General features: G+C 65.7%; 54 protein-coding genes (1 of these 54 running past the window's edge). 23 read left to right on the forward strand and 31 right to left on the reverse strand.

The window, feature by feature from the left end; genetic code table 11:
* From ACP696_RS13460 to rpsL, 4 genes are all read right to left on the reverse strand, one after another.
* Positions 1-491 (reverse strand): GTP-binding protein (locus ACP696_RS13460; protein WP_426009230.1); only part of this gene is annotated, 491 nt, incomplete at its 3' end.
* Positions 492-568: 77 nt separating this feature from the next.
* On the reverse strand, positions 569-2647 hold the full coding sequence (gene fusA, locus ACP696_RS13465) for an elongation factor G (protein WP_426009233.1): 2079 nt from the start codon (positions 2645-2647) through the stop codon (positions 569-571).
* A gap of 114 nt (positions 2648-2761) precedes the next feature.
* A complete protein-coding gene (gene rpsG / locus ACP696_RS13470; protein WP_426009236.1) occupies positions 2762-3235 on the reverse strand; it encodes a 30S ribosomal protein S7 in 474 nt (157 codons plus the stop codon).
* A gap of 12 nt (positions 3236-3247) precedes the next feature.
* Positions 3248-3619, reverse strand: coding sequence for a 30S ribosomal protein S12 (gene rpsL, locus ACP696_RS13475; RefSeq protein WP_007661566.1), 372 nt, complete (start codon positions 3617-3619; stop codon positions 3248-3250).
* 333 nt (positions 3620-3952) lie between these two features.
* Between rpsL and ACP696_RS13480 the strand changes: the two genes are divergently transcribed.
* The 3 genes from ACP696_RS13480 (at position 3953) to ACP696_RS13490 (ending at position 6457) form a co-directional block, all read left to right on the forward strand.
* A complete protein-coding gene (locus ACP696_RS13480) occupies positions 3953-4654 on the forward strand; it encodes a hypothetical protein (protein ID WP_426043898.1) in 702 nt (233 codons plus the stop codon).
* 128 nt (positions 4655-4782) lie between these two features.
* Positions 4783-5493 (forward strand): hypothetical protein, encoded by a 711-nt coding sequence (locus ACP696_RS13485; RefSeq protein WP_426043899.1) that lies wholly within the window; start codon positions 4783-4785, stop codon positions 5491-5493.
* 202 nt (positions 5494-5695) lie between these two features.
* The gene (locus tag ACP696_RS13490) at positions 5696-6457 is read left to right on the forward strand and encodes a hypothetical protein (protein ID WP_426043900.1); all 762 of its coding nucleotides are present in this window, start codon (positions 5696-5698) and stop codon (positions 6455-6457) included.
* 222 nt (positions 6458-6679) lie between these two features.
* Here the strand turns inward: ACP696_RS13490 and ACP696_RS13495 are convergent, their stop codons facing one another.
* From ACP696_RS13495 to ACP696_RS13515, 5 genes are all read right to left on the reverse strand, one after another.
* Positions 6680-6826 carry a hypothetical protein gene (locus ACP696_RS13495; RefSeq protein WP_426043901.1) on the reverse strand — a complete coding sequence of 49 codons (147 nt, stop codon included), beginning with the start codon at positions 6824-6826 and terminating at the stop codon, positions 6680-6682.
* Positions 6827-7120 carry a hypothetical protein gene (locus tag ACP696_RS13500; RefSeq protein ID WP_426043902.1) on the reverse strand — a complete coding sequence of 98 codons (294 nt, stop codon included), beginning with the start codon at positions 7118-7120 and terminating at the stop codon, positions 6827-6829.
* 208 nt (positions 7121-7328) lie between these two features.
* Positions 7329-11516, reverse strand: a complete 4188-nt coding sequence (gene rpoC, locus ACP696_RS13505) for a DNA-directed RNA polymerase subunit beta' (RefSeq protein ID WP_426009251.1) — start codon at positions 11514-11516, stop codon at positions 7329-7331.
* Positions 11517-11617: 101 nt separating this feature from the next.
* Positions 11618-15700, reverse strand: a complete 4083-nt coding sequence (gene rpoB, locus ACP696_RS13510; RefSeq protein ID WP_426009254.1) for a DNA-directed RNA polymerase subunit beta — start codon at positions 15698-15700, stop codon at positions 11618-11620.
* A gap of 344 nt (positions 15701-16044) precedes the next feature.
* Complete coding sequence (locus ACP696_RS13515) at positions 16045-16203, reverse strand: hypothetical protein (protein WP_426009256.1); 159 nt, start codon at positions 16201-16203, stop codon at positions 16045-16047.
* A 133-nt stretch (positions 16204-16336) separates the two neighbouring features.
* On the opposite strand from ACP696_RS13515, the gene ACP696_RS13520 reads away from it, so the two are divergent.
* Entirely contained in the window at positions 16337-17116 is a 780-nt protein-coding gene (locus ACP696_RS13520) for an EAL domain-containing protein (protein WP_426030134.1), read from the forward strand.
* A 129-nt stretch (positions 17117-17245) separates the two neighbouring features.
* Here ACP696_RS13520 and rplL read toward each other — a convergent pair whose 3' ends face one another.
* The 3 genes from rplL to ACP696_RS13535 all read right to left on the reverse strand — a co-directional run bounded on the left by rplL (position 17246) and on the right by ACP696_RS13535 (position 19632).
* A complete protein-coding gene (rplL, locus tag ACP696_RS13525; protein ID WP_426009262.1) occupies positions 17246-17626 on the reverse strand; it encodes a 50S ribosomal protein L7/L12 in 381 nt (126 codons plus the stop codon).
* A gap of 45 nt (positions 17627-17671) precedes the next feature.
* Positions 17672-18190, reverse strand: coding sequence for a 50S ribosomal protein L10 (gene rplJ, locus ACP696_RS13530; protein ID WP_426009264.1), 519 nt, complete (start codon positions 18188-18190; stop codon positions 17672-17674).
* Positions 18191-18534: 344 nt separating this feature from the next.
* Complete coding sequence (locus ACP696_RS13535) at positions 18535-19632, reverse strand: methyl-accepting chemotaxis protein (protein ID WP_426043903.1); 1098 nt, start codon at positions 19630-19632, stop codon at positions 18535-18537.
* 442 nt (positions 19633-20074) lie between these two features.
* Here ACP696_RS13535 and ACP696_RS13540 point away from each other — a divergent pair, with 442 nt between their 5' ends.
* Complete coding sequence (locus ACP696_RS13540) at positions 20075-21445, forward strand: pectate lyase (RefSeq protein ID WP_426043904.1); 1371 nt, start codon at positions 20075-20077, stop codon at positions 21443-21445.
* A 58-nt stretch (positions 21446-21503) separates the two neighbouring features.
* Here ACP696_RS13540 and ACP696_RS13545 read toward each other — a convergent pair whose 3' ends face one another.
* Entirely contained in the window at positions 21504-21956 is a 453-nt protein-coding gene (locus ACP696_RS13545) for a hypothetical protein (RefSeq protein ID WP_426009272.1), read from the reverse strand.
* Between the two features lie 186 nt (positions 21957-22142).
* On the opposite strand from ACP696_RS13545, the gene aroC reads away from it, so the two are divergent.
* Positions 22143-23264, forward strand: a complete 1122-nt coding sequence (gene aroC / locus ACP696_RS13550; RefSeq protein WP_426043905.1) for a chorismate synthase — start codon at positions 22143-22145, stop codon at positions 23262-23264.
* A gap of 100 nt (positions 23265-23364) precedes the next feature.
* On the opposite strand, the gene ACP696_RS13555 is transcribed toward aroC, so the two are convergent.
* Complete coding sequence (locus ACP696_RS13555) at positions 23365-23583, reverse strand: hypothetical protein (protein WP_426009278.1); 219 nt, start codon at positions 23581-23583, stop codon at positions 23365-23367.
* Between the two features lie 196 nt (positions 23584-23779).
* On the opposite strand from ACP696_RS13555, the gene ACP696_RS13560 reads away from it, so the two are divergent.
* Together ACP696_RS13560 and ACP696_RS13565 are read left to right on the forward strand one after the other, a co-directional pair.
* On the forward strand, positions 23780-24094 hold the full coding sequence (locus ACP696_RS13560; RefSeq protein WP_426043906.1) for a hypothetical protein: 315 nt from the start codon (positions 23780-23782) through the stop codon (positions 24092-24094).
* Positions 24095-24127: 33 nt separating this feature from the next.
* Positions 24128-24355 (forward strand): hypothetical protein, encoded by a 228-nt coding sequence (locus ACP696_RS13565; protein WP_426009284.1) that lies wholly within the window; start codon positions 24128-24130, stop codon positions 24353-24355.
* Between the two features lie 30 nt (positions 24356-24385).
* On the opposite strand, the gene ACP696_RS13570 is transcribed toward ACP696_RS13565, so the two are convergent.
* The 6 genes from ACP696_RS13570 to queC all read right to left on the reverse strand — a co-directional run bounded on the left by ACP696_RS13570 (position 24386) and on the right by queC (position 28092).
* Positions 24386-24922: an RES family NAD+ phosphorylase gene (locus ACP696_RS13570; RefSeq protein WP_426009287.1), complete on the reverse strand. Its 537-nt coding sequence runs from the start codon at positions 24920-24922 to the stop codon at positions 24386-24388.
* Complete coding sequence (locus ACP696_RS13575; RefSeq protein WP_426009289.1) at positions 24919-25371, reverse strand: antitoxin Xre/MbcA/ParS toxin-binding domain-containing protein; 453 nt, start codon at positions 25369-25371, stop codon at positions 24919-24921. Before ACP696_RS13575 ends, ACP696_RS13570 begins: the two co-directional genes overlap by 4 nt.
* A gap of 117 nt (positions 25372-25488) precedes the next feature.
* Complete coding sequence (locus ACP696_RS13580) at positions 25489-25860, reverse strand: YciI family protein (RefSeq protein WP_426009292.1); 372 nt, start codon at positions 25858-25860, stop codon at positions 25489-25491.
* Between the two features lie 96 nt (positions 25861-25956).
* Positions 25957-26322 (reverse strand): 6-pyruvoyl trahydropterin synthase family protein, encoded by a 366-nt coding sequence (locus tag ACP696_RS13585; RefSeq protein ID WP_426009294.1) that lies wholly within the window; start codon positions 26320-26322, stop codon positions 25957-25959.
* A 74-nt stretch (positions 26323-26396) separates the two neighbouring features.
* Positions 26397-27029 (reverse strand): 7-carboxy-7-deazaguanine synthase, encoded by a 633-nt coding sequence (gene queE, locus ACP696_RS13590; RefSeq protein WP_426009297.1) that lies wholly within the window; start codon positions 27027-27029, stop codon positions 26397-26399.
* 268 nt (positions 27030-27297) lie between these two features.
* Positions 27298-28092, reverse strand: a complete 795-nt coding sequence (gene queC / locus ACP696_RS13595; protein ID WP_426009300.1) for a 7-cyano-7-deazaguanine synthase QueC — start codon at positions 28090-28092, stop codon at positions 27298-27300.
* 459 nt (positions 28093-28551) lie between these two features.
* Between queC and ACP696_RS13600 the strand changes: the two genes are divergently transcribed.
* Positions 28552-31380: a TonB-dependent receptor gene (locus tag ACP696_RS13600; protein WP_426009302.1), complete on the forward strand. Its 2829-nt coding sequence runs from the start codon at positions 28552-28554 to the stop codon at positions 31378-31380.
* Between the two features lie 177 nt (positions 31381-31557).
* The gene (locus ACP696_RS13605; protein WP_426009305.1) at positions 31558-33090 is read left to right on the forward strand and encodes a response regulator; all 1533 of its coding nucleotides are present in this window, start codon (positions 31558-31560) and stop codon (positions 33088-33090) included.
* A 54-nt stretch (positions 33091-33144) separates the two neighbouring features.
* Here ACP696_RS13605 and ACP696_RS13610 read toward each other — a convergent pair whose 3' ends face one another.
* The 3 genes from ACP696_RS13610 to ACP696_RS13620 form a co-directional block, all read right to left on the reverse strand.
* A complete protein-coding gene (locus ACP696_RS13610; protein WP_426009308.1) occupies positions 33145-33771 on the reverse strand; it encodes a hypothetical protein in 627 nt (208 codons plus the stop codon).
* Between the two features lie 3 nt (positions 33772-33774).
* The gene (locus tag ACP696_RS13615; RefSeq protein WP_426043907.1) at positions 33775-33951 is read right to left on the reverse strand and encodes a hypothetical protein; all 177 of its coding nucleotides are present in this window, start codon (positions 33949-33951) and stop codon (positions 33775-33777) included.
* Positions 33952-34022: 71 nt separating this feature from the next.
* Positions 34023-34763: an enoyl-CoA hydratase/isomerase family protein gene (locus ACP696_RS13620; protein WP_426009314.1), complete on the reverse strand. Its 741-nt coding sequence runs from the start codon at positions 34761-34763 to the stop codon at positions 34023-34025.
* A gap of 354 nt (positions 34764-35117) precedes the next feature.
* On the opposite strand from ACP696_RS13620, the gene ccrA reads away from it, so the two are divergent.
* The gene (gene ccrA / locus ACP696_RS13625) at positions 35118-36404 is read left to right on the forward strand and encodes a crotonyl-CoA carboxylase/reductase (RefSeq protein WP_426009316.1); all 1287 of its coding nucleotides are present in this window, start codon (positions 35118-35120) and stop codon (positions 36402-36404) included.
* Between the two features lie 97 nt (positions 36405-36501).
* Here the strand turns inward: ccrA and ACP696_RS13630 are convergent, their stop codons facing one another.
* Complete coding sequence (locus tag ACP696_RS13630) at positions 36502-37467, reverse strand: NAD-dependent epimerase/dehydratase family protein (protein WP_426043908.1); 966 nt, start codon at positions 37465-37467, stop codon at positions 36502-36504.
* Positions 37468-37693: 226 nt separating this feature from the next.
* Between ACP696_RS13630 and ACP696_RS13635 the strand changes: the two genes are divergently transcribed.
* The 3 genes from ACP696_RS13635 to ACP696_RS13645 all read left to right on the forward strand — a co-directional run bounded on the left by ACP696_RS13635 (position 37694) and on the right by ACP696_RS13645 (position 44026).
* Positions 37694-39166, forward strand: a complete 1473-nt coding sequence (locus tag ACP696_RS13635; RefSeq protein WP_426043909.1) for a M20 family peptidase — start codon at positions 37694-37696, stop codon at positions 39164-39166.
* A gap of 204 nt (positions 39167-39370) precedes the next feature.
* The gene (locus ACP696_RS13640) at positions 39371-40480 is read left to right on the forward strand and encodes a Rieske 2Fe-2S domain-containing protein (protein WP_426043910.1); all 1110 of its coding nucleotides are present in this window, start codon (positions 39371-39373) and stop codon (positions 40478-40480) included.
* Between the two features lie 93 nt (positions 40481-40573).
* On the forward strand, positions 40574-44026 hold the full coding sequence (locus ACP696_RS13645; RefSeq protein WP_426043911.1) for a class I SAM-dependent DNA methyltransferase: 3453 nt from the start codon (positions 40574-40576) through the stop codon (positions 44024-44026).
* Positions 44027-44131: 105 nt separating this feature from the next.
* Here the strand turns inward: ACP696_RS13645 and ACP696_RS13650 are convergent, their stop codons facing one another.
* The gene (locus ACP696_RS13650; RefSeq protein ID WP_426043912.1) at positions 44132-44722 is read right to left on the reverse strand and encodes an SH3 domain-containing protein; all 591 of its coding nucleotides are present in this window, start codon (positions 44720-44722) and stop codon (positions 44132-44134) included.
* A 215-nt stretch (positions 44723-44937) separates the two neighbouring features.
* Between ACP696_RS13650 and ACP696_RS13655 the strand changes: the two genes are divergently transcribed.
* Positions 44938-45159, forward strand: coding sequence for a hypothetical protein (locus tag ACP696_RS13655; protein ID WP_426009334.1), 222 nt, complete (start codon positions 44938-44940; stop codon positions 45157-45159).
* A gap of 45 nt (positions 45160-45204) precedes the next feature.
* Here ACP696_RS13655 and ACP696_RS13660 read toward each other — a convergent pair whose 3' ends face one another.
* Positions 45205-45831 carry a glutathione S-transferase family protein gene (locus ACP696_RS13660; RefSeq protein WP_426030859.1) on the reverse strand — a complete coding sequence of 209 codons (627 nt, stop codon included), beginning with the start codon at positions 45829-45831 and terminating at the stop codon, positions 45205-45207.
* 118 nt (positions 45832-45949) lie between these two features.
* Between ACP696_RS13660 and ACP696_RS13665 the strand changes: the two genes are divergently transcribed.
* Complete coding sequence (locus tag ACP696_RS13665) at positions 45950-47644, forward strand: acyl-CoA dehydrogenase family protein (RefSeq protein WP_426009340.1); 1695 nt, start codon at positions 45950-45952, stop codon at positions 47642-47644.
* A 482-nt stretch (positions 47645-48126) separates the two neighbouring features.
* Positions 48127-48894, forward strand: coding sequence for an alpha/beta hydrolase family protein (locus ACP696_RS13670; RefSeq protein WP_426043913.1), 768 nt, complete (start codon positions 48127-48129; stop codon positions 48892-48894).
* Between the two features lie 119 nt (positions 48895-49013).
* Here ACP696_RS13670 and ACP696_RS13675 read toward each other — a convergent pair whose 3' ends face one another.
* Complete coding sequence (locus ACP696_RS13675) at positions 49014-49985, reverse strand: sugar phosphate isomerase/epimerase family protein (protein ID WP_426009346.1); 972 nt, start codon at positions 49983-49985, stop codon at positions 49014-49016.
* A gap of 127 nt (positions 49986-50112) precedes the next feature.
* On the opposite strand from ACP696_RS13675, the gene ACP696_RS13680 reads away from it, so the two are divergent.
* The gene (locus tag ACP696_RS13680; protein ID WP_426009349.1) at positions 50113-51717 is read left to right on the forward strand and encodes a serine hydrolase; all 1605 of its coding nucleotides are present in this window, start codon (positions 50113-50115) and stop codon (positions 51715-51717) included.
* 97 nt (positions 51718-51814) lie between these two features.
* Positions 51815-52000 carry a hypothetical protein gene (locus ACP696_RS13685; RefSeq protein ID WP_426009351.1) on the forward strand — a complete coding sequence of 62 codons (186 nt, stop codon included), beginning with the start codon at positions 51815-51817 and terminating at the stop codon, positions 51998-52000.
* Here ACP696_RS13685 and ACP696_RS13690 read toward each other — a convergent pair.
* From ACP696_RS13690 to ACP696_RS13700, 3 genes are all read right to left on the reverse strand, one after another.
* Positions 51997-52599: a TetR/AcrR family transcriptional regulator gene (locus ACP696_RS13690; RefSeq protein WP_426009354.1), complete on the reverse strand. Its 603-nt coding sequence runs from the start codon at positions 52597-52599 to the stop codon at positions 51997-51999. The genes ACP696_RS13685 and ACP696_RS13690 overlap by 4 nt on opposite strands.
* Before the next feature lie 83 nt (positions 52600-52682).
* Positions 52683-53330 carry a TetR/AcrR family transcriptional regulator gene (locus ACP696_RS13695; protein WP_426009356.1) on the reverse strand — a complete coding sequence of 216 codons (648 nt, stop codon included), beginning with the start codon at positions 53328-53330 and terminating at the stop codon, positions 52683-52685.
* On the reverse strand, positions 53327-53560 hold the full coding sequence (locus ACP696_RS13700; protein WP_426009358.1) for a hypothetical protein: 234 nt from the start codon (positions 53558-53560) through the stop codon (positions 53327-53329). Before ACP696_RS13700 ends, ACP696_RS13695 begins: the two co-directional genes overlap by 4 nt.
* A 344-nt stretch (positions 53561-53904) precedes the next feature.
* Here ACP696_RS13700 and ACP696_RS13705 point away from each other — a divergent pair, with 344 nt between their 5' ends.
* Both ACP696_RS13705 and ACP696_RS13710 read left to right on the forward strand, forming a co-directional pair.
* Positions 53905-54102, forward strand: a complete 198-nt coding sequence (locus ACP696_RS13705) for a twin transmembrane helix small protein (RefSeq protein ID WP_426009361.1) — start codon at positions 53905-53907, stop codon at positions 54100-54102.
* A gap of 110 nt (positions 54103-54212) precedes the next feature.
* Complete coding sequence (locus ACP696_RS13710) at positions 54213-54791, forward strand: cob(I)yrinic acid a,c-diamide adenosyltransferase (protein ID WP_426009364.1); 579 nt, start codon at positions 54213-54215, stop codon at positions 54789-54791.
* Between the two features lie 42 nt (positions 54792-54833).
* On the opposite strand, the gene ACP696_RS13715 is transcribed toward ACP696_RS13710, so the two are convergent.
* Positions 54834-55097 carry a hypothetical protein gene (locus ACP696_RS13715; protein WP_426009366.1) on the reverse strand — a complete coding sequence of 88 codons (264 nt, stop codon included), beginning with the start codon at positions 55095-55097 and terminating at the stop codon, positions 54834-54836.
* Between the two features lie 253 nt (positions 55098-55350).
* On the opposite strand from ACP696_RS13715, the gene ACP696_RS13720 reads away from it, so the two are divergent.
* Together ACP696_RS13720 and ACP696_RS13725 are read left to right on the forward strand one after the other, a co-directional pair.
* Entirely contained in the window at positions 55351-56097 is a 747-nt protein-coding gene (locus tag ACP696_RS13720) for an electron transfer flavoprotein subunit beta/FixA family protein (RefSeq protein ID WP_426009369.1), read from the forward strand.
* Positions 56097-56111: the 5' end (the start) of an electron transfer flavoprotein subunit alpha/FixB family protein gene (locus tag ACP696_RS13725; RefSeq protein WP_426009371.1), read on the forward strand. The gene runs 927 nt beyond the window's last position; the window shows 15 of its 942 coding nt (coding positions 1-15); it begins with the start codon at positions 56097-56099; the stop codon falls past the right edge of the window. The genes ACP696_RS13720 and ACP696_RS13725 overlap by 1 nt, the downstream gene beginning before the upstream one ends.

Below are 56111 nucleotides of genomic sequence, written 5' to 3' on the forward strand. Positions count from 1 at the left end.
GGGAAGTCATAGGACGAAAGCAGCTCGCGCACTTCCATCTCGACCAGCTCGAGCAGCTCTTCGTCATCGACCAGGTCGACCTTGTTCATGTAGACGACCAGGGCCGGCACGCCGACCTGCCGGGCCAGCAGGATGTGCTCGCGGGTCTGGGGCATCGGGCCGTCGGCGGCCGAGACCACCAGGATCGCGCCGTCCATCTGGGCGGCGCCGGTGATCATGTTCTTCACATAGTCGGCGTGGCCGGGGCAGTCGACGTGGGCGTAGTGACGGTTCTTCGTCTCATATTCCACGTGCGCGGTGTTGATCGTGATGCCGCGGGCCTTTTCTTCCGGCGCGGCGTCGATGTCGGCGTAGTTCATCGCCTTGGCGCCGCCTTGCTTGGCCAGCGTGATCGTGATCGCGGCCGTCAGCGTCGTCTTGCCATGGTCAACGTGACCGATGGTGCCGATGTTGCAGTGCGGCTTGTTACGTTCGAACTTTTCCTTGGCCATTTTTCTCTACCTTAGGACCCCATTCCCCTCAGAAAAGTGGGGGGGCCTCAAATTGAATGGGAATTGCTGGGGTTCTTTTAGGCGTACTTCTTGATCACTTCGTCGGCGACATGCTGCGGCACCGGCTCGTAGTGATCGTATTGCATGGTGAACTGGGCGCGACCTTGGCTCATGCCGCGCAGGGTGTTCACGTAGCCGAACATGTTGGCCAGCGGCACGAAGGCGTTCACCACCGTGGCGTTGCCGCGCATGTCCTGGCCCTGGATCATCCCGCGACGACCGTTCAGGTCGCCGATGACCGAACCCAGATACTCTTCCGGGGTCACGACCTCGACGGCCATGATCGGCTCGAGCAGCTTGGGAGCGCCCTTCTCGCGCAGTTCCTTAAAGGCGGCGCGCGACGCGATTTCGAACGCCAGCACGCTGGAGTCGACGTCGTGGTACTTGCCGTCCGTCAGGGTCGCCTTGAAGTCGATCAGCGGGAAGCCGGCCAGCAGACCGTTGTCCTTGACCGACAGCAGGCCCTTTTCGACGCCGGGGATATATTCCTTCGGCACCGCGCCGCCGACGATGTCATTCTCGAACACGAAGCCCGAGCCCGGCTCGCCGGGTTCGAACGTGATCATGACGCGGGCGAACTGGCCCGTACCGCCGGTCTGCTTCTTGTGGGTGTAGTCGATGTCGACCTTGCGGCCCAGGCTTTCGCGATAGGCCACCTGCGGCGCGCCGATATTGGCTTCGACCTTGTAGGTCCGCTTCAGGATGTCGATCTTGATGTCCAGGTGCAGTTCGCCCATGCCCTTCAGGATCGTCTGGCCGCTTTCGAAGTCGGTCGAGACGGTGAAGGACGGGTCCTCGGCGGCCAGCTTGGCCAGGGCGACGCCCAGCTTTTCCTGGTCGGCCTTCGACTTGGGCTCGACGGCGATCTCGATGACCGGAGCCGGGAAGATCATGCGCTCGAGGATGACCGGCGACTTCAGAGGATCGCACAGGGTGTCTCCGGTGCGGGTGTCCTTGAGGCCGGCCAGGGCGACGATGTCGCCGGCGAAGGCTTCCTTGATGTCTTCGCGGTTGTTGCTGTGCATCAGCAGCATCCGGCCCACCCGCTCGCGCTTGTCGCGCGTCGAGTTCAGCAGGCCCATGCCGGTTTCCAGCTTGCCCGAATAGATCCGGCAGAAGGTCAGCGAACCGACGAAGGGGTCGTCCATGATCTTGAACGCCAGAACCGACAGCGGCTCTTCGTCCGAGGCCTTGCGAACGATATCTTCTTCGGTCTTGAAGTCGATGCCCTTGGTCGGCGGGATGTCCAGCGGCGACGGCAGGTAATCGACGACGGCGTCCAGCAGCGTCTGCACGCCCTTGTTCTTGAAGGCCGAGCCGCAGAGGATCGGATAGAAGGCGCCCTCCAGCACGGCCTTGCGGATGCACTTCTTCAGCACGGCTTCCGAGGGCTCTTCGCCGCCCAGATAGGCTTCCATCGCCTCGTCGTCCATTTCGACGGCGGCTTCCACCAGATAGGCGTGGGCTTCGATGGCCTTGGCCAGCAGGTCGGCGGGGATTTCCTCGTCGCGGAAATTGGCGCCCAAGGCGTCATTATCCCAGATGACGGCCTTCATGCGGACCAGGTCGACCAGGCCGCTGAGGGTGTTTTCCGCACCGATCGGGAACTGGATCGGCACGGCCTTGGCGCCCAGGCGGTCGCGGATCGACTCGACCGACTTGTCGAAGTCGGCGCCGATCTTGTCCATCTTGTTGACGAACACGATACGCGGCACGTTGTACTTGTCGGCCTGGCGCCAGACGGTTTCGGTCTGCGGCTCGACACCGGCGTTACCGTCCAGCACGGCGACGGCGCCGTCGAGGACGCGCAAGGAACGCTCGACTTCAATCGTGAAGTCGACGTGGCCTGGGGTGTCGATGATGTTGAGGCGCTTTTCTTTCCAGAAAGCGGTCGTCGCGGCCGACGTGATGGTGATGCCGCGCTCTTGTTCCTGGTCCATCCAGTCCATGGTCGCGGCGCCGTCGTGGACTTCGCCAATCTTGTGCGACTTACCTGTGTAATACAGGATCCGCTCCGTCGTCGTCGTCTTCCCGGCGTCGATGTGCGCCATGATGCCGAAGTTACGGTAGTCTTCGATTTTATGCTGGCGGGCCATGGATCTAGCTCTGTGTGACTGCCTCGCGCCAACCTGGAGCGGGGACATTTAAACGTGCGGCGCGGGCGGTTTATCGCAAACCGCCCGCGCCTGAAAGAGTGCTGGTGAGAAAGGTTACCAGCGGTAGTGCGAGAACGCCCGGTTGGCTTCAGCCATCTTGTGGGTGTCTTCACGCTTCTTCACCGCGGTGCCGCGGTTGTTGGAAGCGTCCAGCAGTTCGCCGGCCAGCTTTTCGGTCATGGTGTTTTCGCCACGCTTGCGCGCGGCGGTCACCAGCCAGCGGATGGCCAGGGCGCGACGACGCTCCGGACGGACCTCCACGGGCACCTGATAGGTGGCGCCGCCGACGCGGCGCGACCGGACTTCGATCGCCGGGGCGACGTTGTCCAGAGCGGAGTGGAAGGTTTCCAGGGGGCCCTGGTCCTTGCGCTTGGTCTCGATGATATCGAAGGCGCCATAGATGATGTTTTCAGCGACGGCTTTTTTGCCCTCGTACATCACATAGTTCATGAATTTCGTGACGATCAGGTCTCCGAACTTCGGGTCCGGCAGAACTTGACGTTTCTCGGCGCGACGGCGGCGTGACATGCTTCTTTTTCCTTACTTCGGACGCTTGGCGCCGTAGAGCGAACGACGCTGCTTACGATCCTTGACACCTTGGGTGTCGAGGACGCCGCGCAGGATGTGGTAGCGGACGCCGGGCAAATCCTTGACGCGGCCGCCGCGGATGAGCACCACAGAGTGCTCCTGCAGGTTGTGGCCTTCGCCCGGGATGTAGCACACGGCTTCGATGCCGGTGGTCAAACGGACCTTGGCGACCTTACGAAGCGCCGAGTTCGGCTTCTTCGGGGTGGTCGTGTAGACGCGGGTGCAAACACCGCGACGTTGGGGGCAGCCCTTCAGGGCGGGCACCTTGTTCCGGACCGGCTTGGGCTGGCGCGGCTTGCGGATGAGCTGGTTGACGGTAGGCATTCAGTCTCTGCTCTGATGGAAGCGTGTGCCTGTCGGCCGAAGCGCTTCGGGTCCTTGTTGTTTTTCGTCCGGCTTTCTCGGCCCCCAAGGGGGACCTGATAAACACGAAACTCGCCGGGACGCGGGTGGCGTTCCGGCGGGCTATCCGTCGGGGTAAGGGACGGGCGCTCATCAGGACGGACAGGGTCCGCCTCGAAAAGAGCGCGGAAACTACTCGCGAACGCCTCGTACGTCAATCGGCCCGTTTGCGTTGGTTAAAGACCCCCTAACAGTCACGCTTGCGTCACGTCTTGCGGCAATTGTCGGCCCGTTCGTTCTGCCACGAGGCCTCTCTTGAGCTCACCGGAATCCCAACGCGATTGGCCGCGACTCGGCATGGTCCTGGCCGGCCTGCTCGGGCTGAGCGGGCTGGTCCTGCTGATCCTGGCGCGGCCCACCGTGACGCGCTTTAGCGAGCGTTCAAGCGATCGGAGCGCCGTCGAGATCAGGCGGGTGGCGCGCGATGCGCCATGGCTTGAGCCCGAAGACGGCAGCGCTCCCGTCCCTAGGCCTGTTGTAAGACCAAGGCCCGCGCCGACCGAACCGCCGGCCCCGCCGGCCGCCACGATCGCCGAAACCGCCCCGCCCCGCTCAATTGGCGACCTTGGCGCGGTTCTGCGCGCCAGCAACCCGGCCTGCCTGGACACGCGCGAGGCCCTACTGTCGGCGGCCGAGCGCGACCTCTGCCGGGAGCGGCTGGGCGCCCTCGCCCGCAAGACCCCGTTGCGCCTCACGTCGATCACGCCGGAAAAGCGCGCCGACTACGACGCCGTCGCCCGCGCCCAGGCGCCACGGCGCGCCATCGTCCCCCTCGCGGCTCGCGGCGCCAGCGGCCTGTTTGGCGCCGACGATCGGCTTCGCGCTGGCCGCGGCCCGCGCGTGGGTTGTTCCATGAAGTTTGGGCCCAACGCCGAGCCGCCGTCCTCGGGACCCTGCTTTGTCCGGCCGGCGACAGGCCCGCCAACGCCTGAGACCACGTTGCGCAAATCTTACTAGTCACCCGTTCGGCCTTTGGCCGCCACGGTTTCGCCATGCGCGGTCGCAAGGCTTGGCCGTTCGTCACAGTCGAGTTGCTCTTGTCCCAATCCCGGTCCCTGGCCACGGCCGCGGCGCGCGCAAAGCCCATGCGTCGCGGCGCCGTCCTGGCTGTGTCGCTATTGGCGCACGCCGCGGTTTTGACAGCCCTGGCCTGGCCGGTGATCGAGAGCTTTCCGGACCGCTCCAACGACGAGGACGCCATCGACCTGGTGCTGCGACGGCCCCGGCGCTTGGGAGTCGCGACCACCGGAGCCGGTCAGCCCGCCCCTCGACCACGTCCCGCACTTGTCGCGCCTGTCGAGGCCGATCCGTTGGGCCTGGCCCCCGTCGCTACCGCGCCGCCGGGGCCCGTGGCCAGCCCCGGCAAGGGCGGGACCGACCTGCGGGCGTTGTTGCGGGGCAGCGGCCTCGGCTGTTCCAACAGCCATGGCCTGGACCTCAATCGCGAGGAACGCGAGCGTTGCGCCGAGCGACTGGGCGCGCAGGCGCGAAACGCCCAGCCCCTGCCCGCGCCGATCGATCCGGTCAAGCGGGCCTATTACGACGCCGTCGCCGAGGCCTACCGCGACCCGGGCCAGATGGTCCCGCTGACCGCGCGCGGGTCGGGCGGAATGTTCGGCGAGGAACGCAGCGTGCACGCCGGACATGGCCCCCGTGTCGGGTGCTCGGTGAAATTCGGTCCGAACGCCGACAAGGCGCCAAAGGGGCCGCCCAACGCTCTGCGGGCCGGGCCTTGCTACATCCAGGCGCCCACCGGATCGCTGACCCCGGAGGGCGACATCCGCAAGCCATACTAGAGCATTTCCCGACCTGACTGCGTCAGGCCGTGAGCTCTGATCTTCTGTTTTGACGCATTTTTCTTCACGCGAACCGGAACCACTTCACTCGAAAAATGCTCTAGCGCGCACCCACAGGCCTCCCATCTCGCGTTCAGCGGCCACGGTTTCGCCACGCCCAGTGGAAAGTCTGGCCGCCGGTTCTTCCTTGTCGAGTTTGCTCTTGGTCTCGCTGGCTGCACGTCGAAAACGGTTGAAGAACGGCGCGATCCTCGGCGGCTCGCTCCTGTTGCACGGGGCCATGCTGGCGGCCCTGGCCTGGCCTGTGGAGATACCCTTTGCCGACCGCTCGAACGACGACGACGCGCTGTCGATCACGCTGGAGCGGACGCTCTGGCCACCCCATCCGTCGCCCGACCAGATCGCGCCGCGCGCCTCGCCGCTCCAACCTCGGCCCGCTCGACGGACCACGCCCACGGCCATGTCGCCGCTGGTTGCGCCGATCCGCGCCGGGCCGGCCAAGCCGACGATGCAGAATCTCCACCCCGCCCCCTTGCCCGAAGGTCCGCGCGGCGATCTGCGCACGGCCTTGCGTGGCGGCAGCGTCGGTTGCGCCAATGAGCGGGCCGTCGGTCTCAACCGGCGTGAACTCGAGCACTGCGACGAGCGCCTGGGTGCGGCGGCCCGCAACGCCCCCGTCTATGAAGCGCCGATGGACGCCGGAAAGCGGCGCGGCTTCGAAGCCCAGGCCTTGCGTCAGAAGGCCGAGAAAGTGGCGCGCGACGCGCCGATGGGGGTGGGGGTCGATCACCGTAGCCGCGAGGGTCCCGGCACGATGAAGGACATCCCCTGGGTCGGCGGGGCCGAGCAGGACGGCCTGGGCCGCCCGATGTCGGCCACCCAGCAGCGGCTTAAGCATCTGCAGGACGCCGACAAGGCCGAGGCGCTGCGGAAGAAGGCCGCGCGGGACGCCGAGCAGCGCTAAAGCGCCTTTGGTTCAGATTGAATCGGCATCCAAATATTCAGTCTCCCCGACGAAGGCCGGGGCCCCGGTGAAACCCACGAGACGCTCTGGATGAATCTGGGTCACGGCCTTCGTTGGCTGGCGAGAGCATTTTTTGAGCGAAGTGGTCCTGGTTCGCGTGAAGAAAAATGCGTCAAAACAGAAGATTAGAGCTCTCGGCCTGACGCAGTCAGGCCGAGAGCTCTACAGCGCGTTTGGTTTACACAGATGCATCGCTCCAATTCCCCGTCTTGCCGGCGCCAACAGGCCGATCAGCAGGAATGGCCGGGTCTTGCGACTGGAGCGCTCGAGTTGGGCCAGGGCTTCCAGATCGTCGTGATCGAGCCGCACCTAACGCTCCTCCAGCCCGGAAAGCTTGCGCACGATGGCTTCGATCAGATTGAGGGACTTGTTGAGAAAGTAGGTGATCCGCCCGGCGGGCACCGTGGTCAGCCCGGTGGCCCCGAAGATCAGGCCCAACTCGGCGACCGAGACGCCCTTGGTCTCGAACATGATGTAGGCGGCGTAGATCAACAGCAGGAACGAGACGATCGCGCAGATCATGTAGACGAAGCGCTCGACCTGGAACATCCGCATCAGGCGATCCAGCGCGTCCAGGGCGCGATCGACGATTTCCTTGTCCATGGGCGCCCCCGCCCCGCCCCGCCCCGCCCCGCCCCGCGCCTGCCATCAACGGCGGGCCGCGACACAACCTTTCGTAACGCTACGACACAAACTCCGCCTAGAGCTTTAGTCGCGGTATTTCAAGATCGTGGCGTACCGATGGGTGACTCAATAAAAAAACGGCCCGGGATTGCTCCCGGGCCGTTCCGCTTCAGTCCGTGGTCGATGCTTAGGCGTCGGCGTTGGCGATGACCGCAGGCAGCGGCTCCATCGCGTCTTCGCGCTGCTGGGCCAGTTGCTCGTCGCGCCTGGCGGCGACGCGCTGCAGGCTGCGCAGGTAGGAACCCGTACCGGCGGGGATCAGGCGACCCACGATGACGTTTTCCTTCAGGCCTTCCAGGGTGTCGGTCTTGCCGTGCACCGAGGCTTCGGTCAGGACGCGGGTCGTTTCCTGGAACGACGCGGCCGAGATGAAGCTCTTGGTTTGCAAGCTCGCCTTGGTGATGCCCAGCAGAACCGGCTGAGTGGTCGCCCCACGGCCGCCACGGGCGGTCGCACGGTCCTGCTCGACATAGAACTCGGGCTTGTCGAGGTGGTCGCCCTTGATCAGGCCGGTGTCGCCGGGATCGAGGATCTCGACCTTTTGCAGCATCTGACGAACGATCGTCTCGATGTGCTTGTCGTTGATCGGCACGCCCTGCAGTCGGTAGACCTCCTGGATTTCGTCCACGAGGAAGTTGGCCAGGGCCTCGACGCCCAGGATGCGCAGGATGTCGTGCGGATCCGGGTTGCCGTCGATGATGTACTCGCCGCGCGCGATGAAGTCGCCATCGTGCACCGCGATATGCTTGCCCTTGGGGATCAGGAACTCGACCGCTTCGCCCTGGTTGCCGTCTGCGTCGACTTCCGGGGTGATCTTGATACGGCGCTTGTTCTTGTAATCCTTGCCGAATTCGACACGACCATCCATTTCCGCGATGACCGCGCAGTCCTTGGGACGGCGGGCTTCGAAGAGTTCGGCGACACGCGGCAGACCGCCGGTGATGTCGCGGGTCTTGGCGCCTTCGGTGGGGATCCGCGCGATGACCTCGCCCGGCTTGACCATGTCGCCGTCACCGACGGAGAGAATGGCGCCGACCGACATCAGGTAGCGAGCCTCGCCGCCATTGGCCAGGCGAACATAGGAGCCGTCCTCGGCCAGCACGCCCATGGCCGGACGCAGGTCCGAGGCGCGGGCCGAGGTCCGCCAGTCGGCGATCACGCGTTGCGCGATGCCGGTGGCTTCGTCGGTTTCCTCGCGGACGGAGAAGCCGTCCACCAGGTCTTCCGCACGGATCTTGCCGGCCACTTCGGTGATGATCGGGGTGGTGTAGGGGTCCCAATCGGCCAGACGCTGGCCACGCTTCACCTTGTCGCCGTTCTTGATCTTCAGGCGCGCGCCGTACGGCGGCTTGTAGTTCTCGCGTTCCTTGCCGTCGACCAGGACGCTCACGGCCGTATTGCGGCTCATGACCACCAGGAAGCCTTCGGTGCCGACAACGGTGGCGCCGGTCACGCGGACCGTACCGTCGTTGCTGCTTTCGAAGAACGACTGCTCGGCCACCTGGGCGGTGCCGCCGATGTGGAAGGTCCGCATCGTCAGCTGGGTGCCGGGCTCGCCGATGGATTGGGCGGCGATGACGCCAACCGCTTCACCGATGTTCACCGGGGTCCCGCGGGCCAGGTCGCGGCCGTAACAGGCGCCGCAGACGCCGACCTTGGCTTCGCAGGTCAGGACCGAACGCACCTTCACCGACTGAACCGCGGCCGTCTCGATGGCGTCGGCCATGTTCTCGGTCAGGTAGGTGTCGGCCGGGATGACGATCTCGCCGGTCGCCGGGTCCTTGATGTCCTCGGCCGAGAAGCGGCCCAGGACGCGCATGCCCAGCGAGACGAGGACGTCGCCGCCCTCGACCACGGCGCGCAGGGTGATGCCCCGAGTGGTGCCGCAGTCTTCCTCGACGATGATGCAGTCCTGCGCCACGTCGACCAGACGACGGGTCAGATAGCCGGAGTTGGCGGTCTTCAGCGCGGTGTCCGCCAGGCCCTTGCGGGCGCCGTGGGTCGAGTTGAAGTATTCCTGAACGGTCAGGCCTTCCTTGAAGTTCGAGACGATCGGGGTCTCGATGATCTCGCCGGATGGCTTGGCCATCAGGCCGCGCATGCCGCCGAGTTGCTTCATCTGGGCTTGCGAGCCCCGGGCGCCGGAGTGGGCCATCATGTAGATGGCGTTGATCTCCTTCTCGCGGCCGTTCTCGTCCTTATGCTTCATCTGAAGCTCGGCCATCATCTCGTCGGCGACGCGATCGGTGGCCTTGGCCCAGGCGTCGACGACCTTGTTGTACTTCTCGCCCTTGGTGATCAGGCCGTCGGCGTACTGTTGCTCGTACTCCTCGGCCAGGGTGCGGGTTTCGGCGACGATCGCCTCTTTCCGCTTCGGGATGATGATGTCGTCCTTGCCGAAGGAGATGCCGGCCTTGGCCGCTTCCTTGAAGCCCAGACCCATGATCTGGTCGGCGAAGATCACCGTCGCCTTCTGACCGCAGTGGCGGTAGACGATGTCGATCAGATTGCCGATTTCCTTCTTGGTCAGCGCCTTCTCGATCAGTCGGTGACCGATCGCAGTGTGCTGCGGCAGAAGGGCGGCGATCTTCATCCGGCCCGGCGTAGTGTCGATCACCCGGCGACGCACGACGCCGTCGGCGTCCATTTCGGTAAAGCGCGACTTGATCTTGGCGTGCAGGCTGACGACGCCGGCGTCCATGGCGGCTTCGATCTCGCCCAGGTCGGCGAAGATCTTGCCTTCACCCGGTTCACCCTCGCGAGCGACCGACAGATAGTACAGGCCCAGGACGATGTCCTGCGACGGCACGATGATCGGTCGGCCGTTGGCGGGCGACAGGATGTTGTTGGTCGACATCATCAGGACGCGCGCTTCCAGCTGAGCCTCGAGGCTCAGCGGGACGTGGACAGCCATCTGGTCGCCGTCGAAGTCGGCGTTAAACGCGGCGCAGACCAGCGGGTGCAGCTGGATGGCCTTGCCCTCGATCAGCTTGGGCTCGAACGCCTGGATGCCCAGACGGTGAAGCGTCGGCGCGCGGTTCAGCATCACCGGGTGCTCGCGGATCACCTCTTCGAGGATGTCCCACACCTGGGGCTGTTCGCGCTCGACCATGCGCTTGGACTGCTTGACGGTGCCCGAAAGGCCCTTGGCGTCCAGGCGCGCATAGATGAACGGCTTGAACAGCTCGAGCGCCATCTTCTTGGGCAGGCCGCACTCGTGCAGCTTCAGGTCGGGACCGACCACGATGACCGAACGGCCCGAATAGTCGACGCGCTTGCCCAGCAGGTTCTGGCGGAAGCGGCCTTGCTTGCCCTTCAGCATGTCGGCCAGCGACTTCAGGGGACGCTTGTTGGCGCCCGTGATGACGCGACCACGACGGCCGTTGTCGAACAACGCATCCACCGATTCCTGCAGCATCCGCTTTTCGTTGCGGATGATGATGTCGGGGGCGCGCAGCTCGATCAGGCGCTTGAGCCGGTTGTTGCGGTTGATGACCCGGCGATACAGGTCGTTCAGGTCGGAGGTGGCGAAGCGGCCGCCGTCCAGCGGCACCAGCGGGCGCAGTTCCGGCGGAATGACCGGCACGACCGTCAGAACCATCCATTCGGGGCGGTTGCCCGACTCGGAGAAGGCTTCGAGAATCTTCAGGCGCTTGCTGAACTTCTTTTGCTTCATGTCCGACACGGTGCCGGCCAGCTCTTCGCGCAGGCGTTCGGCTTCCTTGTCGAGGTCGATCGCCTTCAGCAGGTTCTGGATGGCTTCGGCGCCGATCTCGGCGGTGAAGCTGTCATCGCCATACTCGTCCTGGGCGCGCATGAAGTCGTCCTCGCTGAGCAGCTGGTGCTGCTTCAGCGGGGTCAGGCCCGGCTCGGTGATGATGTAATATTCGAAGTACAGGACGCGTTCGATGTCCTTCAGAGGCATGTCCAGCATCATGGCGATGCGCGAGGGCAAGCTCTTCAGGAACCAGATGTGGGCGACCGGCGAGGCCAGCTCGATGTGACCCATGCGCTCGCGACGGACGCGGGCCAGGGTGACTTCAACGCCGCACTTTTCGCAGATGATGCCCTTGTACTTCATGCGCTTGTACTTGCCGCACAGGCATTCGTAGTCCTTGGTCGGGCCAAAGATACGGGCGCAGAACAGGCCGTCACGCTCGGGCTTGAACGTGCGATAGTTGATGGTTTCGGGCTTCTTGATCTCGCCGAACGACCACGAGCGGATCTTTTCCGGCGAGGCCAGCGAAATGCGGATCTGGTCGAAGGTCGGAGCGGCCTGGACCGGATTGAAGATGTTCAGGATTTCCTGGTTCATCTTGGTTCCTTCTGCGGGATTACCCGCGAAAATTCAAAGTCGGAGAGCGGCGATCGAAGACCCCTCCCCGCCCTTTCGGGCGAAGAGGGAAGTTCTTCGGATCAGCTGTTCTCCAGCTCGACGTTCAGGCCGAGCGAGCGCATTTCCTTGACCAGCACGTTGAAGCTTTCCGGGATACCGGCTTCGAACGTGTCGTCGCCGCGGACGATCGACTCGTAGACCTTGGTCCGGCCGGCCACGTCGTCAGACTTCACCGTCAGCATTTCCTGCAGGGTGTAGGCCGCGCCGTAGGCTTCCAGAGCCCACACTTCCATTTCCCCGAAGCGCTGACCGCCGAACTGGGCCTTACCCCCCAGCGGCTGTTGCGTGACGAGCGAGTACGGACCGATCGAACGGGCGTGGATCTTGTCGTCGACCAAGTGGTGCAGCTTCAGCATGTAGATGTAGCCGACCGTGACCGGACGTTTGAACTGGTCGCCCGTCTGGCCGTCGAACAGGATCGACTGGCCCGAGGGGTCGAGACCCGCCATGCGCAGGTGGTCCTCGATATCGCCGATCCGCGCGCCGTCAAAGACGGGCGTGGCGATCGGAACGCCCTTTCCGAGGTTGCGGGCCAGTTCGACCAGCTCTTCCTCGGTTTCCGGCAGTTCCTCGTCAGGACCATAGATCTCGGTCAGACGATCGATCAGGGCCTGCTTCTGGCCACCGGCCTGCCAGTCCTCGAGCAGGGTGGTGATCTGCTTGCCGAGACCGGCGCAGGCCCAACCCAGGTGGGTTTCGAAGATCTGGCCGACGTTCATGCGCGAAGGCACGCCCAGCGGGTTCAGAACGACGTCCACATGCGTCCCGTCGGCGAGGAACGGCATGTCCTCGATCGGCAGGATGCGCGAGATGACGCCCTTGTTGCCGTGACGGCCGGCCATCTTGTCGCCGGGCTGAAGCTTGCGCTTCACGGCCACGAAGACCTTGACCATCTTCATCACGCCCGGAGGCAGTTCGTCGCCGCGCTGCAGCTTGTCGACCTTGTCCTCGAAGCGGCGGTCCAGACGCTTGCGGTTCTCGTCGAACAGCTTGCGCAGGCTTTCCAGTTCGCCCATCGCCTTCTCGTCTTCCAGGGCGATCTGCCACCAGAGGCCGGGTTGGACTTCCGACAGGTTCTCGGCCGAGATCTGGCCGCGCGACAGGCCCTTGGGGCCCGACAGCGCGACATTGCCGATCAGCAGCTCGCGCAGACGGCCCGAGATGTTGCGGTTCAGAATCGCGAATTCGTCGTCGCGGTCCTTGCCCAGCCGGTCGATTTCCGAGCGTTCGATGGCCAGGGCGCGTTCGTCCTTGTCGACGCCGTGACGGTTGAACACGCGAACATCGACGATCGTGCCGGCGACGCCCGGGGGCAGGCGCAGGCTGGTGTCGCGGACGTCCGAGGCCTTTTCACCGAAGATGGCGCGCAGGAGCTTTTCTTCCGGCGTCATGGGCGACTCCCCTTTCGGGGTGACCTTGCCGACCAGGATGTCGCCCGGCTGGACTTCGGCGCCGATCGCCACGATGCCCGCTTCGTCGAGGTTGCGCAGGGCTTCCTCGCCGACATTGGGAATGTCGCGGGTGATCTCTTCCGGGCCGAGCTTCGTATCGCGGGCCATGACTTCGAATTCCTCGATGTGGATCGAGGTGAAGACGTCGTCGCGGACGATGCGTTCGGAGATCAGGATCGAGTCTTCGAAGTTGTAGCCATTCCAGGGCATGAACGCGACGAGCGCGTTGCGGCCCAGGGCCAGTTCACCCAGCTCGGTCGAGGGACCGTCGGCGATGATGTCGCCGCTATTGATCCGGTCGCCCACCTTCACCAGCGGACGCTGGTTGATGCAGGTCGACTGGTTCGAGCGCTGGAACTTGCTGAGGCGGTAGATGTCGACGCCCGAACGGGCGGCGTCGGTTTCTTCCGTGGCGCGGACGACGATACGCGTACCGTCGATCTGCTCCACCACGCCGGTGCGCTTGGCGATGACCACGGCGCCCGAGTCACGGGCGACCACGGCTTCCATGCCGGTCCCGACAAGGGGAGCATCGGATTGCACGAGGGGCACGGCCTGACGCTGCATGTTCGAGCCCATCAGGGCGCGGTTGGCGTCATCGTTTTCCAGGAAGGGGATCAGGGCCGCGGCCACCGAAACCACTTGGCGCGGCGACACGTCCATCAGGTCGACCATCTCCTTTTGCAGGAGCGTGGGTTCGCCATTGATCCGGCCGGGCACCAGGTCGTCGACGATCTCGCCGTTCAACACCTTGATGTTGGACTGGGCGATGACGTGCTTCGACTCTTCCATGGCCGACATGTAGACGACCTCGTCGAGCGGCTTGCCGTCGGCGACGCGACGGTAGGGGCTCTCGATGAAGCCGTACTTGTTGACCCGGGCGTGGGTGGCCAGCGAGTTGATCAGGCCGATGTTCGGGCCTTCCGGCGTTTCGATCGGGCAGATGCGGCCGTAGTGGGTCGGGTGAACGTCGCGGACTTCGAAGCCGGCGCGCTCGCGGGTCAGACCGCCCGGGCCAAGCGCCGAGAGGCGGCGCTTGTGGGTGATCTCCGACAGCGGGTTGGTCTGGTCCATGAACTGCGACAGCTGCGAGGAGCCGAAGAATTCACGCACCGAGGCCGCGGCCGGCTTGGCGTTGATCAGGTCGTGCGGCATCACGGTGTCGATGTCGACGGACGACATGCGTTCCTTGATGGCGCGCTCCATGCGCAGCAGACCGACGCGGTACTGGTTTTCCAGCAGTTCGCCGACCGAACGCACCCGGCGGTTGCCGAGGTTGTCGATGTCGTCGATTTCGCCGCGACCGTCGCGCAGGCCGACCAGCAGCTTGAGGACCGCCAGCACGTCTTCCTTGCGAAGCACGCGCATCTCGTCCGAAGCGTCCAGCTCCAGCCGCATGTTCATCTTGACCCGGCCGACGGCCGACAGGTCGTAGCGTTCGGCGTCGAAGAACAGCGACTTGAACATCGCTTCGGCCGCTTCCACGGTCGGCGGCTCGCCCGGACGCATCACGCGATAGATGTCGAACAGCGCGTCCTCGCGGACGGCGTTCTTGTCGACGCGCAGGGTGTTGCGCATGTAGGCGCCGACCGTGACGTGGTCGATGTCCAGCACGTCGATGGTGCTGAAGCCTTGGGCGGCCAGGGCCTCGATCGAGGCGACGTCCAGCTCGTCGCCGGCTTCGGCGTAGATCTCGCCGTTCTCATAGTTGACGGCGTCGCGGGCCAGGTAGCGGCCGGTCAGGGCTTCGGGGGCCAGCAGCAAGGTCTTCAAGCCGCCGTCGGCCAGCTTCTTGGCTTGGCGGGCGGTGATCTTGATACCGCCCGGGGCCACTTCCTCGCCGGTGTCGGCGTCGATCAGGGCGAATTCCGGCTTCACGCCGCGCCAGCGCTCGGCCTTGTACGGGGTAGCCCAGCCTTCGGCGCCGGCCGTGGTGCGCTTCTCGAAGGGCACCACGTCATAGAAGGTCGTCAGGATCTCTTCGCCGTCCATCCCCAGGGCATAGAGGAAGGTGGTGGCGGGCAGTTTGCGGCGACGGTCGATGCGGACATAGACCACGTCCTTGGCGTCGAACTCGAAGTCGAGCCACGAGCCGCGATAGGGGATGACGCGGGCGGCGAACAGCAGCTTGCCCGAGGCGTGGGTCTTGCCCTTGTCGTGGTCGAAGAACACGCCGGGCGAGCGGTGCATCTGCGAGACGATGACCCGCTCGGTGCCGTTGACGATGAAGGTGCCTTTTTCCGTCATGAGCGGGATGTCGCCCATGTAGACGTCCTGCTCCTTGATGTCCTTGACGGACCGGGCCCCCGTCTCTTCTTCCGTTTCAAAGACGATCAGCCGCAGCTTGACCTTCAGCGGCGCCGCGAAGGTCATGTCGCGCTGGATGCATTCCTCAACGTCGTACTTGGGCTCTTCGAATTCGTACGAGACGTATTCGAGCACCGCGCGCTCGTTGAAGTCCTTGATCGGGAACACCGACTTGAAGACCGCCTCGATACCCTCGTCCTTGCGCACGCCCGGACGGACTTCGCGCTGCAGGAACTGTTCGTAGGAGGAGCGCTGAACCTCGATCAGGTTCGGCATCTGCACAGCTTCGGGGATGCGGCCGAAAGACTTCCGGATCCGCTTCTTGCCGGTGAAGGATTGCGCCATGTTTTTTCCCTGCGACGCGGAACTTGGAGTCCGCGCGTGAATTCGATTGTCTTAGCGTCCACCCTCGCCGTTCCCTTCTCGAGAGAACGCTGGACGCTGCAATTCCCCTATCGAGCGACCGGGACCGGAAGCTTGATGGGCGCCCCTTCGCGCGGGTCGGAGGGCAGCTGACCGCGCCTCGGGGCGTTAGATGCAGACACGCGCGTGCGCGTTCCGCCGAATGTCTTCGTGGGCTGGCGGATATAGGACAGGCGGGTGGGGATGGGAAGGGGCTTTATCCACAAAACCCTAACGGCGCGCCGGGAACCGGTCGCGCCTCATCTTCTCGCGGCCCGGCTCGCGCGTCAGACCTTCTTGAACACCCTGCCGACCAACGAGATCCCCAGCCCGATCAGGCAGATGAAGAAGGCGATCTTGGTCAGGGCAACGGCGATGTGGAACACGAAGCTGAGCAGACCGAAGACGATCATCAGAACGAGCAGCAGGGCGGCGAGCTTGAGCATGGGTCGGAAACGTCGCTCGGCCCACAAGGTTGCAGGGCCCGCGATAGCCTCGCAAATCGCGAGGCGAATGAACACCGATTATTCAGCTTCCGCAGCCATGCTCGATTTTCATCGCGTTATGAAAGTTTCCCGCATGACCGCCAAGTCCAACTGCGACGGTTGTCGCGACGGCGCCGGTTTCGACCTGCCGATCATCATGGCCTTCCAGCCGGTCGTCGACGCCAACGCCGGCACGGTGTTCGCCCATGAGGCCCTGGTGCGCGGGGCTGCGGGCGAAGGCGCGGGCTTCATCCTGTCCCAGGTCTCGGAAACCAATCGCTACGCCTTCGACCAGCTCTGCCGGGTCACGGCGATCGAGCAGGCCGCCGCCCTCAACATGGCCGCCGACGGGGCCAGCCTGTCGATCAATTTCCTGCCCAACGCCGTCTATGAGCCCCGGGCCTGTATCCGCCTGACCCTCGCGGCGGCGATGCGCACGGGCTTTCCGCTGAACCGGATCATCTTCGAGTTCACCGAGGTGGAGCGGCTCGACACCGACCACATCCTCCACATCCTGCGCAGCTACCGCGCCATGGGTTTCCAGACCGCGATCGACGATTTCGGGGCGGGCTACGCGGGACTGGGGCTGTTGTCGAAATTCCAGCCTGACCTGGTCAAGCTGGACATGGACCTGATCCGCGACATCGACACCAGCACGGTCAAGCAGACCATTGTCCGTTCGACCCTGGACATGCTGCGCGACCTGGGTGTCACGCCGATCTGCGAAGGCGTCGAAACCATCGCCGAGTACCAGGTGCTGCGCGAGCTCGGCGTCGACCTCATGCAGGGCTACTTGCTGGCCAAGCCCGCGCTCGACGCCTTGGCGACACCGGTCTGGCCGGGCCGGGAAGCCGTCCGCGCCAAGGTCGGCTGACCTGCGCCCCTACCCTTTCACCAAGACTGATCCCCAATAGAAAACGGCCCCGGAGGTTTCCCTCCGGAGCCGTTCACTTGGAGTCAGAGAACTGACACCGGCCACCCGCGCCGAGGCGCGGATCGTGAATTACTTCACGACGACGGTGGCGCCGGCTTCGGTCAGCTTCTTGGCGACTTCGTCGGCGACTTGCTTGGAGACGTTTTCGACGATGTTCTGCGGAGCGCCTTCGACCAGGTCCTTGGCTTCCTTCAGGCCGAGGTCCGGACGGACGCCGCGGACTTCCTTGATCACGTTGATCTTCTTCTCGCCACCGGCGGTCAGGACAACGGTGAACTCGGTTTGCACTTCGGCTTCTTCGACCGGGCCAGCGGCGGCGGCGGGGCCAGCGGCGGCGACCGGAGCGGCGGCCGAGACGCCCCACTTTTCTTCCAGCAGCTTCGACAGATCAGCGGCTTCGAGGACCGACAGGGTGGACAGTTCTTCAACCAGCTTTTCGAGCTTCGACATGTTCAATTTCCTTAGAGAATGAGGGGATTTGTGCGGAGATGACCGTTACGCGGCGTCTTTGGTCGCATAGGCGTTGAAGACGCGCGCCAGTTGGCCAGCCGGAGCCTGCAGGACGCCAGCGATCTTGGTCGCCGGAGCCTGGATGAGGCCGATAAGCTTGCCACGGATCTGGTCGAGCGACGGCAGCGTGGCGAGAGCGCGCACGGCCGTTTCGTCCAGAACCGTCGTCTGGCCCAGAATGCCGCCGACAAGCTTGAGCTTCTCGTTTTCCTTGGCGTACTGGGTGACGATCTTGGCGGCGGAGACAGGATCCTTGCCGAAGGCGATGGCGACCGGACCCGTGAACAGGGCGGCGCCCTCTTCACCGATCGAGCCGTTCAGGGCCTTCTGGACGAGGGTGTTCTTCACCACCTGGAACGTGGCCGATTCCTTGCGGAGGCGGCTACGCAGTTCAGTCATTTCCGCAACGGTCATGCCCATGTAGTGGGTCACGACGACAGCGCCGGCGCCTTCGAAAACGCTTTTCAGCGATTCGATCGACTCCTGCTTTTGAGCGCGGTCCATTGCGGTCTCCTACTCAATGACAGCGGCCGGACTATTCCGGCAGCCGAATGCTCGACGCATGAGGGATCGCTCCCGCACGCGAGTTGCATCAGCCTGTTCCAAGGAAAGTCAGCCGCGCGTCTCATCCCGAAGGCGAGCATGGCGTGGTCTTGTCCATCCCTGTCTCCCGACGGCGAGGAAGGGCTCTTCCTCGATTATGGCGCTGGTGACCCCACGCCCCGCTGTTCACAAACAGGTCTTCGCCGGGCGAGCCCGACGGAGAAGGGGCGGCGTATAGACGGTTTCGCGTGGAAGATCAACAGGCAGCATCCCCCGCTTTCCCTGGTGGGAGCAGGGTCTTTGACCTAAGCCGCCTTGCCTGGGATCACGGGGCTACGAAACGTCGCCGCCGGCTTATCGGCTTGCGCGGTCTGGACCAGGCAGCCGTACCAACCCATGCCCCTATAGGTCTCATACCCTGGCGTCAGGGCGTAACCGACCGTGCGGGCGCCCTCGGCATAGCTGCCCATGTCGCCGCTGGTGGTGTCGAGCTTGAAGGTTTCCTCCAGCACGCCCTTGCCGTCGGAGGAGGCCAGCACCCGGTGGTTCTGGTCCAGCAGCATGACCCTTGAGCGAGCGCGTTCGTCGTCGGTCAGGCGCACGCCGTCGACGATGGCCTGGGCCTGGGGCTTCCAGTCGAAATGCACGCCGAGCACGCCGATCACCTTGCCATTGGCCTGGCCGCCGGCCCGGATGGCGGTGGCGTAGGTGGCGACAGGGGCGTCGTTCAGCGCCCTGACCCGCGCGATGTCGCAGACGGTGAAGTCATCGCCCGACTGGGTGCGCAGGGCGTCCCTGAACCAGGCGGCGTCAGCCACCGACAGGGTCTTGGCGGCCGGGTACCTGTCGGGGCGGCCGCTGGCCACGACCTTGCCGGTCGCGTCGGCGACCCACAGGTCGAGATAGACCGTGTAGGCGTCGAGGATCACCTTCAGCCGCTGGCTGGCATAGCTGGAGGCTTCGCGCGACGGGGCGGCGACGCAATCGACCACGGCGCTGTCGGTGGCCCACCAGCGCACGTCGCAGGTGCGCTCATAGAGGTTGCGGTCGATGATCTCGATGGCGTTGAGGGCCAGATCGGCCAGGCGCTGGCCGCGCAGACGGCCCAGGATCGCCCCGCCGATCTTGGTCAACTCGTTGAGGTCGGCGCGCACCTGGCTTTCCAGGGCGGCGGCCACCACGTCGATCTGGGTGGAGATGGTCTTGAACTCTTCGGCCACGATCGCGAAGCCGCGACCAGCCTCGCCGGCGCGGGCGGCGACGATCAGGGCGTTGATCGCCAGCATCTTGGCCGAGCGGTTGACATAGGCGATCTCGCCGATCTTCTCGCCCGCCACGGCGCTGAGGCGCTCGGACAGTTCCAGGATGCGTTCCGGGCGGAGGCTGGCGTCTTCACCTGACATGGATGAGCTTCCCCCGAAACCGGCGGCGGGACCCGGAATAGCCGAATCGCTCGCCAGACAAGCGAGGATGACACCAGGGTCAGGTTCAGGGGATGGGGCCGGACGATGGGTCGCGCGTTTTCGGCCCGCGACCGTCAGGATCACCCGGGAATGCCCGACTTCGCGGCAGGGCCTGCCCGTGTCCGCCTAGGCGATAACCAAGATTGTGGCGAACGCTGTCATGAAAACCCGCGAAAAGCGTTGGGTGTTGGCGATGACACCGGTGGACAGGATTTCGGGGACACGCGATAATGGAGGCATTCAAGCCCCCTCTCTCTCCGCTCATCCTGACGAAGGTCGGGACCCAAGCGGCGCCATCGGGGTTGGCTCAAGAGACCCTTCAAGCTCGGCTTGGGTCCCGACTTTCGTCAGGATGAGCGGAATTGAAGGAGGGGAAACCACGATGATCCGCACCGCACTGGCCGCCGCCCTAGCCGCCATGGCCCTAGCCGCCGCCGTCACCGCCGCGCAGGCCGCGCCCCGCGAAATCCTTGCCTTCCCTGGCGCCGAGGGGGCCGGACGGCTGTCGGTCGGCGGACGGGGCGGGGCGGTGATCAAGGTCACCAATCTGGACGACACCGGACCTGGATCCCTGCGCGCCGCGATCGAGGCCAAGGGCCCGCGCACCGTGGTGTTCGAAGTGGCCGGCACGATCGCGCTCAGGACTCCGCTGAAGATCAGCCAGCCCAACATCACGATCGCCGGCCAGACCGCGCCGGGCGGCGGGATCACCCTGCGCGACCAGACCCTGATCGTCGCCGCCGACGACGTGGTGATCCGTTTCCTCCGCTCGCGCCTGGGCGACGAGAGCAAGACGGAAGGTGACGCCATCTGGATCAACAAGGGCCGCAGGATCATCCTCGACCACGTTTCCGCCAGTTGGTCGGTCGATGAGACCCTCTCGGCCAGCGCCCGTTACGACGAAGAGGGCCAGGGCTTTTATGACCTGACCGTCCAGTGGTCGATCATCGCTGAAAGCCTCCGCCACTCGATCCACGCCAAGGGCGACCACGGCTATGGCAGCCTGATCCGGGGCGGCGCCGGCGCCAAGATCAGCTTCCACCATAATCTGTGGGCCAACCACCTGGCCCGCATGCCGCGTCCCGGCAACTACGAGGGGCCGGAGAAGGATCCGCTCGGCGCGTTCTTCGAGTTCCGTTCCAACGTCTTTTACAACTGGGGCAAGGGCCATGCCGGCTACGACGCCGACAAGGCGGCCCTGGCGGCCTACAGCTTCATCGACAACAGCTATGTGATGGGGCCCGACAGTGTGAAACCCATCGCCTTCAACGAGAGCAACACCCTGGCCAAGGCCTGGTTCGCCGGCAACAGCATGAACGGCGTGGTCCCCGCCGATCCGTGGAGCCTGGTCGATGGAGTGCAGGCCCCGGGCTATCGCCAGGCGGGACCGATCGAGGTCGCGCCGGTGGCGGCCGATCCGGCGGCGAGCGCCTACGCGCGGGTGCTGAAGGACGCGGGCGCCTCGGTCTATCGCGACAGCGTCGACGCCCGGGTCGTGGCGGGCGTGCGCGACAAGACCGGCAAGCAGATCGACAGCCAGGCCCAGGTCGGCGGCTGGCCGGCGCTGGCGGCGGGCGTGGCGGCGGTCGACACCGATGGCGATGGCATGCCGGACGCCTGGGAAAAGGCCCACGGGCTGAAGCCGACCAAGGCCGACGGGGCGGCTCTGGCCAAGACCGGGTCGGGCTGGACCAACCTCGAGCTCTACCTGGCCGACGCGGCGGCCCGCCGGGGCGCCCTCTCGCTGCCCTGATCCTCGCGCGGCGAAAACCGGTGGGGGCGCGCCCCCACCGGTTGTACGCGACGTTGAACTAGGCGATGGCGCTCTCGACCTTGTAGGCCGGCTTGGCCTTGGCGGCGTCGCCGCTGCCCACGGTGAAGGAATAGTCGCTCCAATAGATCTTCACGAGGGCCGGCGAGCTGCTGTTGTACGACACCTCGTGCCATTCGCGGGTCGAGGAGAAGACGCTCAGATAGTAGATGTCGCCCGTCTGGTCCTCGAACGCCAGATACATCGAGCCGCTGAAAGCGCCGCTCGGACCCTGGGCGTCCACCCGCACCTGATAGTCGTAGATGCCGGCGATGGTCTGAAGGTCGATGGCGAAGACCGTTCCCCCATCATTGGCCACGACGCAGGCCTGGGGCGAATTGCCGTTCACGGTGGCCGACTGGCCCACCTGCATGCCGCCGGTGCAGGTTGCGGTGAAGTAGCCGCTGGTGCACTCGCCGCATTCGCCGCTGAAGTTTGCTATGCCGCTGCTCATCTTGGTTCCATCCCTATTGGGGCCGGGCCCCCGCCCGGTCACCTTGATCGACGCCCAGCGACAGTATCTTCGGGTCAAGCTTCGTGCAATTCCAAAGGGTTTTTTTCATTCACTCTACTCCAAGGTGACACGAGCGGATTCCGCTTGGCTTTGCCCCCCTGCCCGCTTTCCGCTAAACCCCCGCCCATGTCGCACAACACCTTCGGCCACCTGTTCCGCGTCACCACCTGGGGCGAAAGCCACGGCCCGGCTCTGGGCTGCGTGGTCGATGGCGTGCCGCCCGGCATCGCGATCAGCGCCGAGCAGATCCAGGCCTTCCTCGACAAGCGCCGGCCCGGCAATGGCAAGTTCGTCACCCAGCGCCAGGAGCCGGACGCCGTGCGCATCCTGTCGGGGGTGTTCGAGGACGCCCGCACCGACGGCCAGCGCACCACCGGCACGCCGATCAGCCTGATGATCGACAACACCGACCAGCGCTCCAAGGACTATGGCGAGATCGCCCAGGCCTTCCGGCCGGGTCATGCCGACTATCCCTATTTCGCCAAGTACGGCGTGCGCGACTATCGCGGCGGCGGGCGCAGCTCGGCCCGAGAGACCGCCGCGCGGGTGGCGGCCGGCGCGATCGCCCGGCTGGTGATCCCCGGCGTCACGGTGCGCGCCGCCCTGGTGCAGATCGGGCCTCACAAGGTCGACCGCGCCAACTGGGACTGGAACCAGACCGACGAGAACCCCTATTGGGCGCCCGACGCCGCCATCATCCCCGTCTGGGAAGAGCATCTGGAGGCCATCCGCAAGGCTGGGTCCTCCACCGGCGCCGTCGTCGAGGTCGAGGCCACGGGCGTGCCGGCCGGCTGGGGCGCGCCGCTGTACGGCAAGCTGGACGCCGAGATGGCCGCAGCCCTGATGTCGATCAACGCCGCCAAGGGCGTGGAGATCGGCGAGGGCTTCGCCTCGGCCGCCTTGTCGGGCGAGCAGAACGCCGACGAGATGCGGATGGGCAACGACGGCCCAGTGTTCCTGTCCAACCACGCCGGCGGCGTGTTGGGCGGCCTGTCGACGGGTCAGCCCGTGGTGGCGCGCGTGGCCTTCAAGCCAACCTCGTCGATCCTGACCCTTCGCCAGAGCCTTGACGAAAACGGCAACGAGGTGGATCTGCGCACCAAGGGCCGCCACGACCCCTGTGTGGGCATCCGAGGCGTGCCGGTGGTCGAGGCGATGACGGCTTGCGTGCTGGCCGACGCCTTCCTGCGCCATCGGGCCCAGACGGGCGGCGGGGCGTTTGTTCCCGGTGGCGAAGGACGGGTCTAGAGCATTTTTTGAGCGAAGTGGTTCCGGTTCGTGTGAAGAAAAATACGTCAAAACAAAAGATTGGAGCTCTCGGCCTGACGCAGTCGGGTCGCGAAATGCTCTAGCGCTCTCCCTTGCGCGCTTCCGGCCATTCCTCGGGCCGGATCATCATGGTCCGCCGCAGGAAGGGCGACTGGACGCGGTCATAAGCCTGCAAGTCAAGATCTCGGCAGAGCAGCTCAAGCAGTTCAGCGCCACTGAGGTCGGGAGCCGGCGCATCGTGAATCTGGCTCCACAGCTCCAGAGCTTCGCGCTTGATGAGATCGTCCCGAGAAGTCATGTCGATACAAATTCCTTCTCCCACACAACTATTCGGTGGCGCGACTCGTTCCTATTTTTTCGTTGACAAAAAGTAATCAAGGCAAATTGTCGTTAAGTATAACCTCGCGAAGCCGGCGCGCCGGACTCTTGTGAGCGCTAGATCAGCCATTTCACGTCTGCCGTCAGACACCAGGCCGGCCTCTGCCCCGGTGATCATGATCACCGGCCACTCCACGATGCGCCGGGTGGCCGAGGCGCGCGACGCGGGGGTCAACGAGTTGCTAGCCAAGCCGGTGACGGCGCGCGGGGTGATCGACCCCATCAACCTGATCATCGAGCATCCCCGCCCGTTGATCCGCTGCGAGAACTATTTCGGTCCGGACCGCCGGCGTCGCCCCGAGCCGGGTTCAAGGGGCCGCATCGGCGTTCTGGCGAACCGGGGGCCGTGGACGGTCAATATTAGCGCCTCCGACGATGATGGACACATAGCGGCCATCCGACACGGCGACGGTGCGAGCGCGCCGCGCTAGAAGGCGGCCCTCAATTTCCCTGTGAGCGCTCTCATGACCCCGCGTCCCTTTCTCCTCGCCCTGTCCCTGACCGCCATCGCCCTGAGCGCCCAGGGCTGCCTGGTCGCCGCGGCCGGCGGCGCGGTGGTGGGGGCAACCGGGGCCGTGGTCGGAACAGCCGGCAAGGTCGTGGTCGGGACCGGCAAGGCCGTCATCCCCGGTGAGAGCAAGAAGGATCGGGAGAAGCGGGAATACAAGGAATGGAAGAAGGCGCGGCGCTAAGCTGGCCAAAGCCCAGGATGGACGTTTCAGCTATGGCTTGGCGCGCCGTTTCGGGGACGCGGTTGGTGGTGGCGAAACGCCGGCGAGCGGCGAAAAAAGGCGGCCGCCCCACCAGATCGGCTGGTGCAGGTCATGGACGATTCGATGCGCCTCGGGATGGTTGTCGTTGATCAGGATATTCCGCTCCATCCGGGCGACGACGCTCGGCACGATCAGCAACAGAGACCGTTTCGACCGCCACCATGCTTCGCCATAGGTCTTGGAAACGATGCAGTCCTCGGCCTCCCAGCCAGGGTGGTGAGCGGTTGAAAACATCTCGTAGGACACCCCCGACGGGATCGTGATGCTGATCCAGTGCTGGTTGGGGGGCATGCGCCCGGCGCCATGGACGAGTTTTTCCAGCATCGCGGCGCTGTAGTGTTCGCTTGTATAGATCATCGGGCTGAGACTGGTGTTCCAGCGCCCCGGCCAAAGCTTGGAACCCGTCGAGTCGAAGATCGGATAATCGCCCGCCGGGTCGCCAATCCGATAGGCCGTGAGGACGCGGTCCAGGACCTGCCCGCTCACACAGCCGATACGTACTGCAGACGGCCCAGGACGCCTTCCACGATCGGCCGGCCCAGTTCGCTTTCGAGCACGACATCAATCGGCCGCCGCCCGTGCATGAGCGGGTGCGCCTCGAACATGAACCGGCGCGCCTCCTCCTCCCCACCCCAGACCTCGACCGCCATCGCCCAGACGCCGGCCAGCCGGGCCAGGCGCGCGCCCTCTTCGACCGACAGCCGGCTCTCGGCGCGATCCTTGGCTGTGGCGAAGGCCCTTCGGCGGCGCGCCAGGGTCGCCCGGGCAATGATCCGGAAGGCGAACTTGTTGTCGGACGGCGCCAGGAAATGAGCGACACGATCCAGCGAGGTGAGCGGCAGCCCTTTTTCCACCGCCGACATCAGCCTGAGCCTGAAGGGACCCGGCGCGGTGATGCCGAGCACCTTCGAAACCGGGTCAAGATTGGTCGTCACGATGACTCTCCGCAGCCGATCTCACGTGAGACGCAATATGGACCCCAGCGGGATCGTCTTTAAGCGATCCCGTCGAGGCTTGAGCGCCGCAGTGGGAGGCCGTCGTCACGGCCGAGCTCACACCCCCACCGCTCCGCCTGGCAGGAACAGCCGCATCGGCCGCACCTCGTAGGCGCCGTTGGGATTGGCCTCGCCCAGCTGACCGGCCACGTCCAGGGCGGCGTCCATGTCGGCGACGTCGATGACGTAGAAGCCCAGGAACTGCTCCTTGGTCTCGGCGAACGGGCCGTCGACCACGAAGGGCGCGTCGCCCTTCATCAGGGTCTTGGCCGTGCCCGTGGCCTGCAGGCGGCCGGAAGGACCCAGCTTGCCCTCGGCCACCAGCCTGTCGTGGACGACGGTGAGGCGGCCCATCACGGCGGCGTCCTCCTGCGGCGTCCAGCCCATGACCTCTGCTTCGTTGTTGTAGCACAGCAGCATGTAGAGCATTCGCGACCATTCCCTAGCGTCATGGGACGCCAGGGATAGGGCAAGGCGCCGCGCGTTGGAAGACCGGCGTTCTCAAACAGCTTCAAACCAACACTTTTACAGCACCAGCGCGCAGCTCTCGCCGATCGTCGGGCGCGAGATCACCACGCGCGACAGGCCGGGAAACCGCGGCGTCAGGCGCTCGGCGAAATAGAGGCACAGGCGCTCAAGCGTCGGACTTTCCAGCCCCGGGCGATCGTTGAGCAGGCCGTGGTCCAACTCGGCGGCCACCGCCTTCAGGGCGCCGTCCAGGCCGTCCAAGTCAGCCACCCAGCCTGCCTCCTGCATCGCGCCACGCACGCTGGCCTCGACCTTGAACGAATGGCCGTGCAGCTTGCGGTAGCGATGGTCGGCGGGACCTTGCTCGATATAGTGGGCCGCATCAAAATGCGCGGCCTTCGTGATCTCGAAGACGGGGCTCATACAGGTACTTCTTTTGACAAGGCCTGGGAGGCTCTAGCGACCCGACCCTGTCACCAGGTCGAGCGCCTTATCCGTCAGGGCAGGCCGAGATATTTGTGTGTCTGGACGCTTAAACGCCATTGAGGGTGGGAAAGGCAATAGGCGACGGCCAAGTGCGTGTTCCGCTCGCGGTCGGGGCCGTCCATCGGCTGCAGGTAGAAGCGCTCGAAATTCAGGGCCGCGAAGCGCTCGGGAAGCGCTTTGTCCTGGGGGTAGACCAGCTTCAGTTCCTGGCCCGAGGTCTGGACGACCGGCGCGTCGGCCTTGGGGCTGACACACACCCAATCGATCCCCGTGGGCGCCTCGACAGTGCCATTGGTCTCGACGGCGATCATGAAGCTGCGGGCATGGAAGGCGTCGATCAGCCGGCTGTCCAGCTGCAGCAGAGGCTCGCCGCCCGTGCAGACCACCAGGCGGTCGTCGGGGCCGCCGGTCCAGGCGGCTTCCACCGCCGCGACCAGAGCTTCGGGCGTGGCGAACTTGCCGCCTCCCTCGCCATCCGTGCCGACGAAGTCGGTGTCACAAAAGGTGCAGATGGCCTTGTGGCGGTCCTGTTCACGGCCGGTCCACAGGTTGCAGCCGGCGAACCGGCAAAACACCGCCGCCTTGCCCGCTTGGCCGCCCTCGCCCTGCAAGGTGAGGAAGATTTCCTTGACGCTGTAGGTCATGACGAACGCCCTTCCCTCTCCCCTTGCGGGAGAGGGTGGCCCGCGAAGCGGGTTGGGCCTTGCGGGAGAGGGTGGCCCGCGAAGCGGGTTGGGCCTTGCGGGAGAGGGTGGTCCGCGAAGCGGGTCGGGCCTTGCGGGAGAGGGTGGCCCGCGAAGCGGGTCGGGCCTTGCGGGAGAGGGTGGTCCGCGAAGCGGGTCGGGTGAGGGGTTGAAGGTCGGTTCAGTCGCGAAATGCTGAACGACGGGGCGGAGAGGTTTGAGAGACCCCTCATCCGACGGCTTCGCCGCCATCTTCTCCCGCAAGGGGAGAAGGAAGAGGGATCCGCCCGCCCGCGTCCCATTCTTCATAGCCCTTCTGGCGAAGGTCGCAGGCCGGGCATTCGCCGCACCCATGACCCCAGGCATGCAGTTCGCCGCGTTCGCCCTGGTAGCAGGTATGGCTCTCGACCACGATCAGGTCGACAAGCGCCTCGCCACCCAGGGTCTTGGCCAGGGCCCAGGTCTGCGCCTTGGTCAGCTTCATCAGCGGTGTCTCGACGCTGAAGTCGCGGTCCATGCCCAGATTCAGCGCCAGTTGCATGGCGTCCAGCGTGTCGCGGCGACAGTCGGGATAGCCGGAGAAGTCGGTCTCGCACATGCCGCCCACCAAGGCGCCCAGGCCCCGGCGGTCGGCCAGGGCGGCGGCGTAGATCAGGAACACCAGATTGCGGCCGGGCACGAAGGTCGACGGCAGGCCGCGCTCGGTCATCTCGATGGCGACATCAGCGGTCAAGGCGCTTTGGGCCACCGCGCCAAAGCCCTTGAGGTCCAGCACATGGTCCTCGCCCAGGCGATCGGCCCACTGGGGGAAGCGCGTGGCGATCTGGTGACGCACGTCGACGCGCGCCTCCATCTCGATGACATGGCGCTGGCCATAGTCGAAGCCGACGGTCTCGACGCGGTCGTAGCGTCCCAGCGCCCAGGCCAGGCAGACGCTGCTGTCCTGGCCGCCCGAGAACAGCACCAGGGCGGTCTTGGCGCGCGCGGGATCGCCCGCGATGGTGGAGTAGGAGATGGTGGACATCGGCCGTCTGTAGCACGAGGCGGGAGCAGCCCGAAACGGTCCAGACCGGTCCCGCACGCCACAACCGGCTGGCATCTTCAGGAACAACGACATTCTAGCTGTACCTTCGGCGCGAATAGGACACTATGCTCAAAGCACGCCCCCAGAGGCGATCAAGGTTTCCCGACCTGAAACCACGCTTGACGCTACGTCACGCGCCGGACCGGTTTTTCTAAATCCGGTGAAAACTTACCCCTGTCAGGTGAATGTGACCCTAGGTAAAGTGAAAAGGTGTAACCTATCGCTGATTACTTACGCCAAGACCGGTTGACAGCCCAAGTTCCCAAGTATGCAATCCCCTTATGCTGCGAGGGGTCGGCCGTACGCCCGCGTAGTCGATGAAAGTGCGGCGCCGAGGAAACAACGAGATGTCAGCAGGGTCCGCCATAAGGATCCGCGACGTCCAGGGAGGGAATTAGAATGTCGCAATCTCTGCGTATACGGAGCCTGTTGGCCATGGGCGCATCCATGACCGTGCTGGCCGCCGTCGCCACCGCCGCCCCAGCCTTCGCTCAGACCGCGCCGCAAGCCGGCGGCAACGTGCTGGAAGAGCTGGTCGTCACCGCCCAGAAGAAGGAGGAGGCCCTGCAGGACGTGCCGATCGCGGTGTCCGCCTTCAGCCAGGACAGCCTCGAAGCGCAGAAGATCGACGGCGGGCCCAACCTTCAGCAGGCGATCCCCAACGTCACCTTCGCCAAGGGCAACTTCACCAACACCTTCAACTTCGCCATCCGCGGCATCGGCAACAAGGCGGTCGGCGTCTCGACCGACGGCGGCGTCGGCGTTCACGAGAACAACGCCCCCCTGCAGTCGGGCAACCTGTTCGACGCCGAGTTCTTCGACGTGGAGCGCGTCGAAGTGCTGCGCGGCCCGCAGGGCACGCTGTATGGCCGCAACGCCACCGGCGGCGTGGTCAACATCATCACAGCCAAGCCCACCGACGAATTCGAGGCCAATATCCGGGCCGAGGTCGGCAATTTCGGCACCCAGAAGGTGCGCGGCATGATCAACCTGCCGATCTTCGGCGACAAGCTGGCGATCCGGGCGGCCGGCGCCTACCTCAAGCGCGACGGTTTCGTCACCAACACCTTCAACAACCACAAGGTCGATGACCGGGATCTGTATTCGACCCGGGTCTCGGTGATGTTCAACCCGGTCGACAGCCTGCGCACCAACTTCATGTGGGAGCACTTCAACGAGGACGACAGCCGCGCCCGCGTCGGCAAGCAGCTCTGCACCAAGGACAACGGCCCGGCCACGGTCGGCGGCGTGCCCACCGGCGCGGCCCGCGCCTTCCTGACCCAGGGCTGCCTGCCCGCCTCGCTGTACGGCAACAGCGCCTATGGCACGGTCAACACCTCGGGCACCCTGACCGGTGAGCTGGGCAATATCTTCGGCTTCACCAGCGGCGACACCAACGCCGGCGACACCGCCAGCCGAAGCCTTCGCGAAATCGAGACGCTGTTCGACCCGATCTACCAATCAAAGTCGGACATCTACCAATTCAATTTAGCCTATGACCTGAGCGACAAGCTGACCTTCACGGCCATGACCTCGTACAGCAAGGGCAATGTCTATACGAAGCTGGACTACAACCGGAACGTGTCGACGGTGCCGTTCAACAACACGCCGTTGACGCCGGGCGGCGTCTTCGCCGACCCGCAGGTCGGCACGACCAACAAGTTCACCACCTTGGACGTGTCCTCGGGCGACTCCAAGCAGTTCAGCCAGGAATTCCGGCTGCAGTCGGCATTTGACGGTCCGCTGAACTTCAACATCGGCGGCATCTATTTCGACTATAAGACCACCACCGACTACTATGTGATCGGCAACTCGCTGACCCTGTCGGCCCTGGCGCTGAACTTCCAGAGGACCGGTAATCCCAACTGCAACCCCGTGACCCTGCCGACCAACTGTATCGGCATCGACCCGAACGCCACGCCGGACGGCAGCGGCCACAACTATTATGACAACCGCTCGCCCTATCACCTGAAGTCGAACGCCCTGTTCGGCGAACTGTATTGGCAGGCCAACGAGAAGCTGAAGTTCACCCTGGGCCTGCGCCGCACCCACGACGACAAGCGCCTGGACGTGTTCGACACCGTGCTGCTGTCGCCGGGCATCGGCCTCAAGCAGAGCACGACGACCCCGACGGCAAAGTCGGTCTTCGACGAGCTGACCGGCCGCTTCGGTTTCGACTACAAGCTCACCGACGATAACCTGCTCTACGCCTTCTATTCCAAGGGCTACAAGGGCGGCGGCTCCAACCCGCCGGCGGCCACCGGCTCGGCCAGCGTCAAGGCGCAGTTCGATCCTGAATTCGTCAACGCCTACGAAATCGGGTCGAAGAACACCCTGGCCGGCGGCAGCGTGATGCTGAACGCCACGGGCTTCTACTACGACTACAAGGGCTACCAGATCTCCAAGATCGTCAACCGCACCTCGGTCAACGAGAACATCGACGCCACGGTCTACGGACTGGAACTGGAATCGGTCTGGTCGCCGATCCACAATCTGAAGCTCAACGCCAATATCGGCTATCTGCACACCAAGATCGCCGACGGCGTGTCGTCGATCGACACCATGAACCGCACCCAGAGCAACCCGGCCTACACCCTGGTCAAGGCGGGCCCCGGCCTGCCGAACGCCGCCGTCGGATCCAACTGCGTGCTCACCACCGCTGGCGTGGCGACCCTGATCGCCGCCGGGGCCGGGGCGACCGTTCCGTTCGCTTGCGGCGGCGCGGCGGTCTTCCAGGGCTTCCTGGCGACCCCCGCCGCTGCGGGCGGCGCGGGCCTGCCGGCGGGCACGGCGGCCTTCCTGGCCAACGCCACCGGCCTCTACAACTACGGCGCGGGCTATTCGATCGAAGGCACGACGGCCAACCTGAGCGGCAACGATCTGCCCAACTCGCCGCACTGGACCACCTCGGTCGGCGCTCAATATACCTGGGACTTCTCGGGCGGCTGGTCGGCCACCCTGCGCGGCGACTATTACCGCCAGAGCAAGCAGTTCACCCGCGTCTACAACACCGCCTATGACGGTCTGAAGTCGTGGGAGAACGCCAACATCACCCTCAAGGTCGAGAAGCCTGAATGGGGTCTGCAGTTTGACGCCTACGTCAAGAACCTGATGGACGACACCCCGATCACCGACGCCTACACCACCGACGACAGCTCGGGCCTGTTCACCAACCTGATCACCCTGGAGCCGCGCACCTACGGCGTCAGCATCCAGAAGTCGTTCTAGTCAAGCGCGTCAAAAAAGCGGCCCCTCGCGGGGCTGCAACATCGACCAGGAGGGCGGCGGAGTGATCCGCCGCCCTTTTGGCATGGCCCGCCATATCAAATCTTGGTCCATTCACGACTCCGCAACGCCCAGCGGGTGATGATGCGATCCCCGATAGACGCCTGCCCGAACGGCTGCATGGACACGCTCGCTCGCTTTATTGACCGCCGAGCTCCGATCGCTCCCCAGACCCCGTGCGCGGACGTCCTGGCGATCTTCCTCGCCGAGTCGCACGCCGCCGCCCTGGCCGTCGTCGAAGGAGGCAGGCCCGTGGGCCTGGTCTATCGCGACGTGCTGCTGGGTCAGATGTCCGTCGCCGCCGACGCCCTCAACGCCCGTCCGGTGCGTGAGGTGATGGACCGCGAACCGCGCCTGGTCGAGGCGTCCATCGAGGCCAGCGCCTTCGTCGAGCGCATCGCCCAGAGCGCCATCCCCGTGTTCCGCAGCGCCTATATCGGCGTCGATCAGGCCGGGGGCTATATCGGCGTCGGCGGCCTGACCTCGTTGGTCGCCTCGCACCGCCGCAAGGACCGCGAAGCCGGCGAGGCCATGGCCCTGGTCGAGCGCATGGCCGCCGATATCAGCCATCATCTGGAAGGCGTGATGGCCTTCACCGAGCGGCTTGAGCAAACGCGCCTGACGCCCGACGCCAGCGCCTATGTCCGCGCCATCGGCGAAACCAGCCGCGATATGAGCGGCGTGCTGAGCCGGGCCATGGATCTGCGCCGCGCCAATGTCGGCGGCCTGGTGCTCAATCCCGCCCCGACCCTGCTGCGCGACCTGTCGGACGCCGTCGGGGCCCGCTGGAGCGCCCGCGCGTCGCAGTGCGGTAGCACCCTGCTGTTCTCCTATGACGGCGCCCCCGAAACCACCGCCCTGATCGACGCCGACCGGGTGCTGCAGATCTTTGACGCCCTGATCGACAGCGCCCTGGCCAGCGGCCGCGGCGTCATCGAGGCCAGCCTCAAGGCCCGCCCCGTCGAGGGTGGCCTGCGGCTGGAAGGCCGTGTGCGCGACAACACCAGCGGCTCGCCCCAGGAGCGCCTGGCCCGGGTGTTCGACCCATTGGGCGCAGACCGCATCGAGGACCGCAGCGAACTGGCCTTGGGCGTGGGGATGGCCCTGGCCCATGGCCTGACCCGCACCATGGGCGGCTCGCTGAAGACCGAGGCCAACACCGGCTGTGGCCTGACCCTGCACTTCGCGATCGTCGTTCCCGAAGCCTGGCTGGCGCTCGACACCCACGACGAGCCGACGATGGACGCACGCTCGGCCCACATCCTGATCGTTGACGACAACGCCACCAACCGCATGGTCGCCGAGGCCCTGTGCGAGATGTTCGACTGCACTTCAGAACAGGTGGTCGATGGGGTCGAGGCCGTCGAGGCCGCGCGCAGCGGTCGGTTCGACCTGATCCTGATGGACATCAAGATGCCGCGCATGGACGGCGTCGCCGCCACCCGCGCCATCCGCGACCTGCCGGGCCGGGCCGGCAGCGCCCCGATCGTCGCCCTGACCGCCAACGCCGACCCCTCCGACGTCGCCACCTACATCGCCGCCGGCATGCAGGACGTGGTGGAAAAGCCGATCAAGCCGGAGCGGCTGGCCGTGGTGCTCAGCAAGCTGCTCGGCGGCGAGGACGAGGGAGCGACGGCCGAGGCGGCGGCTTAGGCCGAGTTCAGCATGACGTCCTGGACCCGCATGAGGCTGCTGGCGAGCCGATCCTTAAGGCGGCGCGGCCTGCAGCAGCCACTCGACGACTATCCGCTCGTAGTCGACATACGGGATCTGATCAGGATCAAATTCCAGCGCAGTGGCCACCGCCGGTAGCTCAGCGAGAAAGCCTTCGTGAAGGCGAGCGAGCCGATCCGCACTCGGAAGTACCCTACGAGAGACGTTTGCTAGCCAGTCACGTGTCACGCGCAGCGCCCGCACGGGATCAGCGTGATGCTCATGGATATCCATGCCGGCCAAATCGGAGATGAACCGCTGATACCGGTATTGCTCGGTATCAAGGACAAGCACGCGCTTGGCCTTTTGCCCGGTCCTACCGTAACGCTTCGCTCCCATGAAAATGCCAAGTTCAAGAGGCATGTTGAATCTGGGAAGCTGATTAATCGGGTCAAGCTCAGTTCGTGACAGGTCGTGAACCCCGTATCGGCATTCCTCGATCAAGGCGTAGAGTTTATCGATACGTGTCTGCCCAGCGTCATCTAGTTCGCGCGCCGAACGGGGTCTGAAGCCACAGGCATAGATCGTGAAAATCAGTCCGCGAAACGTTGGCGCATAGTCGTCGTCAAAGGGACAGTTGATAAAAACATCGTCGGCTGATGTGCGGTCGCGCCCAGCCAAGCTCTATGTCTTTTTACTGTTTCGAACGTTGGCCACCGCCGCCTTGGCCTGTTTCAGCGAAATAGTCCCCGACTTCGAAGCTGGCTTGAGCACAAAACGACCCGTCGCCGCGCTGCGACCCAACACGGTATCGCTCTGCTTGGAGAACGTCGCGGATGACGATGCGATCTTGGCGGCCATGAGCCCAATGTGCGTGGCGTTCGGGCTCCATGCAAGTCTGCGGCGAGTATAATTGTAGCGCGCGTTCGCCCCTACCCCCGCCGAAACTCCGCCGCGCGCTTGGCCATGAACGCCGCCACCGCTTCTCGGTGGTCGGCGCTGGCCACCAGAGCCGGCAGCTCCTCCTCGACATAGGACCGGCCGTCGACCACCCGCTTGGTCGCCTCCACCGCCAGGGGCGCGCGCGAGGCGATCCATTCGGCCAGGCGGAAGGCTTCGGGCAGCAGGCGGTCGGGGGCGTGGACGGCGTTGACCAGGCCGTCGGTCAGGGCCCGCTCGGGGCCGAACTGGGCGCCCGTGAGCAGGTGGACCTTGGCTCGCGCCACGCCGATCAGCCGGGGCAGGCGCACGACCGAGGCCATCAGCCCGATATTGACGCCAGACGCCGCGAACACCGCCCGGTCGCTGGCCAGGCGGATGTCGCAGGCCAGGGCCAGTTCCAGCCCGCCGCCGAAACACCAACCGTCGATGGCGGCGATCACCGGCGCGCGCACGGCCTCGACCCTGTCCATCAGCCGGTTGAAGTCCTGCACCGCCTCCAGCGCCTCGGGACCCTGGCGCGCCGAGGCCTCGCGCAGATCATCACCGGCGCAGAACACCCCGCCCCGGCCGGTCAGCACCACCGCGCGGACGTCGTCGGCGGCGGCGATCTCATCGAGGATTCTAACCAGTTCGGCTCGGACCCGCAGGCCCAGGGCGTTGGCTGGCGGGGCGTCCAGCTCGACCAGCAGGATGGAGCCGGTGGGGCGGCTGACGTGGATCGTGGCGCTCATGGGCGCGACCGTGGCGGACGGGGGCGGGTTTGGAAAGCGCCTCGCTCCCTTCCCAACCCTTCAAGTCGGTTTGTCATCTTTGACGAGCGCGCAGCGCGAAGATCCGGGATGACAGCCGTTTGGGAGAGGCGGGACAAGAACCTATCGTTTCACGCGCAACCATGCTGCATCGCAACAACTTTCCGCTTGCCAGATTTAAACAGTTGTCACAGCTTAGGGCCCTGCCGGGTGGAAACCTCCGCTACGGAGCCCAAAACGAGGGATCGACGCAGCGAATGACCCGCGCGGAACGATCCACGGAGCGCAGAGAGCTAGTTGAGCGTTGTGTTGCAGCGCCGAAGAACGGGGAGTGACATGACGACCGCGACGCTAGACGAGGCCGGTGAAAAGACCGCGCTGAAAGACCTGTACGAGATCGGCGAGATCCCGCCGGCCTACCATGTGCCGAAAACCATGTACGCCTGGAGCATCCGCAAGGAGCGCCATGGCAAGCCGACCCAGGCCATGCAGGTCGAGGTCGTGCCCACCTGGGAGATCGGCGAGGACGAGGTGCTGGTTCTGGTGATGGCGGCCGGCGTCAATTACAACGGCGTGTGGGCCGCCCTTGGCGAGCCGATCAGCCCGCTGGACGGCCACAAGCAGCCCTACCACATCGCCGGCTCCGACGCCTCGGGCATCGTCTGGGCGGTGGGCAAGAAGGTCAAGCGCTGGAAGCTCGGCGACGAGGTGGTCGTCCATTGTAACCAGGACGACGGCGACGACGAGGAGTGCAACGGCGGTGACCCGATGTTCTCGACCAGCCAGCGCATCTGGGGCTACGAGACCCCGGACGGCAGCTTCGCCCAGTTCTGCCGGGTGCAGTCGCGCCAGTTGATGCCGCGCCCCAAGCACCTGACCTGGGAGGAGGCCGCCTGCTACACCCTGACCCTGGCCACCGCCTATCGCATGCTGTTTGGTCACACGCCGCATGAGCTGAAGCCCGGCCAGAACGTGCTGGTCTGGGGCGCTTCTGGCGGGCTGGGGGTGTTCGCCGTGCAGTTGGCCGCCGTCGTCGGCGCCAACGCCATCGGCGTGGTCAGCGACGACGAAAAGCGCGACTTCGTGTTGTCGATGGGCGCCAAGGCGGTGCTGAACCGCAAGGAATTCAACTGCTGGGGCCAGCTGCCCACCGTCAACGGCCCCGAGTTCAACGACTACATGGCCGAGAGCCGCAAGTTCGGTAAGGCGCTGTGGCAGATCACCGGCAAGAAGGACGTCGACCTGGTGTTCGAACACCCAGGCGAGTCGACCTTCCCGGTCTCGGTGTTCGTGGTCAAGCGCGGCGGCATGGTCGCCATCTGCGCCGGCACCAGCGGCTTCAACCTGACCATGGACGCCCGCTTCCTGTGGATGCGCCAGAAACGCGTCCAGGGCAGCCACTTCGCCAATCTGATGCAGGCCAGCGCCGCCAACCAGCTGGTCATCGACCGCCGGGTCGATCCCTGCCTGTCGGAAGTCTTCCCCTGGGAAGACATCCCCGCCGCCCACGAGAAGATGCTGGCCAACCAGCACCTGCCCGGCAACATGGCGGTGCTGGTCTGCGCCCAGCGGCCGGGCCTGCGGACGTTCGAGGAAGTGGTGGAGATCAGCGAGGGGCTGTGAGGGCAAGGGTCGGGGACATGCACTTGTGCGTGTCCCCACAGGCCCAGCGGCGTTTGGGGACACGCACAAGTGCATGTCCCCGGGCGGACTGACCCCCCTACCGCCCCAACTCGTCGGCCACCGTTCGCGCCAGCGCGTCGTCCAGTTCGGTGACCTCCGAAAATCCCAGCCGTCGCCGGATCTTGGCGTTGTCGATGAACAGCGGGTAGCTCAGGTCCAGCCCCGCCACGGCCGCCGCCAGGGCGCCGCGCGCGACGTCGGGATGGACCAGCTCCACCTCGCCTGGCCAGCCCAGATGTTCGGCGAAGGTCGCGGCCCAGGCCAGGTTGGTCGGGGTGTTGGCGCGGCCCAGATTGTAGGTCTGGCCGCCGGCCCTCGGGTGGACGGCGGCCAGGGCGATGCCCGCCGCCACGTCGTCGACATAGCCGAAGGTCGCCCGCCACGCCGCCCAGGGGTGGGTGATGTTGAACCGCGCCCGGCCCTGGACCATCGGCCGGATCGCCCAGGAAAACCGCCGCTGGCGGTCGCCGGGTCCAAACACCATCGGCAGGCGCAGGATGGTCGCTTCGAGCCCCGCAGCGGCGCGAGCCGCCTCTTCAAGAGGGATCTTGTCGTAGTCGTCCATCCAGGCCTGGGGGTCGCTGGCCGGGCGGGGCTTGGCCAGGCGGTAGGGGTGGCGCGAGGCGCGCAAGGCCCCGTCCTCGGTCAAACGGTCCCAGATCGGGCTCGGCCGACCCTTGCGGTGCAGGCCTTCGTAGTTGGCGTAGACGTCGATCGAGCTGGCCATCACGTAGCGCTCGACCTGGCCGACCAGGGCGTCGAGCAGCGGCAAGGTGTCGGCGGCCGTGTAGGCCAGCAGGTCGATGACCGTGGTCGCGCCGATCTCGCGCACGGCCGCCAGCACGGCGGCCGTGTCGCCGCGATCGAGCACCAGCGAGCGCGCGCCGCTGGCGACCGGACGGGTCCCATGATGAACCACCGCCGTCTCGACGCCGTCGGCCAGCAGCCGCGCGACCAGCGGCCCGCCGATGAAACCTGTTCCCCCCAGAACCAGGACGCTCATGCCAATCGCGAACTCCTCTGCCAGCGCCGCCAGCCTATGCGCGAGCCACGGGTTCAAGGCAAATCGGCCGCCGCTTGCGCCGGCGTCTTGAAGCCTGTTCCGGATGAGCGTGGGCGGATCCGGCTGGGGACATGCCCATGGGCATGTCCCCAACCCCATTCGGTGATTGGCAACCGCTGGAACCCGTCGCACAGTCAGCCCCAACAAGTGTTCGGGGGAGTGAAACATGGGCTGGAAGAGCAAGGCGGCGTTGACCGCCGTGGGCGCGGTGCTGGTCGTGGCCGGGGTGGTGGCCGTGCGCACCGCCACCTTCAAGGCCCCGGCGGCGGTCGATCTGTCGAGCGTCCGCCTGGCGCCCCCCCGCCCGGTCGACGTGGCCATGGCCGCCCAGCATCTGGGTGAGGCCGTGCGCTTCCAGACCGTCAGCCACCAGGACAAGGCGGAAGACCAACCGGCCGAATGGGACAGGCTGCACGCCTGGCTGCAGGCGACCTATCCCGACGCCCACCGGGTGATGACCCGCGAGGTCGTGGACGGCCACGCCCTGGTCTACACCTGGAAAGGAACCGACCCGGCCCTGCCGCCGATCGTGCTGATGGCCCACCAGGACGTGGTGCCGGTGACGCCGGGCAGCGAGGGCGCCTGGACCCATCCGCCGTTCGACGGCGCGGTCGCCGACGGCGCGGTCTGGGGCCGGGGCTCGATCGATGACAAGGGCTCGCTGGTCACCCTGTTCGAGGCCCTGGACGGCCTGGCCAAGGCCGGCTTCACGCCGCGTAGAACGGTGATCCTGGTCAGCGGCCATGACGAGGAGGTGCGCGGCGGCGGCGCCCGCGCGGCGGCGGCCCTGCTCAAGGCGCGCGGCGTCAAGGCGCAGTTCGTGCTCGACGAGGGCATGGTGGTGGTCGCCGACCACCCGGTCACCCACGCCCCGGTGGCCCTGATCGCCCTGGCCGAGAAGGGCTACGCGACCCTGACCGTCACCGCGCCCGCCGTCGGCGGCCACTCCTCGGCCCCGCCGCCCCAGACCGGGGTCGCCACCCTGGCCAAGGCGGTGCTGGCCATCGCCGACAAGCCTTTCCCGATGAGGTTCTCCGGCCCCGGCGCCGACATGCTCAAAAGCCTGGCCCCGCACGCCTCGCCGACCGTCAAGATGGCGGCCGCCAACACCTGGCTGTTCTCGCCTCTTCTGGTGAAAGAGACGTCTCGTACACCCGCCGGCGCGGCCATGCTGCACACCACCATCGCCCCGACCATGCTTAAGGGCTCGCCCAAGGAAAACGTTCTGCCGCAGGACGCCGAGGCCTGGATCAATTACCGCATCGCCCCCGGCGACACCTCGGCCGACGTGATGGCGCGGGCCAAGCGCGCGGTCGGCGACCTGCCGGTCAAGCTGGCCTGGGTCAAGACGCCGGACGAGCCGAGCAAGGTGTCGTCCACGTCGTCCCAAGGCTGGAAGACCCTGTCGGCCCTGGCCGGCGACGAGAGCAAGGCTCCCGTCGCGCCGGCCCTGATGACCGCCGCCAGCGACAGCCGCTACATGGGCCCCATCGCCGACGACATCTACCGCTTCCAGCCGCTGCTGCTATCGGTGAAGGACACCGAGATGATCCACGGCACCAACGAGCACATGACCCTGGCCAATGTGGAGCGGATGGTGCGGTTCTATCAGCGGCTAGTCGAGACGGCGGCGAAGTAAAAAATAGCCCTCTCCCGGAGGGGAGAGGGTCGCAACTGTCGCCAATTGTTCACGCGCAGCGATACCGCGCCGCTCTGGACGCCAGCATCGTGATGGGGCCTATTGCGCCCTTGGGAATAGCTTGCCGTGAGATCTGATCCGGGGACCGCCTCGCGCGGGGTCGGATTTTGCTTGAACAGGCTGCACAGTCGGACGACGCTACACATGGCTGACGATGCGCAAATGCAGGCCGCGCGGCCAGCTTCGAAAGCCGTGAAATTCGGCGAAGGCTTCGTGATGGACGCCTGGTACGTCGCGGCCCTGTCGCCCGAGCTGAAGCCCGGCAAGATGGAAAGCCGCGAATATCTCGGCGAGCCGGTGGTCATCGGCCGCACCAAGGGTGGCGAGGTCTATGCCCTGCGCGATGTCTGCCCGCACCGCGCCGCCAAGCTGTCGGCCGGCAAGGTGCGGACCGAGGATGACGGCCGCGAGACGGTCGAATGCCCCTATCACGGCTGGCGGTTCCACACCGATGGCGGCTGCGCCAAGATCCCGTCGCTGACCGCCGACAACCCGCTCGACATCAGCAAGGTGCGGGTGCGGAAATATCCGCTGGTCGAGAGCCAGGGCCTGGTGTGGATCTGGATGTCGGGCGACGTCCATTTCGACGGCCAGCCGCCCTGCTCGCCCCCGGTGATCCCCGGGATCGTCGGCGGCAAGCCCAAGCTGGTCGATCACCTGGACTACGACATCCATATCGACCACGCGGTGCTGGGTCTGATCGACCCGGCCCACGGCCCGTTCGTGCACCAGCAGTGGTGGTGGCGCACCACCGCCAGCCAACACGAGAAGCACAAGACGTTCGCCCCCAGCGAGGCCGGCTTCACCATGGTGCGCCACGAGCCGAGCAAGAACTCCAAGGCCTATGCCATCCTCGGCGGCGAGCCCCTGACCGAGATCACCTTCCGCCTGCCCGGCCTGCGCTGGGAGCATGTGAAGGTCGGCGACAAGCAGGTGCTGGCCCTGTCGGCCATGACCCCGATCAACGCCGGCAAGACCCGGATGAACCAGATCATCTGGTCCGACCACCCGGCCTTCACCCTGCTCTATCCGGTGATCCGCCTGGCGGCCCGGACCTTCCTGCGCCAGGACGGCAAGATCGTCGCCGCCCAGACCCGCGGCCTGCGCGACAACCCCGCCCTGATGTGGGTCGGCGACGCCGACCAGCAGGGCCGCTGGTACCACCAGCTCAAGCGCGAATGGGCGGCGGCCCACCGCGAGCGCCGGCCGTTCCAGAACCCGGTGGAAAAGACGACGCTGCGGTGGCGGACCTAGGGCGGCGACGCGACGACAGTTCGCCATTGACGACCGATGTCTTGCCTCGCGCCCTGCTTCCCGCATAGCTTGCGCGCGTAAGCGGGGCATGGCGTGCAGGTAGAAGTTTTCATCGAGCGTTGGCGAGGCTTGGTCGGCGGCGCCGAGCGCGCCGACTACCAGATGTTTCTGGGCGAATTTTGCCAGGCGCTCGAACTACCGGCCCCGGCTCCCGCCGGCGCGGCCTCGAGCGGGCTGGCCTATCGCTTTGAATACCCCGTGCGCGGCGACAAGGCGCAGCCGCTTCGCATCGATCTCTATAAGCAAAACAGCTTCATTCTCGAGGCCAAGCAGTCGCGTCTGGCGGGTGGTAAGAACGCGATCCTCGGCCAGGCCGAACTGTTCACCTTGGAAAAGGAGCAGGCGCGCGAGCGTCCCAACGGCTGGGACACCCTGATGCGCAACGCCTTCTCCCAGGCCTGGGACTACGCCAACCGGCTGGACGCCCAGCATGATCGGCCGCCGTTCATCCTGGTCTGCGACGTCGGGCGCGGCATTGACGTCTATGCAGATTTCACGGGTCAGGGCCGCAACTACCGGCCCTTCCCCAGCCCGAAGACCCGCCACATCGCGTTGGCCGACCTGGCCAAGCCCGAAATCCAGGCGCGACTGAAGGCCATCTGGACCGAGCCGCTATCGCTGGACCCGGCTCTTGAGCGGGCGCGGGCCACGCGCGAGATCGCCGTCCACCTGGCCGAGGTCTCCAAGGATCTGGAGCAGAGCGGCGCGCCGGCCGAAGAGGCCGCCACATTCCTGATGCGCTGCCTCTTCGCGATGTTCGCCGAGGATGTCGGGCTGCTGCCCGAGGAGAGCTTCAGCAAGATGCTGCAGGAGGCGCTGAGCGCCCCCGCCAGCTTCATGATGCTGGCCAGCGACCTGTTCAAGGCCATGGACGAGGGCGGCGACAGCGTGGCCCTGCGTATCGCCGTCCGCCGCTTCAACGGCGCTTTCTACAAGAACCGTCGCGCCTTCCCGCTGGGTCCGGAAGCCATTGGCGCGCTGATCGAGGCGGCCAAGGCTGACTGGAAGCAGGTCGAGCCGGCGATCTTTGGCACCTTGCTGGAACAGGCCCTCTCGGCGGTCGATCGCTCGCGGCTCGGCGCCCACTATACGCCACGGCCTTATGTCGAGCGGCTGGTCACCGCCACGGTCATCGACCCGTTGCGCGAGGACTGGAAGGCCGTGCAGGGCGCGGTCGACCAGGCCCGCGCCGAGGGCGATCTGGCCGGCGCCCGCAAGGCCGTGGCGGACTTTCACGAGCAACTCACCCTGACCAAGGTGCTCGACCCGGCCTGCGGCACCGGCAACTTCCTCTATGTCACCCTCGAGCTGATGAAGGCGCTGGAGGCCGAGGTGCTGGACGCCCTGGGCAGCCTGGAGGCCGAGGCCGGCGTGCGCGCCGAGCTGCTGCGCCGCGATGTCGGCCCCAGCCAGTTCTTCGGTCTGGAACTGAATCCGCGCGCCGCCGCCATCACCGAGCTGGTGCTGCGGATCGGCTATCTGCAGACCCTGTACCGCCAGGGTGACGTCTCGGAGCGCGACCCGGTCCTGGAGGATTTCCGGACGATCAATCCCGTCGCCAGCCGCCGCAAGGCCGCCGACGCCTGTGTGGACGCCGTGTTGCTGCACGACGGCCCGATCGTGGGCGGCGGAGGAACGCGCTATCCCAACCCCCGTCTGCCGCCCTGGCCCGAGGCGACGTTCATCGTCGGCAACCCGCCGTTTATCGGGGGCAAGGACCTGCGCGCCGAACAGGGCGACGCCTATGTCGAGGCCCTGTGGAAAATCCACCCGGCGATGAACGATAGCGCCGACTTCGTGATGTACTGGTGGGACCGCTGCGCCGACATCCTGACGCGCAAGGGCTCAAAGCTGCGGCGGTTCGGTTTGGTCACGACCAACTCGATCACCCAGGTTTTCCAGCGACGGGTCATAGCGCGATGGATGACGGCCAAGAAGCCGCTTTCACTCGTATTCGCGGTGGATGACCATCCGTGGACTAAGGCGACCAAAGATGCCGCTGCTGTGCGGATCGCTATGACAGCAGCTCAAGCCGGCTCGCACGCAGGGAAGTTGTTGTATGTAGATCGCGAGGCCGAACTCGATACAGATCAACCAGAAATTGATACCAGCGAAGTAGTAGGACCGATTAATTCGGATTTGACCGTCGGTGTAGACGTGACCCGTGTTGCCGCTCTAATGGCAAACAATGGGGTCAGCGCTAGAGGCGTCGTTCTACACGGAGCAGGCTTTATACTCTCGCCATCGGAAGCAGAGCATCTCGGCTTAGGCCGACGAACAGGGCTCGAAGCGCACATCCGCAAATATGCTCGCGGCCATGATCTCACCACTCATGATCGCGGCAAGCTGGTAATTGATCTTTATGGATTGAAGGACACTGAAATTCAGCATCGGTTTCCCGAAGTCTACCAACACGTTTCGTGGCATGTGCGCTATGATTATGATGTGAACGGAATTCCAAAGGTGAACGCCAAGAAAAAGCGGACAGGCCGGGAATGGAATGAGAGAGCATATAGAAGAGAGAATTGGTGGTTATTCGGAGAAAACATTCCAGAGCTAAGAAAGGCGCTTGATGAAATAAGAAGATATATTGCCACCGTCGAAACTGCGCGTCACAGAACATTTCTGTTTCTCGACAAATCTATACTGCCAGACAATAAGTTGGTCGCCATCGCCTCGGACTCAGCGAGCCTCTTAGCTTTGCTGTCATCGGATTTACACGTGAACTGGTCGCTTCGCGCCGGCGGCTGGCTAGGTATGGGTAACGATCCCGTCTATGTGAAAACAGACTGCTTCGACCCCTTCCCCTTCCCCGTCATGACCGACCCCCAGCGCGCTGCCCTCGCCGAGGCCGGTGAACGGCTGGACGCCTTTCGTAAGGCGCGGCTGGCCGAATATCCCGACCTGACCCTGACCCGGCTGTACAACGCCCTGGAGGGGCGCCGCGCCCAGCAAGCGTCCGGCAAGGCGATGACCCCCCAGGAGGGCGCCGACTTCCAGGCTGGCTCGGTGCTGATCCTCGACGAACTGCACCAGACCATCGATCGCCTGACCTTGGAGGCCTATGGCTGGCCGGCCGGCGAGACAACCGAGCAGCGCCTGGCCCGCATAGTCGCCTTGAACGCCGAACGCGCCGCCGAGGAGGCCCGCGGCGAGGTGCGCTGGCTGCGCCCCGACTATCAGAAGGCCCGCTTCGCCCGCGACCAGGTGGCCGGACCCGAGCAGGTGCGCGACCTCATCGGCGACGTCCCGGCGGTGGCGGCCGGCAAGATCGCCTTCCCCACCGACCGCACCGGCCAGCATCTGGCGGTCATGGCGGCCCTGGCCGCCGCGGCCGGCCCGCTGACGGCCGTCCAGATCGCCGCCGGCTACAAGGGCAAGAATATCCTGCCCCGCGTCGATGGCGCGCTGAAGGCCTTGGCCCGCCTGGGCTACGCACACCCCACTGAAGATGGCGGCGCCTTTACGCTGCAGCGACCCGTCTAGATCGCGAGCGCCCCAAACACCAACAAGCCCGCCTGCCGGGGGACAGACGGGCTTGCCGCACGGGCGGGCCTCTAGGCTACGCGGCCCGCCAGAACCTGTTGGGGCCTAGGCCCGATAGACGTAGGCGCTGCTGACATAGCCGACGCCGACGCCGTCCTGGCCGACCAGGATCCACTTGCCGTCGCCAGTGCGGCCCAGGGCCTGGAACACTTCGCCGGCCTGGACCGAGCCGATCTTGGCGCCGCGGGTCGAGGCCGCGCCGCGCAGGTTCAGGGTCGAGCGGGCGACGTACTTGCCCTTGATCGCGGTCATCGGCGCGGCCTCGACCGAGTCGGCGAGGCGGATGCCGTCGCTGGTGTAGGCCCCGCCGGCATTTTCTGCGGCGCGGGTCTTCTGCATCTGGCAGCCGGCATAGGAGCCCGCGCCCGCGCCGACCACGGCGCCGATGGCCGTGCCCGTGCTGCGGTCATGCTTGGCCAGCTTGTTGCCAGCGACGGCGCCCAGCAGGCCGCCGATCACGGCGCCGACTTCCTGCTTGCCGCCCGAGGCGTTGCAGCCGATGACGCCGCCCAGCTTCTGCGACATGGCGCTGGCGCTGGTGGGAGCAACAGCCAGGGTCAGGGCGGTGGCGGTCATGGCCAGGCCCATCCCAATTTGCTTGAGGCCGATCTTCTTGGTCAGAATGATGATGCTCATGGTCGTGGTCCCTTGCGAATGGTGCGGAGCGTCCCGGCCCCTTGAGACACACCATGACAAGGTGAAGCTGAACGGCGACGGGCGGCGCGCCGACAGATTTCGTTCATCTGGGAATTTTCCACGCCGTACGTGGTGCAGCTAAACGCCGCCTCGGCCGTTCACCATTCATGCCTAAACCTTCAAAGCCCGCGCGCATCGGTACCGGCGCGCTCCTCGTGGCCCGCGAAAGCCGCCCCGTCGAATTCGCCGTCCATCTCGTCAATGAACTGAACGGCTCGCGGGGCGGCAAGGGGGCCGTCACCGGCGACCCCGACGCCATGCGCGAAGCCTTCCGCGCCGGCCGCGCCCGCCTGACCCTCGACGACGGGGTCGAGATGGATGTGATGGTGGTCGCCCACTCCGAGGGCAGCGACACGGCTTACTTCCAGGTGGGTTGAGGACTTGCGAAACCCTCTCCCTCCGGGAGAAGGTTTCAGAGCGTCCTATTCCCCCAGCTTGTACGGCCCGCTCTTTTCCAGCGCCGCCTGCCAGGCCGGACGCGCATGCATGCGCTCGATCCAGGCGGCCAGGTTCGGATAGTCGGCGAGCTTGCCGTGCGCCTTGGCGACCTCGGCGATGAAGCTCATCTGGATGTCGGCGCCGGTCAAGCCGTCGCCGACGAAGAAGTCGCGGCCCTCCAGCGCCCCCTCGACATAGGCCAGATGATTGGCGATCTCGCTCTCGATGCGCGGGTGCAGCGGCGCGCCGGCCTCGCCCAGCCGGCCGACATACATCCGCAGCAGCATCGGCAGCATGGCCGAGCCCTCGGCATAGTGCAGCCACTGCTGATAGGCGTCGTAGTCGGCCGAGGCCGGATCGGGCGCCAGCTTGCCGCCGGCGTGGCGGCGGATGACATAGTCGGTGATCGCCCCGCTCTCGATGATCGTGGCGTCGCCGTCGGTCAGCACCGGCGACTTGCCCAGCGGGTGCACGTGCAGCAGGGCTTGCGGCGCCAAGCGGGTCTGCTTGTCGCGTTCGTAGAACCGGATCTCGTAGGGCAGGGAGAGTTCCTCCAGCAGCCAGAGGATCCGCTGCGAGCGCGATTCGTTGAGGTGATGGACGACGAGCATGCTTGTTCCCTGCCTTTTTAGCCTTTGGCCCCCCATTATGTTGCACTGCGGCATTGCTCGCAGGTGCGAAAGGCTCCAGAGTAAAAGAAAACAACTGTTTGGCGCACGGGAGCAAGCCATGACCGATACGGTCGTTCAGGAAACTTCGGAAAGCTTGATCCTGCCGGGTCTGACCGTGCTGTTGCGCGAAGCCGCCAGCGCCGCCCAGCTGTTCGTCGCCGAGGCCAAGCCGGCGGTGAAGGCCGCGATCACGGGCGCAGGCGGCAAGATCGACCGCAAGCTGGCCGACGACAAGCAGCACCAGGTGCACGGCTATGGCTGGTACGCCGCCTATGCCGAGCTGCTGAACCAGGTCGCCGGCTGGGCCGAGCGGCTGGAGGCCGAGGGCCGGTTCGGCGAGATCGAGGCCCTGCTGGCCCAACTGCTGTTCTCCGAATACTGCGCCCAGCTGGTCGGCGGCGTGCCGATGAACCAGGGCGAGATCGTCCGCCCCGCTCATCTGGTCACCGACCGGGCCGTGTTGAACCGGCTCTATTCCAACGGCCTGATGAAGCTGATGGTCGAGGGCGGCACCCAGGCGGTGAAGACCCGCATCGCCCGGCGACTGGCCGAGGCCCGAGGTCGCCCTACGCTGGAAAACACCGGCCTCGACGAAACCTTCGAGATGATCCGCGACCAGTTCCACGCCTTCGCCGAGGAGAAGGTCACGCCCTTCGCCCACCAATGGCACCTGAAGGACGAGCTGATCCCCATCGAACTGGTCGAGGAACTGGGCGCCCTGGGGGTGTTTGGCCTGACCATCCCCGAGGAATATGGCGGGGCCGGCATGGGCAAGATGGCCATGTGCGTGGTCTCCGAGGAGCTGTCGCGAGCCTGGATCGGCGTCGGCTCGCTGGCTACCCGCTCGGAGATCGCCGGTGAGCTGATCCTGACCGGCGGCACCGAGGCGCAGAAGCACTACTGGCTGCCGAAGATCGCCGACGCCTCGATCCTGCCGACCGCCGTCTTTACCGAGCCCAACACCGGGTCGGACCTGGGCAGCCTGCGCACCCGTGCGACCCTGACCGGCGACGCCTATCTAGTGACCGGGAACAAGACCTGGATCACCCACGCCGCCCGCGCCGACGTCATGACCCTGCTGGTCCGCACCGAAGCCGACACCAGCGACTATCGCGGCCTGTCGATGCTGCTGGCCGAGAAGCCGCGCGGCACGGATGAAGCGCCCTTCCCCGCCGACGGCATGAGCGGCGGCGAGATCGGGGTGATCGGCTATCGCGGCATGAAGGAATATGAGCTGGCCTTCGACGGCTTCACGGTGAAGGCCGAGAACCTGCTGGGCGGCGTGCCCGGCCAGGGCTTCAAGCAGCTGATGGCCACCTTCGAGAGCGCCCGCATCCAGACCGCCGCCCGCGCCGTCGGCGTGGCCCAGGCGGCGCTGGAAACCGGCCTGGCCTACGCTCTGGACCGCCAGCAGTTCGGCCAGGCGATCTTCGAGTTCCCCCGCGTCCACAACAAGCTGGCGATGATGGCCGCCGAGATCATGGGCGTGCGCCAGCTGACCTATTTCGCCGCCCGCCAGAAGGACGAGGGCAAGCGCTGCGACCTGGAGGCCGGCATGGCCAAGCTGATCGCCGCCCGCGTCGCCTGGGCCGCCGCCGACAACGCCCTGCAGATCCACGGCGGCAACGGCTTCGCCGTGGAATATGTCGCCAGCCGATTGCTGGCCGACGCGCGGATCCTCAACATCTTCGAAGGCGCCGGCGAGATCCAGGCGCAGGTGATCGCGAGGCGGCTGCTGGAGGAGGGGAACTAGCCCCCCCGCTCCCATCCTGTCATCCCGGACAAGGCCCGAGGGGCCGCCGATCCGGGACCGCCGGAAGCGCCTCCGTTCACGCCCCGGTCCCGGATCAGCGCGCTACGCGTTCGTCCGGGGTGGCAGCTGCTTTTGGCTGCCTCAAGCAGGACATGTCCAGCCCCTTCCCACCCGCCGGCCACGGCGGGCCGCATCCGGGGCGGATGCTGGCTGGGGCCAGAAAGCGGACCTTTCGAAGGACTGGGAAGGGTGGTTAGCGGACGTCGCCAAGCCACCGGATCCCTCGCCACATGTCGATGAACGCTGTGTCATGACAAAAGCTTAAGTTGCGATGGTGCGGGTCCCGCTATTAAGGTCACGCTTGGTCGGCGCGATCTGCACTGGCGTTCCTGAGCCCGAGGCATCCCTTGAAATCGTTCGTCGCCGCCATCGCCCTACTGGCGCTCCCCGGGCTTGCCTTTGCACAACAGCCCGTAAGGGAGGTGACGATTTCATCCGGCGACACCACGCTCTCAGCCCGCATTCTGGGTGGCGTCGGTGAAGGGCCGCGTCCGGCCATCGTCCTGTTTAACGGCTTTCCTGCGGGGCCAAATATCCCTCGCATAGCGACCGACCTGCAAGCCGCCGGCTATACCGTGTTGCTACCCCAATATCGGGGCACGGGGTCATCGGGCGGGGCCATCAGCCTGCGACACTCGCGCGAGGACGGGGCCGCCGCCGTAAACTGGCTCAAGCAGGACGCCGCCAGCGGGGTGGATCCGACTGAGATCGGCGTGCTCGGCGTTAGCTATGGCGGCTGGGTCGCGTTGCAGACGGCGGCGGCAGACCACAGCGTACGGTGCGCTGTGGTTCTCGTTCCCGCCGACATGGGCGTGATCGGTGCGCGTTGGGGCTCCGACGCAAGCTATCGGACGGCCTGGAAGACTGATCTGGACGCCGTCGCTGCCGATCCCGCCTCGACCCGCTTCGGACCGGATGGCGTCGACGGCTTTATGAACGCGATTACCCTGGAGTCCGGCACATCAGGCTTGGCCCAGCGCGCCGCTGATCTGGCGGATCGTCCGATCTTCGTCGCAGGCGGTCGTCACGATCCCGCAGCCCCGTTCGCCGACCACTATGTACCGCTGGTGGAGGCTCTTCGCGCAGCCAAGGCGCCGTTTACGGCCCTCGAGTTCGACGGTGGGCATAATCCGTCTGAAGCCTCGGCCGCCGCACAGAGCTTCATTGAACGGAGCTGCTTTGCCGATTGACCCAGCTAGTCGTCGGCTCAAGCGCGAGGACCCCGTTGCGATCAAATGTCCGCTATGGGGTCGAAAGCGGGCCAAGGCTGGGGCGCCAAAACCCGACACCCATTCACAGTGCCTCGACCCTACGCCCTCAACCCCGCCAGATACCCATAGCTAACCCCCACCGACTCCAGCCGCGAGTGCGCGAACGGCGGTTCCTGCTCGACGAAGAAGTCGCGCACCCCGGCGGCGTAGGCGGCCGGCAGCAACCGCGTCCAGTCGATCATGCCGGAGCCCACCTCGGTCGGGTCCTGGACGAACACGAAGTTGGGCTTGGTCGTCGCCTTGATGTCCTTGACGTGCATGGCCGTGAACCGGCCCGGGTGGGCCTTCAGCAGAGCGAAGGGGTCCTGGCCCGCCGCGGCGACCCAGCCGGCGTCCATCTCGAACTCGACCAGGGTCGGATCGGTGCGGGCCAGCAGGATCTCGTAGCCGGTGCGTGCGCCGGGCTTGCCGTCCGCTAGGAGCCGGAACTCGGGATTGTGATTGTGATAGGCCAGCCTCAGCCCGGACTTGGCCAGCACCGCGCCCTTGGCGTTGAGGAAGTCGGCGTTGAAGCTCCAGTCGTCGGCGGTCATGGCGCCGCCGATCCGGCCCAGGACCTGGCCGAACGCCTCGCCCGAGCGGGGCTTCAGGTCGAAGCGCGCGGGCGTGTAGAAGATCGGCATGACGATCCGCTTGACCCCCAGGATGTGGGCCTCGTCGGCCAGCCGCGACAGGTCGCCGTCGAGGCTGGACTCGCCGCCTTGGGCCTGGACCTGGACGTGGGCGCTGGGCGTGCTCAGCCCCACGGCGTCCATCGCAGCGCGCAGCTGAGCCGGGGTGCGGCCCTGATAGCCCGCCAGTTCGATGGTCTTGAAGCCGATCGCGGCGACGGCGCGCAGCGTGCCCTCCAGATCGGCCTTGGCCTGGTCGGCAAGGGTGTAGAGCTGCAACCCAATCGGCAGGCCGGTGCGGGCGAAGAACGGCTGGGCGGCGGCCAGGCCGACGCCGGGCAAGGTCACTGCGCCGAGGCCAATGGCCCCGACAAGGCCGCGTCGCGTGAGGTCAAGCATTTCCGTTTCCTGCATCTTCCTCGGACTATGCATTGATCCCGCGCCGCGTCGATGGCCGTCGCGCGCCGCGCGCCTTGCCCCAAACACCGACGCAGGCTTAGCTGCGGCCTCTATACGAGGACCCCGCATGATCGCCACCACCCGCCGCGCCGCCCTGTTGTCGGCCTTCGCCACCGTCGGGGCCGGCGCCCTGGTCGCCACGCCGCGTTCGGCGCGGGCCGCCGAGACCGGCCAGGCCGCCGCCGCGATCGACCTCTACGCCCAGCAGGTGATGGCCGCGTTCCCAGACGAGCCGGGCCTGGGGATCTGCGTGGTCGAGGACGGCCAGATCACCCTGGCCAAGGGCTATGGCGTCAAGCGAATGGGCGGGACCGACAGGGTCACCGACTCCACCCTGTTTGGCGTGGCGTCCAACACCAAGGCCTTCACCGCCGCCGCCTTGGCCATGCTGGTCGAGGCCGGCAAGGTCGAGTGGGATGCGCCGGTCACGCGTTATCTGCCCAGTTTCGAGATGAGCGACCCGGTGGTCACCAAGCTGATGACGGTGCGCGACCTGCTGTGCCACCGCAGCGGCCTGACCCTGGGGGCCGGCGACCTGATGATCTGGCCCAACCCCACCCACAGCCGCGCCGACATCGTGGCCGGCATGAAGCACCTGCCGCTGGGCGAGGGTTTCCGCACCGGCTACGCCTATGACAACGTGCTCTATGTGGTGGCCGGCGAGGTGATCGCCGCCGTCACCGGCAAGCCCTGGGAAGACTTCATCCAGACGCGGATCCTGGATCCCCTGGGCATGAGCGACAGCGTGCCCCTGCCCTCAATGATCGGCGATCGATCGCGGGCCGAGCCGCATGCGCGGATGGGTCCGCCGGTGCGGGGCCTGGGACCGCAGACCGTGCTGCCGTTCGACGGCAGTTTCGGCGCCGCTGGAGCGGCGGGCGGTCTCAACACCTCCGCGCGCGACATCGGCAAGTGGCTGCAGGTCCAGCTGGGGCTGGGCGCGACGCCCGGCGGGCTAAAGCTGTGGACCGAGGCCTCGTCGCGCGAGATGTGGAAGCCCCACACCATCACCGCCTGGGCCGACGGCCCTACCGCCGACAACCCCGTGCGCCCGACGATGCAGGCCTATGGCCTGGGCTGGTTCATCCAGGACCATCGCGGCGAGCGGCTGCTGTCGCACACCGGCGGTCTGGCCGGCTTCATCTCCTATACGGGTCTGCTGCCGGGCCGGAAGTCGGGGATCATGGTGATGACCAACGCGGAGGAGGCCCCGCTCTTCCGGGCGTTGCGCTATGGCGGCCCCGATCGGCTGCAGGGCCGCGCCGACTTCGACTGGATCGGCTCGTCCAAGCGAGTCCAGGCCACCACCGACGCCAAGACCATCAAGGACGCCGCCGAGGCCGTCACCCCCAAGGGCGGCGGCGTCAAGCCAAGCCTACCGCTGGCCGCCTATGTCGGGACCTACCGCGATCCCTGGTACGGCACGATCACGGTCAGCGTGGTGAAGAAGGGGCTCAAGATCGCCTTCGACAAGACCCCCGCTCTGCGCGGCACGCTGGAAACCTTCGATGGGGATACGTTCCGCACGCGGTTCGAGGACCGCTCGCAAGAGGACGCGTTCATGGTGTTCGAGGTCAAGGCCGGGGTGGTTGTGGGGGCCACGATGCGGGCGGTCTCGCCGCTGGCGGACTTCTCGTATGACTATCAGGATCTGCGGCTGACAAAGGTTTAGCCTGCAATTTGAAACCCTCTCCCAGCGGGAGAGGGTTCACGACGTGCGGCCTCACACTTGCCGGCTGGAGGATTCTCGATCCCGAAAAAGGACACTGATGCCCCGCCCATATCGACGTCTGCGCGCTTTCGCCCAAGACACCAGGGCCGCTTCGGCCGTGGAAAACGCACTGTTGCTCAGCCTGACGGCGGTGATGGTCTACGCGTTCAAGGGGACCGGGGTCGTGAAGCTGGTCCAGCCCACGCGGCAAGCCTTTGACACCCTGATCCGCGCGCTGTCTTAACGCGGCCGCCAGCCTTCGGCGATGAACACGATCTGCTGGTCCATGGCGGCCGCTAGCTCGTTGGCCTGGGCCCCGTTGGCCGCAGCCAGGCGATAGTTCCAGGCATAGGCGGCCTTGAGCACATTGATGGTCAGGTCGGAGTCAAGATCGAGCCGTACGTCGCCGCGCGTCTTTCCGTCGTCCAGCACCTCGCGGAGCATGGAATTGAGCCTTACATTGCGGCCGTAAGGGGTGACGCCAGGGTCGTTGGAGGGGCTGTAGGACGCGGCGATGTGGGCCAGGAACAGCTTCACCCGGCGCGTCTCGAACGCGTAGTGGATGGCGAAGATCGAGGACAGACGGTCGGCGGTCGCACCGCGCAGGAACGGCACCACCCGGTCGAACTCGGCGTAGAGGTCGGCCAGTCGCGTCTCCATGACGTGGCTCAGCACCTCGGCCTTGGAGGCGAAGGTTGTGAAGACGCTGCCGACCGAAACGCCCGCCCGTTCGGCGATCGCGCGGATCGTCGTCTCGTCGTAGCCCGTGTCGTTGAACAGGTCTCGCGCGGCCTCGAGGACCTTCTCACGCGTCGCCTGTTTCTGCTCTTCCCGTACGCCCAAGCACCGTCCCCCCGGATAGCCTGCGTCACAAATGCATCTGGGAGCGGCCTCTCCGGCAAGGGGCGGCCGCCCCCGGTCGGTTCTTAAGCGCGCGCGCCCGCCAGAATGACCTTCAGTTGATCCGAAAGTCGCGACAGCAGTGCCTCAACCGTCCAGGCGTCGAAGATCGCCCGGCGATAGTTGGCGACATACACGTCCCAGATGATCTCGGCGAGCAGCTTAGTGTCGGCGGCGGCTTTAAGCTCGCCGCGTTCGACGCCGCGGATCAGCACGTCACTCAGCAAAGTGAAGATGTGCTTCAGGTGGCCGCGGTTACGGCGCTCGGCGGTTTCCGACCGGGTCCAGGACACGGCGATGCTGGCCTGCAACAGGGGCAGTTGCTCAACATGGAAGCCGTAGGCGACGGCGAACATGCCGATCACGCCTTCCTCGACGCTGACGGCATTGGCGCCAGCCTGCTTCATCTGAGCGTAGATGACCTCGTAGTCGGCGGTCAGGATCTCGTCGAACAACTCGCTCTTGTCGGCGAAGCTGGCGAAGACGGCGCCCGTCGACATGCCGGCGGCCTGGGCGATATCGCGGATGGTCGCCCCCTCATAGCCACGCTCGGTGAACAGGCGGCGGGCGGCCGACAGGACGCGCTCGCGGGTGTGCTGCTTGGCCAGCGCCCGGCGGGTCATCTTGATCGGGGTTTCGGTGTTGTACCCGGGATTCAAAGCAACAAAACTCATGCGACGGACTCCAGGCGAGCAAGCGCGGCTTCCGCGCGCTTCTCGAATTCAATGCAATATTCATCGACGACGTTCTGAAGAACCTCGGCGTATCGGAGCGCCAGGGCGCGGCCATCCTGAGCGGCGTCGCGCAGGTCGGTGATCAATTGGCGGACTTCCACCATGGCTTCATCGCGCTCGGACGCGGAAAAATCGGCGGCGGCGTCGGCGCTGCGGGCGCTCTGAGCCATCGGGTCTCTCCTGCCTCGCCGCTGGGAAATGGCGCTGACATGACCTGCGGTGAGGAATTGATCATGTTCAGCGAACGCGTACGGAAATTCGAAGTTGGCGCGTGTACCCTCAGCTTCAAGGGGTTGCAACTCGGAACTGAACTAAAATCGCCGAACAGCAGCGTTTGAGCTGTGTATGGTACCGGTAGATCTGCGTCACTGCGACAAATGCACTCAACGAACAGAGTCGACGAACGCAGTGTCGGATCGGTACGCCGGATCAAACGGCGGTCGGGGACCCTCCCCTTCTCGGTGCGCTGCGAGACGCTCTGGCCAAGCCTGGAGCGAGCGCCTAGTTTGCCGCCATGGACAAACTGTTCGACCTTCTCGTCCCCGTCACCCTTGGCGCCGTGTTGATCACGCTCTGCTTCGGCATCTTCGCCCTGTTCAAGGGCGGCGACTTCGGACGTTCCCATTCCAACAAGCTGATGCGCCTGCGCGTGGCGCTGCAGTTCCTGGCGGTGGTGGTTTTGATGGCCGCCTTCTGGTGGCGCGGTCGCTAAACCAGACTCCCCTAATGGTCGAGTAAGCCAGAGGGTTGCGCCATTCGCGCTAGGACATCTTGCCCCAGGGCGCCTTGCCACTGGCGCGGCCAACACGGAACCTTCGACCCATGGTGACGCTCAACTGCATCTACACCCGCACCGGCGACAAGGGTCTGACCCGGCTTTCGACCGGACAGCCGGTCAGCAAGGCGTCGATACGGGTCGAGGCCTATGGCGGAGTCGACGAGACCAACGCCTGTATCGGCGTGGCGCGCCAGCACACGAAGGCAGACGCCGAACTCGACGCCCTGCTTGAGCGCATCCAGAACGACCTGTTCGACCTGGGCGCGGACCTGGCCACCCCCGAGCAGAACGAAAAGCCGGAATGGGAGCCGCTTAGGGTGGTCGACAGCCAGGTCGAGCGGCTGGAGCGCGAGATCGACATGATCAACGCCAGACTCTCGCCCCTGACCTCGTTCGTGCTGCCGGCCGGCTCGCCCGCCTCGGCCGCCCTGCACGTGGCCCGCACTGTCTGCCGGCGAGCCGAACGCTCGGTCGTGGAGCTGATGAGCGTGGAGGGCGAAATCGTCAGCGAGCCGGCGCTCAAGTACCTGAACCGCCTTTCGGACCTGCTGTTCGTGGCCTCGCGCCGGGCCAATGACGACGGCGCGGCAGACGTGCTGTGGAAGCCGGGGGCGACGCGGTAGGGGGCGTTCGAGAAACCCTCTCCCAGAGGGAAAGGGTCTTATCTACTTCGCCGGCCGAGACACCGACGGACCTTCCATCTTCTGCGGGTCGGTATTGATCGGCGGAAGGTTCGACGGCCGCATGGTCAGGCGCTCGATCGGGTAGACCGTGCCGCACTTCATCCACTTCTCCGCCCAGGCGCCGCCGCGCTCGCCGCAGCGCTCCTTCGGCCACACATAAAAATAGTGGTAGGCGAAGACGCTGGCGCACGAGACCAGGAAGATGCCGAAGAAGATCTTCTGCAGCTGGATGATGTTGCTCTTCATGAACGCCTCATAATCGCCCGCCGAGCCAGTGGCCAGAGGGTTCTACGCACACCCGCGCCAGCGCGGCGCCACGCCAATCCTCAGCTTCGGTGTGCAGCGCAGCAGACGCGGCCGCGCAAGTGGCCTACGATTGTTTGAACGCCTCGGCCGATAATGCATTACGCTTACGTCAGGGGAAACTTGCAAACCTGCCGCAACGCGCTAATTCCGTCGGCGCAGGCAGGAAAAACTAGCCAGGAGGCGGCGTAGACCGATGAAGGTTCTGGTCCCGGTCAAACGGGTTATCGATTACAATGTGAAGGTCCGGGTGAAGCCCGATCAGACCGGCGTCGACCTTGCGAACGTCAAGATGTCGATGAACCCCTTCTGTGAGATCGCGGTCGAGGAAGCCGTGCGTCTCAAGGAAAAGGGCGTCGCCACCGAGATCGTGGTTGTCAGCATTGGTCCGCAACAGGCGCAGGAAACCATTCGCACCGCCCTGGCCATGGGCGGCGATCGCGGCATCCTGATCGTCACCGACGCCGATCCCGAGCCGCTTGCCGTCGCCAAGCTGCTGGCCGCCGTCGCCGCCGAGGAACAGCCGAACCTGATCCTGATGGGCAAGCAGGCCATCGACGGCGACAACAACGCCGTCGGCCAGATGCTGTCGGCCCTGCTGGGCTGGCCGCAAGCCACCTATGCCTCGGCCGTCGAGGTTTCCGGTTCGACCGCCAAGGTCACCCGCGAGGTCGATGGCGGCCTGCAGGTGCTGGACGTCGATCTGCCGGCCGTCATCACCGCCGACCTGCGCCTCAACGAGCCGCGCTACGCCTCCTTGCCCAACATCATGAAGGCCAAGAAGAAAGAGATCGCCAGCAAGACCGTCGCCGACTACGGCGTCGATGTCGCGCCGCGTCTCAAGGTGGTCAAGGTCGCCGAGCCCGCCAAGCGTTCGGCGGGCGTCAAGCTCGAGACCGCCGCCGATCTCGTTTCCAAGCTGAAAACCGCGGGGGTGCTCTGATGGCCGTTCTCGTC

The organism is Caulobacter sp. DWR3-1-2 (genome assembly GCF_049896225.1).
Taxonomy (GTDB): Bacteria; Pseudomonadota; Alphaproteobacteria; order Caulobacterales; family Caulobacteraceae; genus Caulobacter.

Excerpts from the sequence above, each read along its gene's own strand:
- ACP696_RS13635 (WP_426043909.1), top strand. The coding sequence starts at position 37,694 with ATGGGCTGGAAGAGCAAGGCGGCGTTGACCGCCGTGGGCGCGGTGCTG.
- ACP696_RS13675 (WP_426009346.1), bottom strand. The coding sequence starts at position 49,985 with ATGCTTGACCTCACGCGACGCGGCCTTGTCGGGGCCATTGGCCTCGGC.
- ACP696_RS13500 (WP_426043902.1), bottom strand. The coding sequence starts at position 7,120 with ATGGACAAGGAAATCGTCGATCGCGCCCTGGACGCGCTGGATCGCCTG.
- queC (WP_426009300.1), bottom strand. The coding sequence starts at position 28,092 with ATGTCCACCATCTCCTACTCCACCATCGCGGGCGATCCCGCGCGCGCC.
- ACP696_RS13520 (WP_426030134.1), top strand. The coding sequence starts at position 16,337 with ATGACCGCCAAGTCCAACTGCGACGGTTGTCGCGACGGCGCCGGTTTC.
- ACP696_RS13545 (WP_426009272.1), bottom strand. The coding sequence starts at position 21,956 with ATGAGCAGCGGCATAGCAAACTTCAGCGGCGAATGCGGCGAGTGCACC.
- ACP696_RS13705 (WP_426009361.1), top strand. The coding sequence starts at position 53,905 with ATGGACAAACTGTTCGACCTTCTCGTCCCCGTCACCCTTGGCGCCGTG.
- ACP696_RS13580 (WP_426009292.1), bottom strand. The coding sequence starts at position 25,860 with ATGCTCTACATGCTGCTGTGCTACAACAACGAAGCAGAGGTCATGGGC.
- ACP696_RS13620 (WP_426009314.1), bottom strand. The coding sequence starts at position 34,763 with ATGAGCGCCACGATCCACGTCAGCCGCCCCACCGGCTCCATCCTGCTG.
- rpoC (WP_426009251.1), bottom strand. The coding sequence starts at position 11,516 with ATGAACCAGGAAATCCTGAACATCTTCAATCCGGTCCAGGCCGCTCCG.
- ACP696_RS13640 (WP_426043910.1), top strand. The coding sequence starts at position 39,371 with ATGGCTGACGATGCGCAAATGCAGGCCGCGCGGCCAGCTTCGAAAGCC.
- ACP696_RS13665 (WP_426009340.1), top strand. The coding sequence starts at position 45,950 with ATGACCGATACGGTCGTTCAGGAAACTTCGGAAAGCTTGATCCTGCCG.
- ACP696_RS13680 (WP_426009349.1), top strand. The coding sequence starts at position 50,113 with ATGATCGCCACCACCCGCCGCGCCGCCCTGTTGTCGGCCTTCGCCACC.
- ACP696_RS13615 (WP_426043907.1), bottom strand. The coding sequence starts at position 33,951 with ATGGCCGCCAAGATCGCATCGTCATCCGCGACGTTCTCCAAGCAGAGC.
- rpsG (WP_426009236.1), bottom strand. The coding sequence starts at position 3,235 with ATGTCACGCCGCCGTCGCGCCGAGAAACGTCAAGTTCTGCCGGACCCG.
- ACP696_RS13605 (WP_426009305.1), top strand. The coding sequence starts at position 31,558 with ATGGACACGCTCGCTCGCTTTATTGACCGCCGAGCTCCGATCGCTCCC.
- ACP696_RS13715 (WP_426009366.1), bottom strand. The coding sequence starts at position 55,097 with ATGAAGAGCAACATCATCCAGCTGCAGAAGATCTTCTTCGGCATCTTC.
- ACP696_RS13535 (WP_426043903.1), bottom strand. The coding sequence starts at position 19,632 with ATGTCAGGTGAAGACGCCAGCCTCCGCCCGGAACGCATCCTGGAACTG.
- ACP696_RS13660 (WP_426030859.1), bottom strand. The coding sequence starts at position 45,831 with ATGCTCGTCGTCCATCACCTCAACGAATCGCGCTCGCAGCGGATCCTC.
- rpoB (WP_426009254.1), bottom strand. The coding sequence starts at position 15,700 with ATGGCGCAATCCTTCACCGGCAAGAAGCGGATCCGGAAGTCTTTCGGC.
- ACP696_RS13685 (WP_426009351.1), top strand. The coding sequence starts at position 51,815 with ATGCCCCGCCCATATCGACGTCTGCGCGCTTTCGCCCAAGACACCAGG.
- ACP696_RS13555 (WP_426009278.1), bottom strand. The coding sequence starts at position 23,583 with ATGACTTCTCGGGACGATCTCATCAAGCGCGAAGCTCTGGAGCTGTGG.
- ACP696_RS13650 (WP_426043912.1), bottom strand. The coding sequence starts at position 44,722 with ATGAGCATCATCATTCTGACCAAGAAGATCGGCCTCAAGCAAATTGGG.
- ACP696_RS13485 (WP_426043899.1), top strand. The coding sequence starts at position 4,783 with ATGCGTCGCGGCGCCGTCCTGGCTGTGTCGCTATTGGCGCACGCCGCG.
- rplL (WP_426009262.1), bottom strand. The coding sequence starts at position 17,626 with ATGTCGAAGCTCGAAAAGCTGGTTGAAGAACTGTCCACCCTGTCGGTC.
- ACP696_RS13720 (WP_426009369.1), top strand. The coding sequence starts at position 55,351 with ATGAAGGTTCTGGTCCCGGTCAAACGGGTTATCGATTACAATGTGAAG.
- ACP696_RS13700 (WP_426009358.1), bottom strand. The coding sequence starts at position 53,560 with ATGGCTCAGAGCGCCCGCAGCGCCGACGCCGCCGCCGATTTTTCCGCG.
- ACP696_RS13515 (WP_426009256.1), bottom strand. The coding sequence starts at position 16,203 with ATGCTCAAGCTCGCCGCCCTGCTGCTCGTTCTGATGATCGTCTTCGGT.
- ccrA (WP_426009316.1), top strand. The coding sequence starts at position 35,118 with ATGACGACCGCGACGCTAGACGAGGCCGGTGAAAAGACCGCGCTGAAA.
- ACP696_RS13695 (WP_426009356.1), bottom strand. The coding sequence starts at position 53,330 with ATGAGTTTTGTTGCTTTGAATCCCGGGTACAACACCGAAACCCCGATC.
- queE (WP_426009297.1), bottom strand. The coding sequence starts at position 27,029 with ATGACCTACAGCGTCAAGGAAATCTTCCTCACCTTGCAGGGCGAGGGC.
- ACP696_RS13630 (WP_426043908.1), bottom strand. The coding sequence starts at position 37,467 with ATGAGCGTCCTGGTTCTGGGGGGAACAGGTTTCATCGGCGGGCCGCTG.
- ACP696_RS13710 (WP_426009364.1), top strand. The coding sequence starts at position 54,213 with ATGGTGACGCTCAACTGCATCTACACCCGCACCGGCGACAAGGGTCTG.
- rpsL (WP_007661566.1), bottom strand. The coding sequence starts at position 3,619 with ATGCCTACCGTCAACCAGCTCATCCGCAAGCCGCGCCAGCCCAAGCCG.
- ACP696_RS13560 (WP_426043906.1), top strand. The coding sequence starts at position 23,780 with ATGATCACCGGCCACTCCACGATGCGCCGGGTGGCCGAGGCGCGCGAC.
- ACP696_RS13565 (WP_426009284.1), top strand. The coding sequence starts at position 24,128 with ATGACCCCGCGTCCCTTTCTCCTCGCCCTGTCCCTGACCGCCATCGCC.
- ACP696_RS13585 (WP_426009294.1), bottom strand. The coding sequence starts at position 26,322 with ATGAGCCCCGTCTTCGAGATCACGAAGGCCGCGCATTTTGATGCGGCC.
- ACP696_RS13540 (WP_426043904.1), top strand. The coding sequence starts at position 20,075 with ATGATCCGCACCGCACTGGCCGCCGCCCTAGCCGCCATGGCCCTAGCC.
- rplJ (WP_426009264.1), bottom strand. The coding sequence starts at position 18,190 with ATGGACCGCGCTCAAAAGCAGGAGTCGATCGAATCGCTGAAAAGCGTT.
- fusA (WP_426009233.1), bottom strand. The coding sequence starts at position 2,647 with ATGGCCCGCCAGCATAAAATCGAAGACTACCGTAACTTCGGCATCATG.
- aroC (WP_426043905.1), top strand. The coding sequence starts at position 22,143 with ATGTCGCACAACACCTTCGGCCACCTGTTCCGCGTCACCACCTGGGGC.
- ACP696_RS13600 (WP_426009302.1), top strand. The coding sequence starts at position 28,552 with ATGTCGCAATCTCTGCGTATACGGAGCCTGTTGGCCATGGGCGCATCC.